General features: G+C 46.1%; 48 protein-coding genes, 6 tRNA genes and 1 pseudogene (2 of these 55 running past the window's edge). 43 read left to right on the plus strand and 12 right to left on the minus strand.

Going from position 1 to position 57,671, the window contains the following annotated elements; all coding sequences use genetic code 11:
• The 11 genes from NOM90_RS07540 to NOM90_RS07590 all read left to right on the plus strand — a co-directional run.
• Nucleotides 1–462, plus strand: partial view of a MogA/MoaB family molybdenum cofactor biosynthesis protein gene (locus NOM90_RS07540; protein WP_255941079.1) — the 3' portion only. It extends 24 nt beyond the left edge of the window; the window shows 462 of its 486 coding nt (coding positions 25–486); the start codon falls outside the window, past its left edge; it ends in the stop codon at nucleotides 460–462.
• Nucleotides 463–671: 209 nt separating this feature from the next.
• A complete protein-coding gene (groES, locus tag NOM90_RS07545) occupies nucleotides 672–953 on the plus strand; it encodes a co-chaperone GroES (RefSeq protein WP_255941081.1) in 282 nt (93 codons plus the stop codon).
• 69 nt (nucleotides 954–1,022) lie between these two features.
• Nucleotides 1,023–2,651 carry a chaperonin GroEL gene (groL, locus tag NOM90_RS07550; RefSeq protein WP_255941083.1) on the plus strand — a complete coding sequence of 543 codons (1,629 nt, stop codon included), beginning with the start codon at nucleotides 1,023–1,025 and terminating at the stop codon, nucleotides 2,649–2,651.
• A gap of 161 nt (nucleotides 2,652–2,812) precedes the next feature.
• A complete protein-coding gene (locus NOM90_RS07555) occupies nucleotides 2,813–3,730 on the plus strand; it encodes an alpha/beta hydrolase (RefSeq protein ID WP_255941085.1) in 918 nt (305 codons plus the stop codon).
• Nucleotides 3,731–5,239 (plus strand): phytoene desaturase family protein, encoded by a 1,509-nt coding sequence (locus NOM90_RS07560; RefSeq protein ID WP_255941087.1) that lies wholly within the window; start codon nucleotides 3,731–3,733, stop codon nucleotides 5,237–5,239.
• Nucleotides 5,226–6,641: an aldehyde dehydrogenase family protein gene (locus NOM90_RS07565; protein ID WP_255941089.1), complete on the plus strand. Its 1,416-nt coding sequence runs from the start codon at nucleotides 5,226–5,228 to the stop codon at nucleotides 6,639–6,641. Before NOM90_RS07560 ends, NOM90_RS07565 begins: the two co-directional genes overlap by 14 nt.
• Nucleotides 6,642–6,690: 49 nt before the next feature.
• Nucleotides 6,691–8,220 (plus strand): phytoene desaturase family protein, encoded by a 1,530-nt coding sequence (locus NOM90_RS07570; RefSeq protein ID WP_255941091.1) that lies wholly within the window; start codon nucleotides 6,691–6,693, stop codon nucleotides 8,218–8,220.
• Between the two features lie 121 nt (nucleotides 8,221–8,341).
• Complete coding sequence (locus NOM90_RS07575) at nucleotides 8,342–9,385, plus strand: glycosyltransferase (protein ID WP_255941093.1); 1,044 nt, start codon at nucleotides 8,342–8,344, stop codon at nucleotides 9,383–9,385.
• Nucleotides 9,386–9,498: 113 nt separating this feature from the next.
• Entirely contained in the window at nucleotides 9,499–9,876 is a 378-nt protein-coding gene (locus tag NOM90_RS07580; RefSeq protein ID WP_255941094.1) for a hypothetical protein, read from the plus strand.
• An 82-nt stretch (nucleotides 9,877–9,958) separates the two neighbouring features.
• On the plus strand, nucleotides 9,959–10,903 hold the full coding sequence (locus NOM90_RS07585) for an AraC family transcriptional regulator (RefSeq protein WP_255941096.1): 945 nt from the start codon (nucleotides 9,959–9,961) through the stop codon (nucleotides 10,901–10,903).
• A gap of 179 nt (nucleotides 10,904–11,082) precedes the next feature.
• The gene (locus NOM90_RS07590; protein ID WP_255941098.1) at nucleotides 11,083–12,048 is read left to right on the plus strand and encodes an SDR family oxidoreductase; all 966 of its coding nucleotides are present in this window, start codon (nucleotides 11,083–11,085) and stop codon (nucleotides 12,046–12,048) included.
• 24 nt (nucleotides 12,049–12,072) lie between these two features.
• Here NOM90_RS07590 and NOM90_RS07595 read toward each other — a convergent pair whose 3' ends face one another.
• Nucleotides 12,073–12,663: a TetR/AcrR family transcriptional regulator gene (locus NOM90_RS07595; RefSeq protein WP_255941100.1), complete on the minus strand. Its 591-nt coding sequence runs from the start codon at nucleotides 12,661–12,663 to the stop codon at nucleotides 12,073–12,075.
• 96 nt (nucleotides 12,664–12,759) lie between these two features.
• Nucleotides 12,760–14,133 carry an MFS transporter gene (locus tag NOM90_RS07600; protein ID WP_255941101.1) on the minus strand — a complete coding sequence of 458 codons (1,374 nt, stop codon included), beginning with the start codon at nucleotides 14,131–14,133 and terminating at the stop codon, nucleotides 12,760–12,762.
• A 181-nt stretch (nucleotides 14,134–14,314) separates the two neighbouring features.
• Between NOM90_RS07600 and NOM90_RS07605 the strand changes: the two genes are divergently transcribed.
• Both NOM90_RS07605 and NOM90_RS07610 read left to right on the plus strand, forming a co-directional pair.
• A complete protein-coding gene (locus tag NOM90_RS07605; protein ID WP_255941102.1) occupies nucleotides 14,315–16,609 on the plus strand; it encodes a sensor domain-containing protein in 2,295 nt (764 codons plus the stop codon).
• 112 nt (nucleotides 16,610–16,721) lie between these two features.
• Nucleotides 16,722–17,342, plus strand: coding sequence for a restriction endonuclease (locus tag NOM90_RS07610; protein WP_255941103.1), 621 nt, complete (start codon nucleotides 16,722–16,724; stop codon nucleotides 17,340–17,342).
• A 75-nt stretch (nucleotides 17,343–17,417) separates the two neighbouring features.
• On the opposite strand, the gene NOM90_RS07615 is transcribed toward NOM90_RS07610, so the two are convergent.
• The 3 genes from NOM90_RS07615 to NOM90_RS07625 form a co-directional block, all read right to left on the minus strand.
• Nucleotides 17,418–19,325: a beta-glucoside-specific PTS transporter subunit IIABC gene (locus NOM90_RS07615; RefSeq protein WP_255941104.1), complete on the minus strand. Its 1,908-nt coding sequence runs from the start codon at nucleotides 19,323–19,325 to the stop codon at nucleotides 17,418–17,420.
• 222 nt (nucleotides 19,326–19,547) lie between these two features.
• Nucleotides 19,548–20,378: a BglG family transcription antiterminator LicT gene (licT, locus tag NOM90_RS07620; RefSeq protein WP_255941105.1), complete on the minus strand. Its 831-nt coding sequence runs from the start codon at nucleotides 20,376–20,378 to the stop codon at nucleotides 19,548–19,550.
• Between the two features lie 262 nt (nucleotides 20,379–20,640).
• The gene (locus tag NOM90_RS07625) at nucleotides 20,641–22,080 is read right to left on the minus strand and encodes a 6-phospho-beta-glucosidase (protein WP_255941106.1); all 1,440 of its coding nucleotides are present in this window, start codon (nucleotides 22,078–22,080) and stop codon (nucleotides 20,641–20,643) included.
• A gap of 328 nt (nucleotides 22,081–22,408) precedes the next feature.
• Between NOM90_RS07625 and NOM90_RS07630 the strand changes: the two genes are divergently transcribed.
• Entirely contained in the window at nucleotides 22,409–23,527 is a 1,119-nt protein-coding gene (locus tag NOM90_RS07630) for an alpha/beta hydrolase (protein WP_255941107.1), read from the plus strand.
• 93 nt (nucleotides 23,528–23,620) lie between these two features.
• Here NOM90_RS07630 and NOM90_RS07635 read toward each other — a convergent pair whose 3' ends face one another.
• Complete coding sequence (locus NOM90_RS07635; RefSeq protein WP_255941108.1) at nucleotides 23,621–26,416, minus strand: S-layer homology domain-containing protein; 2,796 nt, start codon at nucleotides 26,414–26,416, stop codon at nucleotides 23,621–23,623.
• A gap of 191 nt (nucleotides 26,417–26,607) precedes the next feature.
• Here NOM90_RS07635 and NOM90_RS07640 point away from each other — a divergent pair, with 191 nt between their 5' ends.
• From NOM90_RS07640 to NOM90_RS07650, 3 genes are all read left to right on the plus strand, one after another.
• Nucleotides 26,608–28,977, plus strand: a complete 2,370-nt coding sequence (locus NOM90_RS07640) for a glycoside hydrolase family 31 protein (RefSeq protein WP_255941110.1) — start codon at nucleotides 26,608–26,610, stop codon at nucleotides 28,975–28,977.
• A gap of 132 nt (nucleotides 28,978–29,109) precedes the next feature.
• Complete coding sequence (locus tag NOM90_RS07645) at nucleotides 29,110–30,075, plus strand: 3'-5' exoribonuclease YhaM family protein (RefSeq protein ID WP_255941112.1); 966 nt, start codon at nucleotides 29,110–29,112, stop codon at nucleotides 30,073–30,075.
• A gap of 198 nt (nucleotides 30,076–30,273) precedes the next feature.
• Complete coding sequence (locus NOM90_RS07650; RefSeq protein ID WP_255941114.1) at nucleotides 30,274–30,915, plus strand: NAD(P)-dependent oxidoreductase; 642 nt, start codon at nucleotides 30,274–30,276, stop codon at nucleotides 30,913–30,915.
• A 303-nt stretch (nucleotides 30,916–31,218) separates the two neighbouring features.
• On the opposite strand, the pseudogene NOM90_RS19305 reads toward NOM90_RS07650, so the two are convergent.
• Nucleotides 31,219–32,975 (minus strand): annotated as a pseudogene (locus NOM90_RS19305) (glycine betaine ABC transporter substrate-binding protein).
• A 1-nt stretch (nucleotide 32,976) separates the two neighbouring features.
• A complete protein-coding gene (locus tag NOM90_RS07665) occupies nucleotides 32,977–34,197 on the minus strand; it encodes a quaternary amine ABC transporter ATP-binding protein (RefSeq protein ID WP_255941116.1) in 1,221 nt (406 codons plus the stop codon).
• A gap of 477 nt (nucleotides 34,198–34,674) precedes the next feature.
• Here NOM90_RS07665 and NOM90_RS07670 point away from each other — a divergent pair, with 477 nt between their 5' ends.
• The 8 genes from NOM90_RS07670 to NOM90_RS07705 all read left to right on the plus strand — a co-directional run bounded on the left by NOM90_RS07670 (nucleotide 34,675) and on the right by NOM90_RS07705 (nucleotide 42,799).
• Nucleotides 34,675–35,235, plus strand: coding sequence for a GbsR/MarR family transcriptional regulator (locus NOM90_RS07670; protein WP_255941118.1), 561 nt, complete (start codon nucleotides 34,675–34,677; stop codon nucleotides 35,233–35,235).
• A gap of 283 nt (nucleotides 35,236–35,518) precedes the next feature.
• Nucleotides 35,519–36,742, plus strand: coding sequence for an alanine racemase (alr, locus tag NOM90_RS07675; RefSeq protein ID WP_255941120.1), 1,224 nt, complete (start codon nucleotides 35,519–35,521; stop codon nucleotides 36,740–36,742).
• A 147-nt stretch (nucleotides 36,743–36,889) separates the two neighbouring features.
• On the plus strand, nucleotides 36,890–37,171 hold the full coding sequence (locus NOM90_RS07680; protein WP_018975910.1) for a CopG family ribbon-helix-helix protein: 282 nt from the start codon (nucleotides 36,890–36,892) through the stop codon (nucleotides 37,169–37,171).
• Nucleotides 37,172–37,174: 3 nt separating this feature from the next.
• Entirely contained in the window at nucleotides 37,175–37,525 is a 351-nt protein-coding gene (locus tag NOM90_RS07685) for a type II toxin-antitoxin system PemK/MazF family toxin (RefSeq protein WP_255941124.1), read from the plus strand.
• Between the two features lie 344 nt (nucleotides 37,526–37,869).
• Nucleotides 37,870–38,559, plus strand: coding sequence for an L-serine ammonia-lyase, iron-sulfur-dependent subunit beta (gene sdaAB, locus NOM90_RS07690; protein ID WP_255941126.1), 690 nt, complete (start codon nucleotides 37,870–37,872; stop codon nucleotides 38,557–38,559).
• Entirely contained in the window at nucleotides 38,556–39,482 is a 927-nt protein-coding gene (gene sdaAA, locus NOM90_RS07695) for an L-serine ammonia-lyase, iron-sulfur-dependent, subunit alpha (RefSeq protein ID WP_255941128.1), read from the plus strand. Before sdaAB ends, sdaAA begins: the two co-directional genes overlap by 4 nt.
• A gap of 78 nt (nucleotides 39,483–39,560) precedes the next feature.
• Nucleotides 39,561–40,493 carry a TRM11 family SAM-dependent methyltransferase gene (locus tag NOM90_RS07700; RefSeq protein ID WP_255941130.1) on the plus strand — a complete coding sequence of 311 codons (933 nt, stop codon included), beginning with the start codon at nucleotides 39,561–39,563 and terminating at the stop codon, nucleotides 40,491–40,493.
• A gap of 140 nt (nucleotides 40,494–40,633) precedes the next feature.
• Nucleotides 40,634–42,799: a Tex family protein gene (locus NOM90_RS07705; RefSeq protein WP_255941847.1), complete on the plus strand. Its 2,166-nt coding sequence runs from the start codon at nucleotides 40,634–40,636 to the stop codon at nucleotides 42,797–42,799.
• Between the two features lie 91 nt (nucleotides 42,800–42,890).
• On the opposite strand, the gene NOM90_RS07710 is transcribed toward NOM90_RS07705, so the two are convergent.
• Nucleotides 42,891–44,393 (minus strand): serine hydrolase domain-containing protein, encoded by a 1,503-nt coding sequence (locus NOM90_RS07710; RefSeq protein WP_255941132.1) that lies wholly within the window; start codon nucleotides 44,391–44,393, stop codon nucleotides 42,891–42,893.
• A gap of 143 nt (nucleotides 44,394–44,536) precedes the next feature.
• Here NOM90_RS07710 and NOM90_RS07715 point away from each other — a divergent pair, with 143 nt between their 5' ends.
• The 6 genes from NOM90_RS07715 (at nucleotide 44,537) to NOM90_RS07740 (ending at nucleotide 46,013) form a co-directional block, all read left to right on the plus strand.
• Complete coding sequence (locus NOM90_RS07715; protein WP_255941848.1) at nucleotides 44,537–45,004, plus strand: SprT family protein; 468 nt, start codon at nucleotides 44,537–44,539, stop codon at nucleotides 45,002–45,004.
• 378 nt (nucleotides 45,005–45,382) lie between these two features.
• A tRNA-Asn gene (locus tag NOM90_RS07720) sits at nucleotides 45,383–45,458 on the plus strand.
• A gap of 8 nt (nucleotides 45,459–45,466) precedes the next feature.
• A tRNA-Ser gene (locus NOM90_RS07725) sits at nucleotides 45,467–45,558 on the plus strand.
• Nucleotides 45,559–45,734: 176 nt separating this feature from the next.
• Nucleotides 45,735–45,806 (plus strand) — tRNA-Glu (locus NOM90_RS07730).
• Between the two features lie 4 nt (nucleotides 45,807–45,810).
• Nucleotides 45,811–45,886, plus strand: a tRNA-Lys gene (locus tag NOM90_RS07735).
• Nucleotides 45,887–45,930: 44 nt separating this feature from the next.
• A tRNA-Leu gene (locus NOM90_RS07740) sits at nucleotides 45,931–46,013 on the plus strand.
• Between the two features lie 268 nt (nucleotides 46,014–46,281).
• On the opposite strand, the gene NOM90_RS07745 is transcribed toward NOM90_RS07740, so the two are convergent.
• Nucleotides 46,282–46,542, minus strand: coding sequence for a hypothetical protein (locus NOM90_RS07745; protein WP_255941134.1), 261 nt, complete (start codon nucleotides 46,540–46,542; stop codon nucleotides 46,282–46,284).
• A gap of 170 nt (nucleotides 46,543–46,712) precedes the next feature.
• On the opposite strand from NOM90_RS07745, the gene NOM90_RS07750 reads away from it, so the two are divergent.
• Complete coding sequence (locus NOM90_RS07750) at nucleotides 46,713–47,111, plus strand: helix-turn-helix domain-containing protein (protein ID WP_255941136.1); 399 nt, start codon at nucleotides 46,713–46,715, stop codon at nucleotides 47,109–47,111.
• 34 nt (nucleotides 47,112–47,145) lie between these two features.
• On the opposite strand, the gene NOM90_RS07755 is transcribed toward NOM90_RS07750, so the two are convergent.
• A complete protein-coding gene (locus NOM90_RS07755) occupies nucleotides 47,146–47,796 on the minus strand; it encodes an urease accessory UreF family protein (protein ID WP_255941137.1) in 651 nt (216 codons plus the stop codon).
• A gap of 283 nt (nucleotides 47,797–48,079) precedes the next feature.
• Between NOM90_RS07755 and NOM90_RS07760 the strand changes: the two genes are divergently transcribed.
• Nucleotides 48,080–48,162 (plus strand) — tRNA-Leu (locus NOM90_RS07760).
• Between the two features lie 143 nt (nucleotides 48,163–48,305).
• On the opposite strand, the gene NOM90_RS07765 is transcribed toward NOM90_RS07760, so the two are convergent.
• Nucleotides 48,306–48,785: a glutathione peroxidase gene (locus tag NOM90_RS07765; RefSeq protein ID WP_255941138.1), complete on the minus strand. Its 480-nt coding sequence runs from the start codon at nucleotides 48,783–48,785 to the stop codon at nucleotides 48,306–48,308.
• 168 nt (nucleotides 48,786–48,953) lie between these two features.
• On the opposite strand from NOM90_RS07765, the gene NOM90_RS07770 reads away from it, so the two are divergent.
• The 10 genes from NOM90_RS07770 to NOM90_RS07815 all read left to right on the plus strand — a co-directional run.
• Nucleotides 48,954–49,376, plus strand: coding sequence for an organic hydroperoxide resistance protein (locus NOM90_RS07770; protein WP_255941139.1), 423 nt, complete (start codon nucleotides 48,954–48,956; stop codon nucleotides 49,374–49,376).
• Nucleotides 49,377–49,557: 181 nt separating this feature from the next.
• Entirely contained in the window at nucleotides 49,558–49,827 is a 270-nt protein-coding gene (locus NOM90_RS07775) for a hypothetical protein (RefSeq protein WP_255941140.1), read from the plus strand.
• Between the two features lie 159 nt (nucleotides 49,828–49,986).
• The gene (locus tag NOM90_RS07780) at nucleotides 49,987–50,427 is read left to right on the plus strand and encodes a thiol-disulfide oxidoreductase DCC family protein (protein ID WP_255941141.1); all 441 of its coding nucleotides are present in this window, start codon (nucleotides 49,987–49,989) and stop codon (nucleotides 50,425–50,427) included.
• Between the two features lie 169 nt (nucleotides 50,428–50,596).
• Nucleotides 50,597–51,784: a nucleotide-binding protein gene (locus NOM90_RS07785; RefSeq protein WP_255941142.1), complete on the plus strand. Its 1,188-nt coding sequence runs from the start codon at nucleotides 50,597–50,599 to the stop codon at nucleotides 51,782–51,784.
• On the plus strand, nucleotides 51,781–53,055 hold the full coding sequence (locus NOM90_RS07790) for a TadA family conjugal transfer-associated ATPase (RefSeq protein ID WP_255941143.1): 1,275 nt from the start codon (nucleotides 51,781–51,783) through the stop codon (nucleotides 53,053–53,055). Before NOM90_RS07785 ends, NOM90_RS07790 begins: the two co-directional genes overlap by 4 nt.
• 16 nt (nucleotides 53,056–53,071) lie before the next feature.
• On the plus strand, nucleotides 53,072–53,902 hold the full coding sequence (locus tag NOM90_RS07795) for a type II secretion system F family protein (RefSeq protein WP_255941849.1): 831 nt from the start codon (nucleotides 53,072–53,074) through the stop codon (nucleotides 53,900–53,902).
• A 13-nt stretch (nucleotides 53,903–53,915) separates the two neighbouring features.
• On the plus strand, nucleotides 53,916–54,794 hold the full coding sequence (locus NOM90_RS07800) for a type II secretion system F family protein (protein ID WP_255941144.1): 879 nt from the start codon (nucleotides 53,916–53,918) through the stop codon (nucleotides 54,792–54,794).
• Between the two features lie 39 nt (nucleotides 54,795–54,833).
• Nucleotides 54,834–55,049 (plus strand): Flp1 family type IVb pilin, encoded by a 216-nt coding sequence (locus NOM90_RS07805; protein WP_255941145.1) that lies wholly within the window; start codon nucleotides 54,834–54,836, stop codon nucleotides 55,047–55,049.
• A 26-nt stretch (nucleotides 55,050–55,075) separates the two neighbouring features.
• The gene (locus NOM90_RS07810) at nucleotides 55,076–55,789 is read left to right on the plus strand and encodes a TadE/TadG family type IV pilus assembly protein (protein ID WP_255941147.1); all 714 of its coding nucleotides are present in this window, start codon (nucleotides 55,076–55,078) and stop codon (nucleotides 55,787–55,789) included.
• 177 nt (nucleotides 55,790–55,966) lie between these two features.
• Nucleotides 55,967–57,671, plus strand: the 5' portion of a protein-coding gene (locus NOM90_RS07815) for a DUF5702 domain-containing protein (protein WP_255941148.1). It continues 509 nt past the right edge of the window; 1,705 of the gene's 2,214 nt are visible here — the first part of the coding sequence; the start codon lies at nucleotides 55,967–55,969; its stop codon lies beyond the right edge, outside the window.

The raw sequence follows: 57,671 nt of genomic DNA on the forward strand, positions 1-57,671 counted from the left end.
ACAGCCAGCGATAAGGGAGCACGGGGCGAGCGAGAAGATACAAGCGCGCAGGTGATCCGGGAACTGGTCGAAGAAGAAGTGGGCGGAGAAATTATTGAATATCGGATCGTTCCGGATGAGCTAGACGAGATCATGGCGGCATTGATTGAAATGACCGATTATTTCCAAGCGGATCTGGTGCTGACAACCGGCGGAACGGAACTCGCAAATCGCGATGTGACGCCAGAAGCGACCAAGCGCGTAATCGAGCGTGAAGTACCCGGTATGGCAGAAGCGATGCGAATGAATGTGATGTCCAAAAACCGCGCAGCGATGTTGTTCCGGGGAATTTGCGGGATACGCGGACGTTCGTTGATCGTCAATTTGCCAGGAACACCAAAAGGCGTACATGAAAATTTTGCGGCGATTATGGATCAATTGCCAGAAGCTTTGTTGATGGTAACCGGGCAGTATCGCCAGTAAGACGTCGGCAAAAGGTTTGCTTGCAGACCGTACACAAAAAGGACGACCCTGAATCAACGAAAAGGGAGTCTTTTTTTGTGTGAAGGGACTTGAAATTTTGCGCCGAGACGGGTAATATAAAACTTGGCTGTTAGCACTAGACGTTGTCGAGTGCTAACGATAAACTTATGCAGGGCAATCTAATCAACCTTTCAAGGAGGCTATTTTTCATGATTAAACCGTTGGGTGAACGTGTACTCGTAGAACCGATCCAGCAGGAGGAAACGACTTCGTTTGGTATCGTACTTCCGGATGCGTCGAAGGAGAAGCCACAAGAAGGTAAAATTATCGCTGTAGGCAGCGGCACTTTGAAAGACGGCGTGCGTACTCCGCTCGAAGTTCAAGAAGGCGACCGTGTCCTGTTCTCGAAATACGCAGGAACTGAAGTGAAATATGAAGGTAAAGAATACCTGATTATGAAAGAAAGCGACATTCACGCCATTTTGGCTTAAGACTTTTTACAAGCGTTAATCTTTATGATCCAACTCAATTATTGATCATTCCAAGGAGGTTATTCGACAATGGCTAAAGATATTTTGTTCGGCGAAGAAGCACGTCGCTCTATGCTTCGCGGCGTAGACGCATTGGCAAACGCGGTAAAAGTAACACTCGGACCTAAAGGACGCAACGTGGTACTGGAGAAAAAATTCGGTAGCCCGTTGATCACAAACGACGGTGTAACGATTGCGAAAGAAATCGAACTCGAAGACGCTTTTGAAAACATGGGCGCTCAACTGGTTAAAGAAGTCGCAACCAAAACAAACGACGTTGCAGGTGACGGTACAACAACCGCTACCGTTCTGGCTCAAGCGATGATTCGCGAAGGTCTGAAAAACGTAACGGCTGGCGCTAACCCTATGATCATCCGTAAAGGGATCGATAAAGCGGTTAAAGCGGCTGTTCTTGAATTGCAACAAATCGCAAAACCAATCGAAGGCAAACAATCGATCGCTCAAGTTGCCGCGATTTCTGCTGCTGACGAAGAAGTTGGCGAACTGATTGCAGAAGCAATGGAAAAAGTGGGCAAAGACGGCGTAATCACCGTTGAAGAATCCCGCGGATTCGCAACTGAGCTTGAAGTCGTAGAAGGTATGCAATTCGACCGCGGCTACATCTCGCCTTACATGATTACAGACACAGACAAGATGGAAGCGGTTCTGGAGAACCCATACATCTTGATCACCGATAAAAAAATCAGCACGACGCAAGATATCTTGCCGTTGCTGGAAAAAATCGTACAACAAGGCCGCGCACTGGTGATCATCGCTGAAGATATCGAAGGCGAAGCTCTTCCTATGCTCGTACTGAACAAACTGCGCGGTACATTCAACGCAGTTGCAGTCAAAGCTCCTGGCTTTGGCGATCGCCGCGAAGCGATGTTGCAAGATATCGCAGCTCTTACAGGCGGTCAAGTGATTACAGAGAAATTGGGTCTGGAACTCAAATCCGCAACATTGGATCAACTGGGTACAGCTCGCCAAGTTCGTGTAACGAAAGAAAACACAACATTGGTAGACGGTGCTGGCGACAAGTCGGATATCGATGCACGCGTTAACCAAATCCGTTCGCAACTGGAAGAAACGACTTCCGAGTTCGACAAAGAAAAACTGCAAGAGCGTCTGGCTAAACTTGCTGGCGGCGTAGCCGTTGTCAAAGTTGGCGCAGCGACTGAAACAGAGCTGAAAGAACGCAAACTGCGTATCGAAGACGCTCTGAACGCAACGCGCGCAGCGGTTGAAGAAGGTATCGTATCAGGCGGTGGTACAGCGCTCGTGAACGTATACAAAGCAGTAGCAGCTGTAGAAGTAAGCGGCGACGAAAAAACAGGCGTGAACATCGTGTTGCGCGCTCTGGAAGAGCCAATCCGTACAATCGCGGCAAACGCTGGCGAAGAAGGTTCGGTTATCGTAGACCGTCTGAAAAAAGAAGAAGTCGGCATTGGCTACAACGCAGCAACAGGCGAGTGGGTCAACATGTTCGACGCAGGTATCGTAGACCCTGCTAAAGTTACGCGTTCGGCTCTGCAAAACGCAGCTTCGGTAGCGGCTATGTTCCTGACAACAGAATCCGTAATTGCCGACAAACCAGAACCAGCAGGTCCTGCTGCTCCTGATATGGGCGGAATGGGCGGCATGGGCGGTATGATGTAATCATTCTCCAAACCGCAGCGTCAAACTCTGATCACTCAGAGTTTGGCGCTTTTTTTTTGCTACCTCGGTATCTTCGATGCAATAAAGGGTAATAACAATAGACAGCGAATTTTAGACAATACCCACTTTCATTTAGATGGTAAAAAAGCGAGGTTATCTTATTGTTTACTCTGATGGCTGCAAGATTGCTTCGTCTTATGCCGAATCAGGCATTGAAAAAGCCCATGCTCCCTTTCGAGCCGGTGAAAGAAAAAAAAGACCTACAGGTCGAAACATCGGTGAAAACCGCGGATCTGTCTTTTTATTATCCGTTGGAATCGAATTCTACAAACCTCCCCGTTTATATCAATCTTCACGGCGGGGCTTTTATTATGCACGACAAAGAAATGGATGACCTGTACTGCCGTTACCTTGCGAACCGTGCGAATTGCGTAGTAGTAAACGTAGAATACGCCAAAGCACCGGAATATCCTTTTCCCCAGCCGATCGAACAATTATATGAAGTCTTCCAATGGATCAAAAACAATGCCGGACATTTGAATATCGATGTGGAAAAGATTATGATCGGTGGACAAAGCTCTGGCGCGAATCTTGCTGCTGCTCTTTGTTTGTATTTGGAACAAAAAGGCGAGGCTCAGCCGCTTCTTCAAGTGCTGAACGGTCCGATGCTGGATTTCGTGACGCCTTTTTCCAATAAGCCAGAGCCGGATATGCTGCGTGCCCGGTATCCTCAAGTCGCTCATTTTTTGAACCTCTGTTACGTACCGAAAAAAGGGCAAGCCGAAAATCCTCTCGCTTCTCCCGTATACGCGGAAATCAATGATCGATTGGCACCTGCGCTGATTCTGATTGCGGAATACGATGCGTTTAGACCGGAAGCCGAACGTTACGCGGCGAAGTTGAAAGCAGCTGGAGTCGAGGTCGAGTCGACGTTGTTTAAAGACTGCAAGCATTCTTTTGCCCATCTAGGCCCGAAACACAAAGCAGAAGAAGCTTGGGAAAAGATTGCATCGACTTTGAAAAGATACATAAAAGAAGCCAACCACATTTTGAAAGAACGGGAAGGGGAAATTGTTTAGATGAATAAAATGCAGAAAAGCGTAGTGGTTATCGGAGGCGGGCTTGGAGGTTTGTCAGCAGCAATTTCGCTTAGACAAGCCGGATACGAAGTCTCATTGTACGAGAAAAACAATCATATCGGCGGTAAACTCAATCGTTTGGATCAAGATGGCTTCGGTTTTGATTTGGGTCCGTCGATTTTGACGATGCCTCGCGTATTCGAAGATTTGTTCAAAGGCAGCGGCAAATCGATGAGCGATTATGTACATATCGAAAGACTTGATCATCAATGGCGTTCCTTTTTCCCGGACGGCAATGTCATCGACTTATACGAAAGCCTGAAGAACATGGGCGAAAACAACCCTCATTTGAGTGAAAAAGATATGCGTGAATATCGCAATCTGTTGGAGTATTCCAAAAAGATTTACGATATGACGGATAAGACGTACTTCAAGCATGGCGTCGATACGACCGGAGAAATCATGAAGCATACCAGTCTGCTTGGCGCATTGAAAAATTTCGATTTATTCTCGACGGTTCACGGCGCAATCGATAAACGGATCAGCAATCCTCAGCTGCGCGATATGTTATCTTACTTTATCAAATACGTAGGTTCGTCTCCGTATGATGCGCCAGCCGTATTGAATATGATGATTTATATGCAGCACGATCAAGGGCTCTGGTATGTACCGGGCGGTCTGAACAAGCTTGCCGACGGTCTAGTGAAACTTGCCGAAGAAATCGGCGTTCAATTTCACTTTGGAACAGCGGTAACGAAGTTGGAAAAAAAGAACGACGTGATTACATCCGGTTGGCTCGATGACGGAACGCGTCTGACTGCTGATTATTATGTCTCGAATATGGAAGTTATTCCGGTATACGAGCGATTGCTGGAAGAAGACAGCCGCTTCGTAGACAAGTTGAAAAAGAAATTCGAACCGGCAAGTTCCGGCCTTGTTTTGCATTTGGGCGTGAAAAAAACGTATCCGCAGCTGCGCCATCACAACTTCTTTTTCGCGAAAGATATGAAGCAGCAGATGCAGTCTATTTTCCATGACCACAAGTTGCCGAATGATCCGGTGATCTATTTGGTTAACGTCAACAAAACGGACCCGTCGCAAGCACCGGAAGGGCATGAGAATATCAAAGTCTTGCCGCATATCCCTTATATTCAAGATCAGAAACCGATCAGCCGCCAAGAATACGAGCAATTTGCCGAGCGTGTCTTGATGAAGCTTGAGCGAATGGGCTTGGAAGATTTGCGCGCCAATATCGTAACGAGAGATATGTGGACGCCGGAAGATATCCGCAAAACTTACGGATCGGATCGAGGCGCTATTTACGGAACCGTATCGGATCGCAAAAAAAATAAAGGCTTCAAACACGCCAAACAAAGCGAACGCTACAACAATCTGTTTTTCGTAGGCGGAACCGTCAACCCAGGCGGCGGCATGCCGATGGTAACGTTGAGCGGTCAGCTGGTTAGTAAGAAAATTGCGCAGCGAGACGGTGCCCATGCTGGGGACTGAAAGCCTAACCGCCGATGAAATTGTTTTTTTGAAAAGCTTACCTGAAAAGCAGCGTGAAAAAGGGTTGTCTGTAGGCAGCCCTTCTAACGAAATGCGCAAAAAGCAGCTTGCTCAGCTGAAAACGCTGCTGTTGGAGCACGAAAAAGCTTTAACCGACGCGCTTTATGCCGATTTAGGCAAACCCGCTTTCGAATCGTTTTCTTCCGAACTTGCAGTGCTTTTGAACGAAATTGATTATGTAAGCAAGCACTTGAACCGATGGAATCGACCCACAAGTTCGAGACATCTAAAATTAGGTCATTTGGACGTGTTACGCAAAAAAAGGCAGCCGTACGGAAGTGTATTGATTATTGGTTCGTGGAATTACCCGGTTCAGCTCACATTGATGCCAGTGATCGGGGCGATTGCAGCCGGGAATTCCTGCGTGATCAAGCCGTCTGAGTACGCTCCGGCAACAGCGAAGTTGCTCAAGCAGCTTATTAATGAAGTCTTTTCTGCCGAGCAGATCGTTGTCGTGACCGGAGATGGGCAGGTTGCCAGCGTACTGACTTCGGCAGCTTTCGATTTGATCTTTTTTACAGGTAGCGAGAAAACAGGGAAACTGGTCGCTGATCAAGCAGCCAAACATTTGACGCCCGTGATTTTGGAACTGGGTGGTAAAAATCCGTGCATCGTTGACGAAACGGGGTTTTCCAAAGCATCGATCAAAGATATCGTGTGGGGGAAATTTCTGAATGCCGGGCAGACGTGTATCGCACCCGATACTCTTTTTGTTCATCAATCGGTTTACGAACAGGCACTTGATGAAATTTCGTCGGTCTTATCCGGTTTTTATGGCGATCAGCCTCAAGCCAGTGAAGATTACGGTCGGATCTGTACCGATGCGCATTTTCAAAAAGTGACCGAATTTATCGGGCAAGGCACAGTTCGGTACGGGGGGATGTATGATCACGCAGATCGATTTATCGCACCCACGGTGTTAACGGATATGTTACCGGGCAGCCCGGTGTTGGAAGATGAAATTTTTGGTCCGGTTCTGCCGGTCATTCCTTATACGGATTTGGATACGTTGCTCGCTAGCGGCACTCTTCAGCGCGATGCGTTGACCGGATACTTATTCAGCACGAATCAACATCATATCGATCGTTTTAGCGCCTATATGCGATCTTCGACAGTCAGTATCAATCAGGTGATCCATCATGCGGCAAGCCCGCATATCGCGTTCGGAGGAGTCGGAAAAAGCGGCTACGGCGCATACCACGGCAAAGCGGGCTTTCTAGCTTTCAGCTACGAAAAAACGAATGTCCGAACGTATCATTATCTACGCTTTCCGGGTAAATTCCCGCCTTATTCAAAGACCAACATGAAAGCTTTGAAAAAGTTGAGAAAGCAAATTTTATAATGACGGGTATCGTAATCAAGCAAATCGGATTTGGAAATGAGGATTTTGCATGAGTAAAAAGGTAATTGTCATCGGAAGCGGAGTAGCGGGGCTTGCTTCGGCTATAAGGCTTCAAAACGCGGGTTATCAGGTCGAGATTTACGAAAAAGGATCAACGCCCGGCGGCAAAATGAATCGGATTGAACTGGACGGAGGGTATAAATTCGATCTGGGACCGAGCATTGTTATGATGCCAGAGATTTATCGCGAAGTGTTCGAAGTGTGTGGACGCGACCCGGACGACTATATTCCGATGAAAAAGCTTGACCCGATCTACCGGGCTTATTTTAGCGATATACCGCACCAGCCTTTCGATATTTCTTCCGATATGACGCAGCTCACTCGAACGATCGAGTCGATCAGCGAAGACGACGCAGCCGGATTTTTTCAATATATGCACGATATTTATCAGAAATTTATGATCGCCAAGCATCATATTCTATCGAGACCTTTTCGCAAAAGAAGCGACTTTTACAATCTGCCGATGCTCAAAAAAGCGTTGAAGTTAAAGCCGTATGATACCGCGGATAAATTTGTCGGTCGATATATCAAAGATAAAAGGCTCAGACAAATGATCAGTTTCCAAACGCTGTATATCGGGATTTCGCCGTTGACCAGCCCGTCTTTTTACACGATGATTCCGATGCTGCAATTTCTGTACGGCGTATGGTTTATCAAAGGCGGCATGTATACGATGGCTTTGTCGATGGAACGGTTGTTCAAAGAGCTTGGAGGCGTCATCCATTACGGCAAAGATGTGCAGCAGATCGCGATCCAGAATCAAAAAGCAGAAGGCATTGTCGTAGACGGACAAACCATCTATTCCGATTATGTGCTGTGTAATGCCGATTTTCCGTACGCGATCAAGCAGTTGGTACAAGATAAACCGTCCAAAGGGAAATTTACCGACGAGAAAGTCGATAGCATGGAATACTCTTGTTCTTGCTTCTTGCTATATCTCGGGATGGATCGCAAATACGAAGAAACGGACCATGTACATAACTTTATTTTCAACGAAGACCTGGATCAGAACTTGAAAGATATTTTTGACGGGAAAAAGCTGACGAATGCTTCTTTTTATGTCTATATCGCTTCGAAAGCGGATTCTTCTATGGCTCCCGAAGGCAAAGACGGATTGTATATTCTGATGCCCGTAACCAATGCAACGGAGTCCAAGTACGAATGGAACGAAGAAACGGTTGCGTATTACCGCAGCTATATCTTAAATGAATTGAAAAAAATTCGCGGCTTCGAAAACGTTGAAAACGAGATCGTGACCGAAACGCATATCACGCCGATGGATTTCAAAAATAAGTTCAATGCGCATAACGGCGCTGCGTTCGGCTTACAGCCTATTTTGAAGCAAAGCAATCATTACCGTCCGCAAAGCAAAGCGAGCGATTGCGAAAACTTGTACTTTACCGGAAGCAGCACGCATCCTGGCGCCGGCGTTCCGATTGTATTGCTGTCGGCAAAAATTGCGTCTCAAGAATTGATCCAAGATGATACAGGAGAAATCTTTGATTATTCGGTAAAATGAAAATAGGAAAAAGCCTCATATTTGCTAGGTATATCTGTGTAGAAAGAAGGGTGATCGTATTACGACCCTAGAAATCGTCAGACTGGCTATTAGCGCTATCGGAGTGGTGATTGGTATCCTTATGTTCTGGTCGCTGCCTGTACCCCGTGCTTCATCGAAGGCAAAAGCGGATTTACCGTTTGTATCGATCATTATTCCGGCAAGAAACGAAGAAAACCGAATCGTGCCTTTGCTAAAATCGTTGAAAAAGCAGCGGTTCGATGGATTTGAAATTTTGGTCGTGGACGACGATTCGTCGGATGGGACGGTTGCTGTTGCGCAAAGCTATGGTGCCAAAGTTCTACCGAATAACGGAGCAGGCAAATCGGCAGCGTGCTGGTACGGCGCGGAGCAGGCGCAAGGAAGTTGGTTGTTATTTCTGGATGCGGATACGCAGTTCGATAGCGAAGACGGGCTAAGCCATCTATTAGAGTTTTATCAGGAAAAAGGAGCAAGAGGCATTACGGCGCTGCAACCTTTTCACACCGTAAAACGCTTGTATGAACATATCTCTGTCATCTTCAATATCATTGTCGTAGTCGGAATGAATCTATTTACGGTCAGAGGCACCAAATTCAAAACCGCCGGTTCGTTCGGTCCATGTATTTTGTGTAATCGTGACGATTATTTTGTGTCGGGTGGGCATAAAAAGATCGAAGGAGCGATCATGGATGATCTGGCATTAGGCGAAGCATTTCTCGAAAAGAATCTTCCTGTTCGCTGCCTAGGAGGTAAAGGGATTATTTCTTTGCGGATGTACCCAGAAGGCATCGGCAGTCTGATCGAAGGCTGGTGCAAAAGTTTTGCTGTGGGCTCCAAGTCCACGCATCCTCTAGTGATGCTGATGGTTATTTTATGGATTACCGGAAGTTTTACGACACTGGGAGCTTTGGTTTCTTCGATTATCCAGCAGAATCCGATAGCGATCTGGCTTAGCGGAATCCTCTATGTTCTCTATATCGTGCAGACTGCATGGTTTGCGGGCAGAGTCGGGAACTTTAAAAAAGCGATTTTCCTGATCTATCCGGTATGGTTCGCGTTTTTTATCGGAATTTATGTCTACTCTTTTATCCGCGTGAACGTTTTCCATTCCGTAAGCTGGAAAGGGCGTAAAATTAAGGTTTGACGTAATTTTGTTTGCTTATTATTGAATTTTGAACAAAGTTTTTATACAATAGATCCGTGTACTTGCAGTGGCGATGGGGCGCTTCGATCTTAAAGTACAAGGGAGACCTTGAAATGAGCGACAAAGAAATACTGAGAAACAAGCTTCAAGCGATTTTAGTTTTAATTAAAACGTTCATGAGCGGTTCTTCAATGAGTTATATTGAAGGTTCGTCCGATATTGTCGAGAGTGGCGCTTATGAATGGTTGCCTTTGACACCCGGGCAAAAGATTGATCAGTCCGAAATTTGCGATCAATATCGCCTGATTTTGAATGAGGTGACTCATTTAAAGTTAGAGGGAAAATTATTGGACCGATTTAATGAAAGCGGTAAACGCGTACTTAGTTTTTTGCAGCAAGATTCGATTGTATGGCAAAGTAATAGTAGCGATGTATACGATGAGATTGTGCGAGAACTGGGAGAACAACTGGAGCTTAGCGAACAGATTTGACAGAAGCAGCCTGCCGACGATCGGTGGGCTGTTTGATTATACAGTAAGCATTCAAATTTTCTTGGGAGAGCTGGGGAACTAGATGATGGAGCCTATCCGATCAATAGTAGAGGAAGAACGTCAAAGCCGTGCTGAACTTGAAACGAAACTTTTAGCGAATAAGATCGCTGCTCATATGCCTCAAGACGGGACAAGCGAGACTTCGATTCCGGGTCTTTATCTGAACCGGTATTCACGTGAAGAACCTTCCGATTATTTATATACGATGTATTGGCCAACCGTCGGAATCGTGGCACAAGGGAAAAAGATCATCAAAATCGGCGAGGAAGAAGTGGAATATGGCGGAGCAAGAGTCATCGTGGTTCCGGTCGCGCTGCCTGTTCGGATGCAGACGATTCAAGCGAGTACTGATGAACCTTTTTTAAGTGTAGGCGTTTATTTGGAACCCCAAAAAATCGCGACACTGATCCCGCGTATTTTCCCGGATGGTCTTCCCAAAATGACGCAGCACCGAAACAAATATATGTTGGAATCGGAACCGGATCTGATTGCCGCTGTTTCTCGATTGGTAGGGACGTTGAGTGATACTCAAGATCATGGATTATTGTCTTCGCTTGCGGCGGAAGAAGTGTTTATTCGCGTGCTGAGAAGCCCGATCGGTCCTTACGTAGCCGAAGCGGTACTGGCAGAATCCAGCGTACAGCGCGTATCGAAAGCCATCATGTGGATGCAAAGCCATTTCGCAGAACCGTTAAAAATTTCGGAGTTGGCAACGCAGGTTCATCTCAGCGAATCGTCGTTTCGGACGTATTTCAAAGCCGTGACTTCGATGAGCCCGTTACAGTATCAAAAAGAGTTGCGACTGCAAGAAGCGCGCCGATTGATGTTGGTTGGCGAACATGATGCGACGACAGCGTCCCAATTGGTTGGGTACATCAGTGATTCCCAATTTAGCCGCGATTACCGTCGCTTTTTTGGAAATCCGCCTAGTCGAGATATCGCCAAATGGAAGCAGATCGAAGCTTAAATCTTTAAATAAAAAGTCAAAATAATAAGCCATATCCTTTACCCGCAGCTTCGAGCTGACGGGTTTTTTCTGTATTCTTAATCGGATTAGGCAAGAAACGACGTGAAAAAGTCAAAGATGAGGATTCGAAAAATTTTATACTTGGAATCAGCTACTTTACAGGATGAGGAGAATGAACAATGAAAGTATTGGTAACGGGGGCAAATGGTTTTGTCGGTTCGGCAGTCGTACAAGAATTGCTTCAAAACGGGCATGAAGTTATCGGATGGGTTCGCTCCAAAGAAGCCGCGGAGCGGCTGCAAGCTTCTGGAGCTACCGCGATTCGAGGTTCGATAACCGATACGTCGCGTCTGCAAGAAGTGTCTCAGCAAGTGGATACGGTCATTCATACGGCATTTTTCCATAAGTTTTCGCAAGCCGGATTGCCTGGACAATTGCGTATTATGTTAGGCGGCAGCCCATCGAATATCGGGGCTCGGTTTATGCAGACCGCTGTAGGTGCAGAGCAGCGCGCCATTGAAGCTTTTGGAAAAGGGTTGTCTGCGCAAAACGGAGCTTTGATTATTGCACTCCCTACTATGACGCTCAAACCATCGGTTGTAGGTCAAGAAGCACATGCCGGTGATCCCTATTCAGTAGGCGGAGGACGCGTAGCCTCGGAACAAACCTTAAAAAAGCTTGCCGATCATGGTGTTCGTCCTTCTCTCGTTCGCTTGCCGCCGATTGTGTATGGCGCCAATGATTACACCGGGCTACTTCCTTCGCTTATCAAAATCACGAATGCCAAAAGTAAAGCCGCTTACGTCGCAGACGGCAATAACCATTGGGCGAATGTGCATCGCTTAGACGCTGCTAAATTGTTTGTCAAAGTTGCAGAGCAGACCGGGAAAGGTTCGACGTATCATGCTGTAGGGCATTCCGGGGTTCCTTTTCGGGAAATCGCAGAGCAAATCGCTCAATATAGTCGTCAACCGCTCACGTCTTTGCAAACTACAGAATCGGATAAACATTTTAGCTGGTTATCTTCTTTTGTCCAAGCCGACAATCCCGTTTCTTCCGAATGGACGCGCAAAACGTTGGACTGGCAACCGCAAGAGCGAAGTTTGGCAGAAGAGATGGAGTATGGTCATTATTTTGAAAAGTAACTGCCAAACCCTATATCGATAGTTCTATGGAGTCAGCGCGCGAACGAATATCCGAACGCTTTCTTCGATCACGGCATCCAGCGGCACATCCGGGAAATAAGTGTCTTCGACTAAGTTGCTTAGAAATACTCCGTAATTCATCGAAATAAATGAGAAAGCTTGAATTTCCGCGTTTGCCTTAATCATCTTTTTTTCGGCGTCCATCTTTTTGAAATAATCGGTTAGAAAAGCGACAAGTTGGCGAGGATGCTCAGATGTTTTTTTCGAAAAGCCGGGAAGATTTTCGGCTTCTTTGATACCGATCATAATCATTTTGCGATTGCGGTTCATGATCTCATGGTAATTGCGGCTGATCAGCATAAGGTCGGCATGCAGCTCTCCAACCAATTGTTCGTTGAAGATCCGGCTCATCTCCTGCTTGTAATGAAACCGTTCGAATGCCGCTTCGAGTAAATTTTGTTTGCTCCCGAAGTTGCGGAACAAGGTTTTCTCGCTCAGACCCGAAGCCGCCGCAATTTCAAGCGTGGTGACGCTTTTATAACCTCTACTTGCAATCAGGTCAATCGCGGCGCGCATCATTTTGTCGCGATTGCTATCTTTTTGTACCTCGTCCATTTCCTCACCTCATCACAGATCGGCTCCGACGTCTAGGTGTGCCGGAGCATCATCTGGATGATGATATATGATCCCGTATAGCTTGTCAACGAGGAGTCAAACCTTGCGCCGCTTGGAATTACTCAAAAAAATCCGGTACAACAGCGTCATCCCTATCGTTAAAAATGCGAGTGTCATTAAGATATTACTGTGCAGGAATCCTGCATCGATAGAGATAAACGGATTGAATCGAACCTTCGTCGTCCCCAGATCCAGTACTTTGCCAATTACGGCGGTAACGGTAGCCATCGCGATAAAGTTGGACATCGATAACAAACCCATTCCCGTACCGACTTGCGCTGGAGTCAGCGCTTGAGATACGGCGTTTGACCAAGTGATTTGCATAAAAGATTGACCCAATACGCCTAAAATCAGAAAGACGGCGATCCAGATCGGGGATAATCCGACGACAGAAGACAAACATAGAAAGCCTACAATCAGCAAAGTCGAGGCGATATAGAGCAAAGTTCCATTTCCTTTTTCATCCGCAAGCTTGCCGCCTTTTTTTCCAAGAAACGCCGTAATTAGCGCCGATGGCAACATCACAATTCCGATCATTACAGGCGAAAAACCGTATACGCCGGCAAGAAGTTGAGGGGCAATAAACGGTATGCTGGAGCTGATTGCAATCATAAAGAAAGCAAAAACCAAGCTGGATGAATACGCACGGTTTCTAAAAATCGCAGGTGCTATAAAAGGTTCGGGAGTGGAACGGATACGCCAAATGAACAAAATCAATAGCACAATGCCGAATCCGATATATCGAATTTGTAGATTGCTTAAAGCCAGCAGTAGAGCAGCTACCGTTCCTGCAAGCAGCGCGCCGCCGAGCAGATCGATCTTTTTATCTGAGCCTTTGGCGTTATCTAGATATTTGCGGTAAAAAGGGAGGGTGAGCAGCGATAACATTGGAATAGCAAATAATAGATGCCAACTCCATACGCTGGTAACGAATCCAGCCGTGATCGGTCCAATCGCCGAGCCAAGGGAGACGCCGATCGCCGTCGTGCCTAAAGCTCGACCCCGTTTGTCGGGAGCGAAGTACCGAACCGGAATAATCATGGCGACCGCAGGGATAACAGAAGCGCCGATCGCTTGCAGGATACGTGCCACAATAATAATTCCGTAGGAGTCCGCGATCAGTCCAATCAACGAACCGATAGTCAGAAAACAAAGCCCGAATGTCAGTAAGTTTTTAAGACTATATTTTTCAGAAAGTTTGCCGAACGTGACGGTCCCGATCGCATAGACGATCAGATAACCGGTGACAATCCAACTCACTTGCGACGGAGAAAGCGAGAATTCTTGACTGATCGCAGGGAGCGCGACATTAAACATGGTTCCGTTCATCACGGATAAAATTAGAGTGAATACGAGAATACGCATAAGCGCATTGACGTTTCTTTGACTATTAGCTGGAGCAGTAGACATAGAAGTTCCTCAATTCCTTATCAATAGTATGACTGTCAGTACTTACTGTCATTTATTCTTACTATAATAAACAAAGCTGTAAGTTGTCAAAATAAAATTATCAATTTTGGTCTATCTTTTGTTACAGTAACCGTAAATTAAGGTATTTTGATTGTATAGGTTAAGCGAAAGGTAGATGACTATGGATGAATCAAGAAACAAAGATCGGAAATATCCTTCGCAACTAGACCCTAACTCCAAGATAAATAGGATAGACAAAACAAATATCTCGATTAAAGCGTTGATCGAAAGCGATCTGACTGCGCTTACTCAAGAGCAGATTTTTTATCGGTCGCTATATGCGTATAGTACCGATGCCGTTTTTTTGCTAGATGCTGAAGGTATTGTTATCGATATCAACCCAAGCGGACAACAGATGAGCGGCTACACCCTGCAAGAATTGAAAGATTCCGACTTTAACCTGTTTTTGTTCTCGGAAGACGTAGCTAAATCCATAGAAACTTTTAGAAGTGCACTGACGAAAAAACGCACAGAAAAACTAAAGTTTTCTTTCCGTGCCAAAACCGGCGAAGCGATGACGGTTAGCGCGACAATCGTGCCGATTATCCAAAATGACGAAGTCGTTGCGCTGCTGGGAATTTCACGCGATATTACAGAACAAGAACAATCGGTGCGTATTTTGGATGCGCAAAACAAAGTGCTGGAGATGATCGCCAAGTCTACTCCAATAGAAGAAACGTTAGATCGTCTGCTACATATGGCGGAATACGAGACCGGAGCCAAATGTTCAATTCATTGCTATGACAAAAAAAATCATGCGATTACGAATTTGGCAGCGCCAAGTCTACCGGAAGATTATATGAAAGCCGTCGAAGGGATCAAAGTCGGCGAAAAAGGCGGTTCTTGCGGCGCTTCGATCTCCCGAAAAGAAATTGTGATCGTCGAAGATATCGAACATAGCCCGTTATGGGAAGAACACCGAGAAGTGGCTTTGCGAAACGGGCTTCGCGCAAGCTGGTCGCTTCCGCTTATTCACGGAGACGGCGAAGTGCTCGGTACTTTTGCGATGTACTACGAAGTACCACGTTTGCCTACCAAAAAAGAAATGGAGTTTATTCGCAAAACCGGATATTTGGCAAGGTTGGCTATAGAGCAAGAACGTTCCGCATCGTTGATCTATCGAATGGCGTATCACGATAGTTTGACAAGATTGCCGAACCGTCGTTTTTTTCAAGAAAAACTCGGAAATTCGATTGCTGAAGCTGAAGAAAATGGCTCGAATCTTGCGATTTTGTATCTGGATCTGGATCGGTTCAAAACAGTCAATGATTCACTGGGTCATGGAGCGGGCGATGATCTGTTGTCCAAAATTGCAGAGCGATTGAAACAAGCTTTGGGAGAAACGTCTTTTATTGCGCGTCATGGCGGCGATGAGTTTGCGATTTTGACCGAAGACCAACAGATGTCTCAAGCGGAGCAAACCGCGCAGCAGATTCTTCATGCTTTTGTGAAGCCTTTTGAAGTTGAAGGATATGAATTGTTCATAACGCCCAGTGTAGGAATCAGCATGTATCCTCAGCACGGGACAGATCCGGCTGCATTATTGCAACACGCCGATTCGGCAATGTACCAAGCCAAAGAAGCCGGCAAAGATACGTACATGCTTTACGATGCTCAGAGCGAAAAGAATACCAGTGCGCGTATTATGTTGGAAAATGATTTACGCAAATCACTTGAAAAAAATGAATTGCATTTGTTTTATCAGCCGCAAATTTCATTATCTCCGGATCGCCGTATTGGAGCAGAAGCTTTGCTACGTTGGCACCGGGGAAACAGAGAATGGATAGCGCCGATCGATTTTATTCCACTTGCCGAAGAAACGGGCTTGATTTTGCCGATTGGTGAATGGGTGTTACGAACAGCTTGCGAGCAAGGGAAACAATGGATCGATGAAGGCTACGAACCGTTTATTATGGCAATCAATTTGTCACCTAGACAATTTCGGCAACCTAACTTAGTCCAATCGGTTCGTACGGTATTGGAAGAAACGGGTTATCCGGCAAAGTTTTTGGAGTTGGAGATCACGGAGGGAATGACACTTAATGTTGAAGAAGCTTCGGAAAAAATGAAGCAGCTTCGCGAAATGGGCGTGCATATCTCGATCGATGATTTTGGCACGGGTTACAGCTCGCTGAACTATCTAAAAAGACTGCCGATCAGTCGTCTGAAAGTGGATCGGTCGTTTGTACAAGATGTCGAGACTGATCTCGGCGACCGAGACATTGTCAAAGCAATTATCGCGATGGCGCACAACCTTAAAATCACCGTGATTGCTGAGGGCGTCGAAAATGAAGAACAGCTTTCTTTCCTCAAAGAAAACGGCTGCGATGAAGTGCAAGGTTATCTATTCGGGCGTCCAGTACCGGCAGATGATTTTCGGCGTGGGATGGATGCACAGAATGCGCCGAAGCAGTGAAGAATTTTTATCCAAAAATTTCTTTTTATACATTTAAATGAAGGTGAAATCCCTACGCTGTCGAATGTTAAAAGAGTAACAAGTTAGCATTTAAAGTCGCGGAGGGATTTTGGTGGCAAGAAGGCAAAGCAAGGCGAAACAACAAGAGGAATTTGTAAAAGGAATCGTCGGTATTGCTGCAATTGTACCGGGTGGAGCAGGCTGGTATTTGAGCGGCTCTATGCAAGTTGCGCTTATTGCTGCAGGGGTAGGTATAGGGATTGCTATCTTTTTACTTATTCGAGTAACTCTAGCGCGAAGCGCACGATTAAAACGTTCAGGGATCGGAGAAATCGATCAAATGGACGGCATTCAGTTTGAGCAATATTTAGGGCATCTTTTTCGTTCGCAAGGATACAAAGCAGAAGTTACACAAGCAAAAGGGGACTATGGCGCCGATCTGATCTTAACTAAAAACGATAGACGGATTGTTGTACAAGCCAAACGTTATAAAAAAAATGTAGGTCTAAAAGCTGTTCAAGAAGTACAAAGTGCAAAAGCACATTATCGAGCGAATGAAGCGTGGGTGGTCACGAACAGTTATTATACCGAGCAAGCCAAAAAGCTGGCGAGTTCGAATAAAGTTACCCTTGTTACTCGCGATGAGTTGATTCAAATGTTACTGGATATGAAGGCACGCTCGGAAGGTACAGCTACACGTGGAAAAGACAATAAAGCCAAAAGCAGTGCTTGATTAGATTTTGATCAAAAATAGGAACGGAAAAACGTCACCTCGTTGAAGGTGACGTTTTTCTATTTACGATTCGTTTTACTTGGGATCGTTATCAGTTACCGCAACCGTCTCCAACAATTCGTCGCCTGCTTGAACTGCACCTTGTTGCAGCGGCAAAACATCCGCGTAATCGAATGTATTCGTGACGATCACTGGCGTTACCGTCGGATAACCGGCTGCTCGGATCTGTTCGACATCGAATTCAAGTAATAGTTGACCTGCGGTGACGCGGTCGCCTTCTTGAATATGCGACGTGAAATATTGACCGTCTAGCTTCACCGTATCGACGCCGACATGGACAAGCACTTCTGCGCCCGTATCGGATACGACGGCAAGAGCATGTTTCTTTTTGAAAGCAACCGTAACCGTACCATCGAAAGGAGCCACGACGCGTCCTTCGCTTGGTTCGATCGCAACGCCTTTGCCCATCGCTTCCGCTGCAAATGCAGGGTCAGGGACGTCCGCTAATGGAAGCACGGTTCCGCTAAGCGGGCTAAGCGCGATTTCGCTAACGCTTTTGCTTTCCGATTGCTTTGTAGTTGAAGTCGAAGGCGTCTCCGAAACAACAGCATCTTCTTGTTCAACCGGATCTTTGAAGCCAAGAATATACGTCAGTACAGCCGAGATGATAAAGGAAGCCGAGATACCGATCAACAGAGCAGGGAAGCCTTCGCCGCCTGGACCGTAGAAAATCGGGATTGTCAGCAAGCCTGGTGCGCCGGAAGCGAAAGCTTGCGTACCGCCTTGACCGATAATCGCACCGCCGACTGCACCGCCGATAATACCTGCGATAAATGGACGTTTGAGCGGTAAGGTTACGCCGTATACCGCAGGTTCAGTGATGCCGAACAGAGCGGACAATGTAGCGGAAGCAGACAAGGTTTTGAGCTTTTTATTTTTTGTTTTGAGCATAACGCCTAAAGCGGCACCGGTCTGCGCGAATACCGAAGCTGCCGCCGCCGGCTTAATGCCATCGCGACCGTATACCGCAATATTATTGATAAATACCGGAACGAGTCCCCAGTGAACACCGAAGATAACAAGCAACTGCCAACCTGCGCCCAGAATCGCGCCTGCGATCAGCGGGCTGAACGAGAATGCCGCAAGCAGCGCATCCGCGATGCCGTTACCGACATACACGCCGAACGGTCCGAACGCAAGCAAAGTCACAGGAACCATAATCGCAAGAGACAACATGGGCGTAATAAAGTTTTTGACGCTCTCATGGATTACGCGGTTGAAGAATTTCTCAAGCTTACTCATCACGATAACCGCAAGAATGATCGGAATAACGGTCGACGAATAACTCATCATCACGACAGGGATTCCGAAGAACGTGACAGGAGTCTCGGAACCGTTGAGCGCGGTGACGGACGGAATCAATAAGGCTCCGGCGATCGTCATCGCGGTGAAGATATTACCGCCGAATTTCCGAGCCGTTGTGACGGCAAGCAGTACCGGCAAGAAGTAGAATAAGCTATCGGCAGCGCCGAACAAAATGATATATGTAGACGACGTTTTCGGAAGCCAGCCGACATTATCTGCGATCAGCAGCAATCCTTTCAAAATACCTGCACCTGCCATAACGCCGAGCAGCGGAGCGAAGATACTGGAAATAATATCGATCAGTGCGCCGAATCCTTTTTTGCCGCTTGAAGCTTGGTCTTTCGAATTCGCTCCATTTTTGGATTCATTCAAAATGCCGGACACATCGCCGATTGCGGCGTACACTTCGGGCACTTTGTTACCGACTACGACTTGGAACTGACCTCCGCTTTCTTTGACCGTAATGATGCCATCCATTTTTTCCAAAGCTGTTTTGTTTGCTTTGCTAGTATCTTTCAGTGTAAAACGGAGCCGGGTCGCGCAGTGTACGAGAGAAACGACGTTTTCTTCACCGCCGACACCTTGTACTATATCGCGTGCTAATTTTTCATGACTCATCTACAAACCCTCCAATTTTTTTGATTAAAACAAGTAATTCAAACTATTTTGGCAAACAAAAAAACCTAAGCCTTGAAAAAGAGCAGAAAGAAAAAATCCGCTGTTTTTCGCGACTTAGGTTTTGCCTGCTTGACCAGTAACAATCCCGAACTTCAATATTCGTTTGAATGAGTTTAGAATATAACGCTTTCAAACAATTGTCAACGCATACATTGCAATTTTTTAGCGGTTCACGACTCGTTCCAAATGTACGGTAAGATACAACATTTCTTCATTGGTCAGTTCGTGATTGTATTCTTTCGCGACAAAGTTACGGATTTTCTCGCTGCAACGTGCGGCATCGGGGTGTTTTTCTTTAATGGCATCGAAAAGATGATCGTAATTATTTTCGTAATGCGTACCTTTGAATACACGCTGGGCAAAAAACTTCAAATGCGTAATAAAGCGGAAGTAGCTGAGCGATTCTTCATCGAACTCGGTTTTAAAATGATATTTTACGATATTAATAATTTGCTGCATAAATTTCGTGATATTCATGGTGGTCGAGACTTCTTCATTCATCTCGGCATTGACGATATGGATCGCGATAAAAGCCGCTTCGTCTTCCGGTAACTCCATCCCCATCTTCATTTTAATCTGTTCCAGCATCCGAAGACCGATTTGGAATTCGTCTTTATACAATTGTTTGACTTCCCATAGCAGTACGTTTTTGATTTCGATCCCGTCGTTATAACGTTCGATGGCAAAATTGACGTGGTCGGTCAGCGATACATAGATATTTTCATTGAGTTTTTGACCTAAGGTGTTTTTGGCATGATTGATGATTTCTTCCACAATGACAATAAGTTCGATGGGGACTTCGCGCAGTAGCATTTTGAAATTGTCGGAGGTTTGTTGGTTTTTGAGCGCAAACACTTTTTGCACATTTCGTTCATCGACCGAGTCGCCTATTTTTTTCTTAAAAGCAATGCCGCGTCCCATGACAACCAGTTCCGTGCCATCTTCTTGATAGACGCTAATCACATTGTTATTAATGATTTTAGCAATTTTCATCTGACTTCTCCTTTCATCAAAAAAAACCTAAGACACCACGAATAGGCGAGACGGCGTAGTTACGTCTGATGTCTCGATCTGGTGCGCTTAGGTTTTGCCTGCGGATGCAGTAACAATCCCGGTTGAACTTATCCAGTTACAATCTAGTTTATCGGCAGCTTCAAAACCTGTCAACGCTTTCAGTCAAGTTCATGTCATGAAAAAAGAGACCCGATAGATTGGATATCGGGTCTTTTTGAAGGGATGAGCCGACGTTAAGAAGTTAGCCTTCCAAATTTGCGCCGTCGCTTGCAATCACGTTTTTGTACCAATCAAAACTTTTCTTTTTGGAGCGTTGGAGTGTGCCTTGCCCTGCATTATCGCGATCAACGTAGATATACCCGTAACGTTTGCGCATTTCGCCGGAAGAAGCGCTGACGATATCGATCGGGCCCCAGCAGGTATAGCCGAGAATGTTCACGCCGTCTTGAATCGCTTCGCCCATTTCCGCGATATGGCGTTTCAAATAATCGATCCGGTAATCGTCGTTGATCGATCCGTCTGCTTGCGGTTCGTCATGCGCGCCAAATCCATTTTCTACAACGAACAAAGGTTTTTGGTAACGATCATGCAATTGGTTGGCTGTGATGCGCATACCGAGCGGATCAACCGTCCAGCCCCATTCGGATTTATCCAAATAAGGATTCGCTACCGAACCGAAGACGTTGCCGCTGGTCATGTTTTTGGTTACTTCAGGATCGGTACTTGTCGTGCGGCTGGAATAGTAACTAAAGCCGATATAATCGACCGTGTTGTTTTTGAGAATTTCAGCGTCGCCGTCTTCCATAACGATGTCTAAGTTGTTGTCGCGGAAGAAACGTTTGGCATAACCCGGATATTCGCCGCGCGATTGCACATCGATAAAGAAGTACGATTCGCGGTCTTTTTCCATTCCTTGATAGACATCTTTAGGGTTGCAAGTGAATGGATAGAAGCTACCTGCAGCAAGCATACAGCCAATGATCGCGTCTGGAGCAATCTCATGACAAGCTTTGACTGCAAGTGCACTCGCTACGAGTTGATGATGCGCCGCTTGATACTTGATTTGCTCGATATTGTCGCCTTCTTGGAATACCAGACCCGCACCGAGGAAAGGCAAATGCAGCAGCATATTGATTTCATTGAACGTCATCCAGTATTTCACTTTGGTTTTGTAGCGTTCCAATACCGTTGTGGCATAGGTTTCGAATAAACTTACGAGTTTGCGATGGCGCCAGCTGCCGTATTTTTCGACCAGATGAACCGGGACGTCAAAGTGGGCAAGGGTTACGATCGGCTCGATTCCATTGCGATGCAATTCGTCGAACAGATCATCGTAAAATTGCAGACCTTCTTCATTCGGCGTACTTTCTTCACCTGTTGGGAAAATCCGCGACCAAGCGATAGACACACGTAGCGATTTGAAGCCCATTTCTGCAAACAAAGCGATATCTTCTTTATAGCGATGGTAAAAGTCGATCGCTTCGTGCGATGGATAATATTCGCCTTCGATCGGAGTCAGCGACGGGACATGACCTTTCATAATATCGCGACGTTTGTCGCCAGTTGGCAGCAGATCAACGACAGTCAGCCCTTTGCCGCCTTCTAAATAAGCGCCTTCAGCTTGGTTCGCTGCAATCGCACCGCCCCACAGAAAATCTTTTGGGAATGAATAGTTTGTCATGATAATTCTCCTTTTCATTTAGGGAATGTAAGGGACGCCGCTGAATATCAGGCAAATAAAAAACCTGAATCAGACCGTTCGCGTCTAGACGCAAAGCAGCTCGATTCAGGTTATGCCCAAATGGTAACATCCCATAGATCATCATTCAGTTGTTGGAAAATCGACATTTCTGTAATCAACTTTAAAGATTGTCGAAACAAATGTCAAATCTTAAGGAGGGTAGAAGTTAAAAAATGCTAGCGCTTTCTTTATCCGGCTTATATAGTTAAGAAGTATCGGCTGTGGTTACAATCAAATGACGGATGAACCGTCTTAGGAGGACACCAAGTTGCGAAAATATTCGTCTCAAGATCTGGAGATTTTAAAAAATCAAACGTCTGTACAATCAGTGGATGGTGTTGATGTCGTAATTAAGCCAAGCCCCGGCGAGGAACGCCCTGGTTACATAGATCCGGCAGAACTTGAAATTATGAAGCAACATTGGGTAGGAGATTTAGGAAGTCGTAACGAAAAAAATGCCGAAAAGCCGCCGATTGAAGCGATGCTTCCGATTATTCGCGAAAGTATGGGATTTCCCAATTACAATCTGAATACGGTCGAAATTCACACGCGCTATGAAGAATTGACGGATAGCGGCAATACCGTTGGATTATGGCGACATTATCCGCGCAAGTCACCTAAAGAAAACCGTCCGGCGCTTGTCTTTTTCCACGGTGGAGGTTGGATCGGCGGCAGTGTATACACGGTCGAAAATATTTGTAGGTTGATTGCGGAACTTGCCGATGCAGTCGTATTCAATGTCGACTATTCGTTGGCTCCTGAAAAGCCGTATCCGCATGGATTTAACGACAATTATAATGCGGTTAAACATATTTACGATCATGCAGAAGCTTACGGAATTGACCGGGATCGAATTGCTATCGGCGGAGATAGCGCAGGAGGGAATTACGCAGCAGCCGTATGTCTGAAAGCAAAAGAAGAAGGAACGCCCAAGATTGCGCTACAAGTGCTGATCTATCCTTGCGTAGCGATGGCAGATGCGTCAGTAGAAGGTTATGAATGGAAGCAAGAATCTTTTGACATAGCACCCGAACATGCGGACATCTTGCTCGGAGGGCTGTTATCGCTCGGTAAGCCTTCCAAAAGAAATGAAGACCCTATGATGAATTTGTATTTGCCGGAAGATGCGGATGTAACCGATCCTTATATTAGCCCTATGCTTGCGAAGTCGCATAAAGATTTACCGCCAGCTCTGCTGATCGGTGCAGAATTCGACGGAGTGCGTATACAAACCGAGTTTTATGCCAAACAATTGGCAGAAGCAGGCGTACAGGTGAGATGTTTGCGGTATAAAGGCATGACCCATGCGTTTATGGATAAATTAGGGCACGTCGCGCAAGCGGAAGATTTATGTATTGAAGTCGCGGATGCGATTAAAGCGTTATAGGCGTAGAGAGTAGTGGAGTCAGCAGGTAAGAAAAAAGAGTCGCAGCCCGGCAGGAAGCTGCGACTCTTTTTGATGATTCTTCAAAGCAATGAGTTAAGCCGGTGGTTGTAGAGCTGGGATAACCAAATTAAAAGAGTTAAATCCCAGAAGACCTGCAGGGCTAATCAAATCATAAAAAAGTCTAGGTATTTCGATTCCTGTTGAAGGAATGTTTGCTCCTTCACCCAAAGTAAGAGTGAATGTGCGTCCATATGATTCATCCATTGCAAACAATTCGTCAGTGGTTAGAATCGTTCCTTCTCCAAACGTATAACCTTCTTGTCCAGGAACACTTTTCAAAGCCTTTTCTAAGCCGGTTCTCGAGAAAGATCCCCATGAAGAAGGTGGACGGACTAACTCATCTTTAGAATCTTGTTTCCAAACAAAGTTGTTCGTTTTGAAGATCAGCTTATCGCCTTTATCGTACTTATAAGGGCTTGTAGAAGGATCTTTGCTTTGTTCTTGAGTAATGGATACGATAGCGGGATACGTGGTTTCAATAGAGAAATACGTAATAGTTTGTTGCCCTTTCGCATCTGTAACTGTTAATCGGTAAGAACCTTCGGTATTGATTTCAGTACCCAGTGTATAGTTTTTTACAGGATAAATATAATCGGTTTTTGCATAGTCGAGTCCAGTTGTAGTTGAACGCATCAGTTCAACGTTCACAATATCTGTATCTCCAGAAACAGGAGTTAAAGGACGATCTGATAAGACTTGTTCAGGTAAAGGAACAATTCGAATGCCTCCTAAAATTGGAGCATGATCGACTTCAGGTCCGCTACCTACAAAAATTTCTTTATCAAAAAACATAGCAGAGTCTTCGCCCTTAATCGTTAACTTCACATTTTTGCCTACGACTTTAGAAACAACTTTCAAAAGATCGGTTCTTGTTAAGTCCAGGCCTACGCGAGCTTTGCCCGTAGACAGTTGATAATAAACATCAGAAGCAAGTTCTTCTGCATTGCTGTAGTTATGATGTAATACTACTGTCGTAGTAAATATCCCATCGTTAATTACGATAGATCGATTGTGTTTTTGGAAGTCCTTACCGCTGTAAGTTCCAGGAACGAAAATACGATCATCGCTGTTTTCGGTCACGATGAATTTTTGGCTTGAGCCTTTTTCCACCGTGGAGACTTTTAAAATATCTTCTTCATTAGAGATCGAAACATCCATATGACTTGAGTATAAGGCACCGCTTAAATACAGAGCCAAATCGTCTAGAGAATCATACTTTCGATTTAAAAGAACATTAGCTTTTTCAGCACCTAATTGGATTTCTAGTTCGGCACTTCGATCCCATATAACATTACGTTTATAGACATTATTGTCGAAAAAGTCGTTCGGTTGTGTTCCACCAAAAGTCAATTGACCGTCGTTAGCCATAGAAGTTCTAGTAATCGTGAATGTATCTCCCACTTTTGTTGCCGAAGCGTCTACATTAGCGAGCGTGAGTTGTTGATTGATTACATTTACGATATCACTCAAATTACTGTAGTTTTTGTTGAGTAAGATTGTGGCTGTTTTTTCTCCGTCGTTTATCGTGAATGTTTTGCTATGATCGATGTCGATTTGCGAGATTGAGAAGGTTGACTTGAACCGACTTGAATCAGGACCGGAAACCTTTAGATATGACCCTTGAGCAGGCTCGTTTTCCGTAATCGATAACTTCTTTTTGGAAGGATCTAAGTTCACGGTAACATCAAAGTTTATTGCTTTAAGATAAACAGTTATGTAGCTAAAAAGAGCATCAGTATTCATGAAATTAATATGTCCGATATTAAATCTCACTTCGTTCTCTTTATGATTCTCAATCGTAAATTGTTTTAAATCAGATTCTAAAGTAGTCAACGTTTCGACTTCCAATGTAGCGGGTGTGCCTACAACGCTAAAGTCGAAATCAGTAATTGGTTTAGATGTTGCGGATGCTGGTAGTTGATTGATACTGAAATCTAGGTTGCGGATCGGTTTGCTGATCAGTACTGCTGAAGAAGTCTCAGTATTTTCGAAATTCAAATCACTAATCGGTCGACTGATCGCAACCGCCGGCAGCGACTGTTCAATAGGATTAGGTACAGAAATCGGTGGAGCTGAGTTTCCTGAACCCGAGGAAGGAATCGAAGGCGCAGGTGTTGGTGTCGGAACTGGTGTTACAGCAGGTGCCGGATTATTTGCGGGTACGTCTGTAGGGTTTGGCTGAGACGTCATTTGTTGTTTTTGCGTATGTACACGCACGGCAATGATCGCGGTTTCTTGACGATTCGCTTTGGAAGTCGCACCGAACGTTGAACCTGTTCCCGTCATCAGACCAGCACGGAGAGCCGCTGCAACATATTGCGAAGACCAACTGTGGATAGAAGACGCATCGCTAAAACGGTTCAAAGCAGTCACATCATTATTGATCGGAAGCCCTAATGCTTTGACAAACACAATTGCCAGTTGTTCACGTGTCATTTCAGCTTGAGGATCGAATTTACCGTTGCCGTAACCTTGCATCATGCCAGCTTTACGCGCAGCTTCGATATAAGCGGTACTCCATGAATCGGTCGGAACATCTTTAAAAGAAGAAGCGGTCGTTTCTAGCGGTAAGTTGAGCAGTTGAACCAAAATTTTCGCCATTTCTTGACGGGTAATCCGATCGTTTGGACGGAAATTTCCTTGCTGGTCGCCTTCCAGAAGCCCGAGCAGCTTAGCTTGTACAATCGAATCGCGAGACCAAGTCGAAGCCGTATTAAGGTCTTTGAATGAGTTTTCTGAGTCCGTAGCCGCGCTTATTTGTGAAGATAATGAACTCATGATACTAGTCGCAACCAGTAGTGAAGCGACAATCTTATTTGGAATGTTCAATCTTGTTCCCCCTGAATATTAAATACAGGTATACCCCTTATCACCTGTTTATGACACTTCGTATTATATATTGAATGGATTAAGCAAGCTAGCAATAAAAATCATTTTTTGTTAATTTGACATCGCTTTCTTTATCATTCAAGGTTAATAAAGAAAAGTCAGACCAACTACCGAAGGAGGGCGTTAAGCAGATGTGGAAAAAACGGATCGGGTACGAGAAAGAAGGTCGCCGAATTAACTTGCAATTTGAAGGTGGCGAAGGCTGGATCGAGATCGTCAATCCGTGGGTGATCCATGTTTTTGCGCCTTTGCATACGCAAGAACCGGAGTCGCGTGCGGTCGAGCCGAATGCTTTAGCTTTTGAAGAATGTGAGTACCGGGTCAGCGAGCGCGAAGGGCATTTGGAGATTGCGACGGAGCAGTTAACGGTTCGCGCGTACGATCATTTTTACGTAGATGTATATGACGCTTCCGGTACGCCTTTGTGTCTCGATCATCGCGGCGAACGTAATCCGTTCCAACGCCGAGGCAATACCAGTATCGCCGAAGACGAAGGGCATACCGCGATGAAAACAAGCAACAAGCATACCATTGAAGTGTTGAAGTCGATGGAAGGCGAAGAAAAGTTTTATGGATTAGGTGACAAAACAGGACCGCTGAATAAAAAAGGCTACGAATATGAAATGTGGAATACCGATGATCCATCGCCGCATGTCGAAAGCCACAAAGCTTTATACAAAAGCATTCCGTTTTTTATTACGTTAAAAGAAAGAGCGGCATACGGGCTGTTTTTCGATAATCCTTTCAAAACCTTTTTCGATCTCGGCAAAGAAAACTCCGATTATTACTATTTTGGCGCAGACGGCGGCAACTTGGATTATTACTTTATTCACGGCCCCAGCGTCAAAGACGTCGTGATTCGCTATACCGCGTTGACCGGACGGACTCCGCTTCCGCAACTGTGGACGCTTGGCGCGCATCAATCCAGATGGTCGTATGCACCGGAATCCAGAGTGCTGGAAATCGCCGAAAAGTTCCGCGAACACGATCTTCCGCTAGACGCGATCCATTTGGATATTGATTATATGGACGGATACCGTGTGTTTACGTGGGACAACGAACGTTTCCCTGATCCCGTGGCATTATCGGCAAGATTGCAAGACATGGGCATCAGACTCATTACGATCATCGACCCAGGTGTGAAAAAAGATCAAGGCTACGCGGTTTACGACGAAGGGTTGGAAAAAGGATACTTTGCTACAGACACAGACGGCATTACTTACGTGAATAAAGTCTGGCCGGGCGACTCGGTCTATCCGGATTTTTCAGATGAGCCGGTTCGCAAATGGTGGGCAAGTCTTCAGAAGACTATGCTGGACACAGGCGTTGCGGGAATATGGAACGATATGAACGAACCTGCGAGTTTTAACGGGCCGTTACCGGACGATGTACAATTCAAAAACGACGGGCGACCTACCGATCATCGCGAAATTCATAATGTATACGGGCATCTGATGTCCAAAGCGACATTTGACGGATTGCTCCAAACGACAGGTAAAAGACCGTTCGTGATTACCCGAGCCGTTTATGCCGGAACGCAAAAATATTCGACGGTGTGGACAGGGGATAATCAAAGTTTCTGGGAGCATTTGCGCATGTCGATCCCGCAGCTTACCAATCTGGGTTTGAGCGGATTTGCTTTTAGCGGATGCGACGTCGGCGGTTTCTCGCATGACGCAACGCCGGAACTTTTGGTACGTTGGGTGCAAGTGGGGGCATTCAGCCCTTTATTCCGTAACCATACGGCAATCGGGACACGCGATCAGGAACCGTGGGCATACGACGAAGACACTTTAAATGCGTATCGCCAAGCGATGAAGCTGCGTTACCGAATTTTGCCGTATTTATACGATCTCATGCGCGAAGCGGAACAAACCGGGCTTGCGCCGATGCGTCCGCTTGTACTCGAATATCCAGAAGATTCTGCCGTACACGAATTAGACGATCAATTTTTATTCGGCAGCCAGCTGCTTGTCGCTCCTATTGTGGAGCAAGGTAAGCGTAATCGCGCGGTTTATTTGCCGGAAGGTACATGGATCGACGACCGTACGGGAGAAAAGATCGAAGGCGGCAAAACGATTGTAGCGGAAGCGCCTCTTGATGTCTGCCCGATTTATGTGCGTGCAGGGACACTGCTTCCGGCTTATCCAGATCGTCGTTATGTCGGTGAGCGTAAGATCGAAGAGTTGTTATTGTACGTTTATCCGGGTGACGGCGAATACACGCATTTCGAAGACGATGGAGAAAGCTACGATTACCGAGACGGTGGCTATAACGAATACAAATTCTCGCAACAACATCAGAATGGACAATTGAAGGTTAAGCTTGAACATGTCCATGCTGGATATAACGAAGGGTATACGCATATTCGAACTGTGGTACATGGATTTACCGCTAAATCAGCTACATTAGACGGACAACCGATCGAATTCGAATCCGAAGAAGGCAATACGGCGATTGTTGTGCCGGCAAGCGGTGGAGAATTGATTTTGACGCTGTAAAGCTTCTTTATAAGGGTTCACGTTTTGTTCCTTCGGCGTTAACCTATATAATAGAAGAAAGACCTGATCGAAAGCCGAAGTTTTCGGTAATGATCCACGACTACGATTAAATGAACCTGATGGAGGAACACAATGAAAACGATCAAAGAATTTATTGAAGGCGACGATATTACCGGGTTTTACCTGTTGAAGTCTGCGGATTTAAAACAAACCAATTCGACGCCGCCAAAAGACTACTTCGACTTGGTATTGGCAGACGCGAGCGGTGAGATTCCAGCGAAAATGTGGGATGTCAGCACGACTGATAAAGAAACCTTTTTCGCACCGATGCTCGTTAAAGTACGCGGAATCGTGCAAAAATATAGAGATAAGCCGCAATTTAAAGTGACTAAGTTACGTGCGGCCGAACCGGATGACGGGTATACGTTAACCGATTTTATCCGCTCTGCGCCTGTGCCGCCGAATGATCTAGTCTACACGATCAAAACGACCGCAGCCGGTATTTCGGATACCGATCTACGCCGGATCGTCGATTATTGCGTTGAAAAAGTCGGCGACAAATTGATGCATTATCCAGCGGCAAAAGGAATGCACCATGCTTTTTACGCAGGGCTTGCTTATCATACGGTACGCATGTTGGAGTTGGCAGAGTTTATTTGCAAACAACGTCCATTCCTGAACCGCGATATGCTGCTTGCCGGAATCATTTTGCATGATATCGCCAAAACCGAAGAGATGACTGCCGAACTAGGCGTTGTTTCTGAATACAGCTTTACAGGTAAATTGATTGGGCACTTGGCGCTATCTTCGACTTGGATCACCGAAGCCGCGATCAAACTCGGACTTGACCCAGCTTCTGAAAAAGTCGTGTTGATGCAGCATATGGTCTTGTCGCACCACAACAAAGGCGAATGGGGCAGCCCGGTACAACCGCAAACTGCCGAAGCGATCGCTTTGCATTACATCGACCAATTGGACGCTAAGCTCCAAGCTGCCGAAGATGCACTCGATATGATGCCTGATAACGAAGAATGGACCGTACCGCTTCGCGTGCTGGAAAGCAAAGCGCTATACCGTGGACCAAAAGAAAAAGAGTAATCTATTCAACGTTTAAAAGCAGCCTTTTCATCAATGATTAAATTCATTGTGAAAGACTGCTTTTTTTATTTAACGAACGAGAATTGACAAAAGAAATTAAATGTAACTATAATGGTTACGAATGATGGATATAACGTGTTGATCAAATGGTTATATTTTTAATGAATTAAAAATAAAAAGTCCATGGAGGTTATGATGATGAAAATTGCAGTAATCGGCGCGACTGGAAAAGCAGGCAATCTGATTGTCAAAGAAGCGAAAGAAAGGGGACATGAAGTTACCGCTTTTGTACGTGACGCATCCAAATTTAATGAAGTCGACGTTCAAGCGGTTCAAAAAGACGTACTCGATCTTTCGGCAGACGATGTCAAAGCTTTCGATGCAGTGGTGAACGCAATCAGTATGCCTCCAGGTCAAGAAGAAGGTCATGTCACAGCAGGTCGCAAACTGATCGAAATCTTCAAAAATGCTCCAGAAACTCGTTTGATCGTAGTCGGCGGCGCAGGCAGTCTATTCGTAGACGAAGCGCAAACGACTGCATTGATCGATACACCGGATTTCCCTGATCTATACAAGCCTACCGCTTCGAATCAAGGTCAGAACTTGAAAGACCTCAAAGCTTCCGAAGGGCTTAAGTGGACTTTCGTTAGCCCAGCCGCTTTCTTCGATGCCGAAGGCAAAAGAACCGGCAGCTACCAAGCCGCAGGCGAAGTGATGACCGTCAACGCCGCAGGCGATAGCTATATCAGCTACCCCGATTACGCGATTGCTATCGTCGACGAAATCGAACAAGCCAAACACATCAACCAACGCTTCAGCGTAGTCGGAGAAAAAGCGTAATTCAATCGTATCTACTCAATTAAGCACTCTAAACCAGCCGCTTCCCAACAAGGAAGCGGCTTTTCTCTTCCCACCACCAACCTTACGAGTAAGCCGAGCAAAAGGGAGCGGAGAGGGGGTTCAGTGGAGGAGCGTTAGCGTTCGCCTTTGAACTTGGGAAAATCCAAACAAAAATTCCAATCATATTTTCCCGAGTTCAACAAGCGACCGAAACGAATCCCCTCGTAGCGCCTCCCAGCGCAAACCACAACGCAAAAAGAGCGACCCATAAAGAGTCGCCCTCATACTCAAATCCTCAAAACCTTACTTCGTCAAATCCTCAATCGAAGTCGCATCCACATAAGACGGTACAACTAGCCCAGTTTTCACGCCAGTCATGTTCGCACCAAGATCTTCGATCTTATCTTGATATTTGCTGTAATAATCAGCGTGAGTCAGTGGCAACCATGCAGCAAGACTTGCATCATTGTCGTTTTGAGCAACGCCGAGCCACATCGAACCTGCTTCAACCTGCAATCCGTTTACTTTGAATCCAAGCTTATCTTCCATGATTTGTTTCACTACATTGAAGCTTGCAATTTCCGAATCCCAAGCGACATAAGTGAAGCTAATCGGATTTCCGTCAACTGGCGTAATACCATCTGTCCATTCTTTGACGCGATCTGGATGAGCTTCGATAAAGTCGGCAGCCGCTTGTTCTTCGGATTTGCCGTCTTGAATCGCGATCATCACTTCGCCCATTTCTTCTTCCGTCCATTTGAAGTTTTTCAAGAACTGATACGCTTCAGGTTGATCGTCTTTCAGACCAAGGCGGGCAATCGTATGAATTTCTTCCGCGTCACCATACGATTTTTTTGGATCTTCCAAATATTTCAGATCGTATTTACTGAACATCCAGTGAGGTGTCCAACCTGTTACGATGATCGGATCTTTTTTCTTGATCGCTTTGTCCAGGGTTGCCGTCATAGCAGCAGACGAACTTTCAATCACATTCCAGTCGCTCAGACCGTAATCGTCAATTGCTTTTTGCGTTGCTTGCATGATACCTGCGCCTGGGTCGATCCCGATAATTTCATGGCCGACTTGGTCACCAATCGGAGCGTCGGAGCCAGCAGCGTTAGAAGATGAACCTCCACCCGAAGAGCAAGCACCTAGAACTAATACGGCAGCGAGACTGGTCATTCCGAACCATTTTTTCGTGCTAAGTTTAAGTTTTTTCATTAAGCTTTTCCTCTTTTCTGTGTAGGTTTGAAAATATTTTGAGACAGGCGATCCAATACGATAGCAAGTACAACGACAGCAAGACCGGCTTCAAAACCTTGACCGATTTGCAACTGAGTAACCGCGCGATAAACTTCTACGCCAATACCTTGCGCGCCGATCATCGAAGCGATAACGACCATCGACAGCGACAGCATGACTGTCTGGTTGATCCCCGCAAGAATCGTTGGCATTGCCAATGGAAGCTGAACTTTGAACAGTTTTTGCGCACCCGTCGAACCGAAAGCATCTGCGGCTTCTACCAGTTCGCCGGAGACTTGTTTGATCCCCAAGTTGGTCAAACGAATCGTTGGCGGAATCGCGAAAATAATCGAAGCGATAACGCCTGGGACAACGCCGAGACTAAAGAACGTAACGGCAGGAAGCAAGTATACGAAAGCGGGCATCGTCTGCATAAAGTCAAGCAAAGGCGTAATAATGCTGGAAGCCGTTTTGCTTTTTGCGCACCAGATCCCGATCGGAATACCGATTACTATCGAAATCAATCCAGAGGTCAAGACGAGCGCAAGTGTACTCATCGTTGCGTCCCAATAACCAAGATTCCAGATCAATAAGAAGCCAAGTAAAGTAAACAGCGACAATTTCCATTTGCCTGCAAAATAAGCGATAACCGCAAGCAAAATCATAAATACAATCGGATGAGGGAACATAAAGACCGTCGTGAATAAATCGACAACACTTTTGATCACTGTTGCGATTCCATCGAATAATCCTTCTAGGTTGATACTCATCCAATCGACAGCTGTATCGATCCAATCCGCGATTGGAAGTTTAGGCATTTCAGCCGATATCAAGTTGTTGCTCATTGACATGACCTCCCTCATTTTCCACTTCGCCAGCCATTGCGCCTAACAAGCTGCCGCGCACGACAACTCCCAATAGACGATGATTTTCGTCGACTACCGAGATTGGAATAGGCGATGTGCTACTTTGTTCAAACATTTCGCCGATCAAGCGATCAGGCGGAGATACCGGGCAATCCGGAATCAAGATTTCTTCGATCGAAAGTTTTTCTTTTGCTGCGCGGGACGCATCTTCTGCCGTAATTGCACCAAGCAACTTTTTACTACGATCAATCACGAATAAGTTCGATACGCCGCGTTCACGCATTAATTCCAGTGCAACGCGAGGGCCGCGATCCGGTGTGATCGTTTCAGGGCGACGCATGACATGCGAAGCGGTTAAGACTTTAGACAAATCGACGTCTTCAACGAAACGTTCGACATAACCGTTAGCCGGTTGAATTAGAATTTCTTCCGGTGTGCCGATTTGTACGACTTCGCCGTCTCGCATCAGTGCAATGCGATCACCAATTCGAAGTGCTTCGTCCAAGTCGTGCGTAATAAAGATGATGGTTTTCTTCATCTTTTCTTGCAGATCAAGCAGCTCGTCTTGCATATCGCGGCGAATCAGAGGGTCAAGCGCACTGAACGCTTCGTCCATAAGCAAGACTTCTGGATCATTGGCAAGTGCACGGGCGAGACCGACACGCTGCTGCATACCGCCACTAAGTTCATCCGGCATTTTGTTTTCCCAGCCTTTAAGCCCGACCAATTCCAGCGATTGCTGTGCTTTTTCTTGACGCTTCGATTTATCGACTTTTTGAACTTCAAGCCCAAATTCGACATTTTCCGCTACCGTACGGTGTGGGAACAAGGCGAATTTTTGGAAAACCATACTGATCGTTTTGCGACGAACCTCGCGTAATTGTTCCGCGTTCATCTTCATGATGTCTTTATCATTAATTAGGATTTGCCCTGCGGTCGGCTCGATCAACCGGTTGAACATGCGGACGAGTGTAGATTTACCACTACCCGACAACCCCATGATGACGAAAATTTCGCCTTCTTCAATGTCCATGTTCACCTGGTTGACCCCGACGGTGATTTGTTTTTCTTTGGCAAGTTTTTGCTTGTTGTAGCCTTGATCTAAAAGCTTGACTCCTTGCGCAGCATTAGGTCCGAACAATTTGCTTACGTTTCGAATACTGAGTATTGGCATTTCGTTCACCCTTCCTTTGTTTGTAAAAAGATAATATTGAAAACGAACGGTATCTCACTAAAACAAATGGTGGATAAGCGTTCGAGAGCAGAGTTAACCAACCGAGCGGCGTATGCTCAACGTCATAAAGCTTAACAAAACATAAAATTCTTTTCAACCTTCATATCCGTTCATTAAGTTTGTACAGAAAAAACTGTACAAAGTTATAGTCGTAAATTCTCGAAATTCCTCCTTTATCCTCACTTTTTCAATCCTTTACAATTAACAAGCGTTCTCCTAGAATAACATTGAACCAATTTGCATCTTTGGCTGAAACTTGATTGATGCCTTCAAAAAAAGGTGAAGAAAACCTTAAGTTCGATCGTGTTTCTTCTATATATTAAAGTTGAAATTAAATGAGAAATTTTATACAAACCGATCCATGAACAACTCATAGATCCGAACTCGAATGGCAATGACATGAAGGAGGTTTCAGGCATGGGCTTGGACCAGACACAGTGGACACAAGAAGAACAAGATATCGTACAACGTATTCGCAAACGCGTCATTGAAGTCGTAGGACGCAATATGGAGCTATACGGCGTCACTTTATCCACGGGGCATCTATACGGCTTGCTGTTTTTTGCAGACAAACCGATGACGTTGGATGAAATGGGTAGCGAAATGAAAATGAGTAAAACGAGCATGAGTACCGGGGTTCGTACTTTACTGGATTTGAATATGGTGAACAAAGTTTGGGAAAAAGGTTCCCGAAAAGATTTATATGAAGTGGAATACGATTGGTATCAGACGTTCACCGATTATTTTGCGAATGAATGGAGACGGGCGGTTGAGAATAATCTCCAAGCTTTGCGTAGAGCGATAAAAGAAATCGACCGTCTGCTTGAGACATCAGAGCCAAGTGAAAGCGTAGCCGCTGTTCTAAAAAATGATTTGCAAAAAATTCGACAAGCCGAACAGTATTATCGTTGGCTTGATCGGTTGATCGATACGATGGAAGACGGCACCATTTACGACTTGGTTCCAAAAGAAACGTAAAACGAAAAATAGTCATGCTTCAATCAGCCGCCTAGTGCGGCTTTTTTTGTGGAGAACTTTATCCTACTCATGTTGTCCTTTTATTTTTGAAACAAGCAGTTAAATGAGCGCTTCTAAAAAACAGCGTTCGGGTAATACCTGATAGTGTAGGCTGATTTTGTCTCTGGCTTTATTTTTGCGTTACTTTCTTCGTCGTTGTGGACTGCTTCGCTGCATTGACAGCCCTGCTCTACGAGTTTACGCTAAAGTTAATAAATTTATGTTAGAGGTGGCTGTTTTCCTTATGCAGTATCGTCCTACCCAAGCCGTTATCGATCTAGATGCGCTTCGCATCAACTATGAGGCTTTTCGTTTGCATCTGCATCCTTCGACCCTTCTTTTGGCTTGCGTAAAAGCGAATGCTTATGGGCATGGAGCCGTAGAAGTGAGTCGTGAATTGGAACGTATGGGTGCTGATTATTTAAGTGTGGCTTTTCTTGATGAAGCTTTGGAACTACGCTTTGCCGGGATTACGCTTCCTATTTTGGTGCTCGGTTATACGCCGCCGGAAGGCTTAGCGGTCGCTCTTGAGCACAATATTACCGTGGCTTTGTTCAGCGACGAGGTGTTGGAAGCAGCAGCTTCTTTGAACCTTTCGTCTTCGGCAAATCCGCTTAAAGTTCATATCAAAGTGGATAGCGGAATGGGGCGTTTGGGTCAGATTGCCGGAAGCGACGCCGTATCTTTTGTGCAAAAAGCGCTTCAAGTCGAAACTATCGAAGTAGAAGGTCTTTTTACCCATTTTGCCAGAGCAGATGAAGTCGACAAAACCTACACATTGAGCCAATACGAAGCTTTTCAACAAGTCGTGAACACGTTGGAGCAAGACCTTATTCATATTTCGTTGATACATACCGGCAATAGTGCCGCTGCAATCGACATGCCGGGGTTGTCCCCCAAAATGGTTCGAATCGGAATTGCGTTATATGGGCTTTATCCTTCTTGTGAAGTCAATCATAAGGTTGTTCAATTACAGCCTGTACTTACGCTCAAAACTTCTGTTGTTTTTGCCAAAACGCTGCAAGAGCCGATGAGCATCAGTTACGGTTCGCTATATACCGCTGACGCAGGCGAACGTATTGTGACGCTGCCAGTTGGTTATGCGGACGGTTATTCGAGAATGCTCGGAGGTAAAGCAGAAGTGTTGATTCGCGGTCAGCGTGCTCCGGTGACGGGAACGATTTGTATGGATCAATGTATGGCGTCACTCAAAGATTTCGAAGATGCAGAAAATATTCTAGTGAACGAAGAAGTTGTTTTGCTCGGCACTCAATTCGGCGAACGCATCACAGCTGAAGAAATTGCCACCAAACTGGGAACCATCAACTACGAAGTCGTTTGTATGCTTGCCCACCGTATTCCGCGAATTTATACCCGAAAAGGAATAAATATTACGGAATCTAACCCTCTTTTAAATAGCGCTACAGCAGGGTTCACCGACTTTTCTGAAGAAATTATGAAGAAATAGGTTGTACGGTTGAACGATTGTAGTCTATAATGAGTGCAGCATAGGTGATATACGCATCGTATATACGCTTTTTCAACAGTTCCCGATAAACGACGGGTTGAACTAGGAACCGTTGACGGGGTATAAGCTCATGGGGGTGGACGAACGGTGGCGAACTTACAAAGCACGAAAAGAGTGATGATTAGCTTGCCCGATCATCTTCTTCAAGAAGTGGATGGTATCGCAGCTTTGGAAAATTCCAATCGCAGTGAACTGATTAGGCTGGCAATGAGACAGTACTTGGTCGACCGTAAAAAGCGGTATATCCGCGAGTCGATGCAACAAGGGTACATGGAGATGGCACATATCAACTTGTCGATGGCCTGTGAAGCGTTTCATGCGGAGGAAGATGCAGACATCACTCTGGTTCGCTTAGTAAGCGGGGTGTAACTATTGCTTGTAAAACGCGGTGACGTATTTTTTGCGGATCTGTCTCCTGTAGTCGGGTCCGAGCAGGGCGGGGTTCGTCCGGTTTTGATTATTCAAAACGATATCGGCAACCGCTTTAGCCCTACGGTCATCGTCGCGGCGATTACCGCCCAGATTCAAAAAGCAAAACTGCCGACTCATGTCGAGATCGATGCGAAAACGCATGGCTTCGACCGAGATTCAGTCGTTTTGCTTGAACAGATCCGAACGATCGATAAGCAGCGCTTAACCGACCGGATTACGCGTCTCGGCGAAGAGACGATGAAAAGAGTCGACGAGTCGCTTCAGATCAGTTTGAGTTTGGTCGATTTTTGACCCGTGATGTAGCGTTACGAACGTAGCGTCCCACACACGAAGTCCAAGACCTATTAGATCAAGGTCAATTGTAGAAGGAGCCTGCGCGAGACATCTTGCGTATGCGGCTCCTTTTTTGTGTGGATAAAAAGAAAAAGCCTTTAATCGCTAACTAAATTTACACTAACCTAACATTTCTTTGCTGCGGTATCGAAGTACTGTAGATTAGTCGACGAAATCAGGCCTAACGTGTAAAATAACGGCATAAAGCTTGATGATCAGCACGAAAATAAAGTCTCAAAAAGAAACAATGTGGAGTATCGACGACCGATGATTCCAATTTTATAAGCGAGGAGAGCTTGTCGATGCGTTTTAAAAATGTCTTTTCTATTATAGGACCTTCCATGGTAGGTCCTTCTAGCTCACATACAGCAGGTGCCGTACGAATCGGATTGATTGCTCGTCAATTGCTCGGCGAAGAACCGGCGAGTGTCAAAATTGCGCTGTACGGTTCGTTTGCCGATACGTATTGGGGACACGGGACCGATCTGGCTTTGGCAGGCGGTCTGCTTGGATACGACACCGACGACGCTCGCGTTGCCGAAGCTTTGGAAGAAGCGGAGCGTCGCGGAATTCAAATCACATTCGTACGCGGTGTAGGGCTGGCGCCTCATCCGAATACAGCGAAGCTGGATTTGACTGCAAAAGATGGACGCAGCGCTCAACTCATCGGAGCGTCAATTGGCGGCGGAACCGTTATGATTCATGAAATGAACGGATTTACGGTTCGCTGCAGCGGAGAGTATCCGACCATTGTCGTTCTGCACGACGACCGTCCGGGCGTCATTGCTTCACTGACAAAGATATTGGGCGAAAGCGAGACGAATATCGGGTATATGGGCGTGGACCGCAAAGGCCGAAGCGCGGAGGCGATTACTGTAATGGAACTGGATTCCGTACCCAATTCCGATTTGCTACACAAACTGCGTCAGATCGAAGAAGTCAAAGACGTGACGGTCATCGATTTGAACCGCAAGGAGGTCAAAGAACAATGAGATTTCGGACGCTCAAAGAATTGGCGACGATTAGTATAGAAGAAAATAAAACTTTAGCGAAAGTGATGATCGAAGAACAAGCGGCAGAAACAGGCGTATCGCCGGAAGACATCTTTGCGCAAATGGCGGATTACTACGAGAAAATGAAAGAAGCTGTGCGCAAAGGATTAAGTGAACAAAATGTATCGCGCAGCGGGCTAAGCGGCGGCGATGCGGTGAAAGTGCTGGATTTGGTGGAAAACGGTACGCCGTCTTCGGGCGATCCGTCTTCGCGCGCGATGGCATATGCGCTGGCAGTATCCGAAGTGAATGCGTCGATGGGACGAATTATCGCGACGCCGACAGCCGGTTCGTGCGGAATTATTCCAGGGGTATTCGTGAGTTCACAAGAACGTTTCGGCTGGAGCGACGAGCATATGGTGAACGGATTGTTTGCGGCTGGAGCGATCGGGTACGTCATTGCGAACAATTCGTTTATCTCGGGCGCTGAAGGCGGTTGCCAAGCCGAAGTCGGTTCGGCAATCGGCATGGCAGCAGGCGCTCTGGTCGAACTTCGCGGAGGCGATGCGGAAAAAGCGATGCACGCCGTAGGATTGGCGCTCAAAAACACATTGGGGCTCATTTGCGATCCGGTAGCGGGTCTGGTCGAGATTCCTTGTATCGTGCGTAACGGTCTTGGAGCAGTTAACGCGTTAGCGGCAGCGGATATGGGACTCGCCGGAGTCCGTAGCGCGATTCCTTCCGATGAAGTGGTGAGCGTTATGCTTGAAGTCGGTGCGGCAATGCCGAGCGGTCACCGCGAGACAGGGCAAGGCGGATTGGCGCAGACGCCAACCGGACGCAAATTGACCGAGAACCTGATGCGCGGTCGCAAGCCGCTTGAACCGGAATCCGAAGAACCAGTGGGTCAAAACGTCGAGTAACAAAAGCAGGGCGCATCACGGCTGCGAAAGAGCCGGTCGTTGCGCCTTTTTTGATGCCGAATAAGCAGGAGGTCGAAGATGGAGTCGCCTGATTATATATACGATTTTGCTTGTCACGAAGACGAACGCGAACTATTCGAGATGGAGCTGCGTGCTTTGCTGGATGCGGCGCCGACAGCGAGAACTATTTCGTCGCAGCGAAAAATCGATCCGTCGCGCAGCCCTTTTTTGCATGGACGTCTGACGATCGAAATAAGCAGCGATCATTTGGAAGGGTTGGCGCAGCAAGCGTCTCAGTTAGAGCTAGACGGCGAAACATTCAAATTACAATATATCCAAAGTGATCAACCGGTATCGTATGACGAATGTCGGCGTATCGAACGATTAATCGGCGCGCAAGTTCGCGGCACTGCGAAGATGAAAAATCCACAACGAATTTACGGAGTCACGTTTGCCCAAGATCAATGGATACTTGGAGACTATGTGGCGGCGAAGTCGCTTTGGCTGGCTCATCAAGATAAACCGAGACAATATTCGACGGCTCTTGGAACGCGTACAGCACGGGCGATCGCCAATATTGCGGTTCCTGATCCGACCGGAGTTCGAGCAGTCGATCCGTGTTGCGGAATCGGAACGGTGCTGATCGAAGCCAAATCGATGGGGATTTCGATCGACGGTTTCGATCTGAATCCGTTAGCGGCGATAGGCGCGAGAGAAAATTTGGCTCATTTTAACTTGTCGGGGACTGTGGTTGTAGCGGATATGCGAAAGCTTGAAGGAAATTACGATGCGCTGATCCTCGATTTGCCGTATAATCTATGTTCGGTTCTGGTATCGGATGAACGATTGGAGATGTTGCAGTCGGCGTACCGATTAGCTAGCCGCTGCGTCATTGTCGCAACCGAAGATATTGGCGCTCAGTTGGAACAAGTCGGTTTTTCAGTCATTGATCATTGTGTTGTCCGTAAAGGGAAATTTGCTCGGCATATTTGGCTCAGTCAATCCTTTTGATGATTGGGTTTGCGGAAATGAAGCTTATTCTGTCATAATAAAAATATCGTTTTCAGCAGGAATGGGAGAACAGGCAACAGCAGAAAGAGGGAGATTTTGTGTCGGATTTGGAATTGGAATTGAGTACTACATCCTCGGAAATGACGAAAACGGAACTTGAAAGTTTATTCCGTCATACCGCGGAAGCGCTGAATATTGCGTCTAAGCAAGTGAAAGCAGCGGTGTCGCTGTTAGACGAAGGGAACACGGTTCCTTTTATCGCGCGTTATCGAAAAGAAATGACCGGCGAATTGGATGAAAACCAACTCAGAGATATCGAAGACAGTGTGCAATATGCCCGCAATCTTCATGTACGTAAAAACGAAGTGCTGCGGATCATCGACGAGCAAGGTAAGTTGACCGCTGAATTGAAGTCTTCGATTTTGGAAGCTGCAAAACTTCAACAAGTCGAAGATTTGTATCGTCCGTTCCGCCAAAAGCGTAAGACACGCGCAAGCGTCGCAAAAGAAAAAGGTTTGGAGCCTTTGGCGATATGGTTGCTCAGCCAACCGGGACGGGCTGATCTGGACGCGGAATCTGCGAAATATGTCTCGGAAGACAAAGGCGTATCGACAGCCGAAGAAGCATTGCAAGGCGCTTTGGATATTGTCGCGGAGCAGCTTGCGGATGACGCGAAGATTCGGGCATGGGTACGGACTTATACGTTGGATCATGGGATTTTGGTGACGGAAGCGAAAGATAACTCTGCGGAATCGGTCTACGAAATGTATTACAACTACAGCGAACTTGCGAAAAAGATGCCTCCGCACCGTATTTTGGCAATCAATCGCGGCGAGCGGGAAAATATTCTCAAAGTAAGCTTGGAGACCGATTCGGCTCCGATCTTGCGTTATATTTCCAGACAAGTGATCAAAGGAGCTTCGCCGGTTCATCCTGTGTTGGAACGTGCGATTGAAGATGCGTACAAGCGTCTGATTGCGCCTTCGATTGAACGCGAAGTCCGCAGCGAATTGACGGAAAAAGGCGACGCGCAAGCGATCTCTATTTTTGCGGCAAATCTGCGCAGCTTGTTGCTGCAACCTCCTGTACGCGGCAAGCGCGTACTGGGCGTAGACCCGGCTTTCCGTACCGGCTGCAAATTAGCAGCGCTCGACGAACGCGGCAAGCTGCTTGAAGTGGCGGTCACGTATCCGACGCCGCCGCGCAGCCAGAAGCGCGAAGCTGCGGAGAAATTCCGCGAGCTTGTTGAGAAGTACGATCTGGAATTGATCGTCATCGGTAACGGTACGGCTTCACGTGAAACGGAGCAATTCGTTGCAGATTGGATCGGCGATTATACCGCTCGTAAATTGTCGTACCTGATCGTCAACGAAGCAGGTGCCAGTGTCTATTCGGCTTCGAAGATCGCGCAAGAAGAATTCCCGGATATGGATGCGGCTGAGCGTAGCGCGGCTTCGATTGCTCGCCGTGTGCAAGATCCGCTCGCGGAGCTAGTGAAGATCGATCCGAAAGCGATTGGCGTCGGTCAATATCAACACGACGTCTCGCAAAAACAACTGGAAGGTCAGTTGAAAGCGGTCGTGGAATCAGCAGTTAACCATGTCGGCGTCGACGTGAATACAGCTTCGCCTTCGCTTCTTTCGTATGTAGCAGGCATCAATCAGACGACCGCTCGCAATATCGTTAAATACCGCGATGAGAACGGTTCGTTCGCAAGCCGCGTTGAATTGAAAAAAGTTCCGCGTCTCGGCGCCAAAACGTTAGAACAATGTGCAGGCTTTTTGCGGATCGAAGGTTCGAATCCACTGGATCGCACACCGATTCACCCGGAATCGTACAAAGTCGTGGATCGACTGTTCAAAGAGCTTGGCGTCAAAGCCAGCGATCTCGGCAGTGCAGCCATGACTTCTACGCTGGAACAGATCGATGTAGAAGCACTAGCAGAGAAGTTGGAAGTCGGCGTTCCGACGCTGCGCGATATTATCGAAAGTCTGCAACGTCCGGGTCGTGACCCGCGTGAAGAATTGCCTGCGCCGATCTTCCGCACGGACGTATTGAAGATCGAAGATTTGAAGCCGGGGATGGAGCTTCAAGGAACCGTGCGTAACGTAATCGACTTCGGTGCGTTTGTCGATATCGGCATCAAAAGCGATGGGCTTGTGCATATTTCGCAGCTTAGCACGAAATTTGTTAAACACCCGATGGACGTGGTTGCTGTCGGCGATACCGTCACGGTATGGGTCTTGAATGCCGATCTCAAAAAAGGTCGCGTCGGTCTGACGATGCGTGGTCCTGTAGAAGGTTAACTATAAAGAAAAGCGTTACGGCATGATGTATGCCGTAACGCTTTTTTATGCTCATTTTAAAAGCACGCTAATAGTCTGGAGTCGGTAAGAGTTACGCTTTCGAATTCTCAAGCGTTCCAGTAAGCTTTGTCGCTTTTTGATGCAATTCAGGATTCGCTAAATCTTCGAAATGCAAAGTATCGTCTTCGAAAGCGAAATGCCAGTTGAAGCTAATCGGATCTTCGGCAAAACGAATCGCAATATGGATAGATCCATCCGCGCGTCGACTATTGGATGCGTAGATCGGACCTACATCCGAAGGGAAACCAGGTGTCGTTGGCGAAAGGACATTTTCATTTTTGTGCCATACTCCTGCGCCGCTAATCAAAGAGAACGGGAAAGGTTCCGATTGGTTTTGAGGTTCGGCTAGCGAAAGGTCAACCTTAATCGAACCGTCTTCATGTGCCGTCAATGATATAGATTTAAACACAAGACCTTCATCAAGATCCCCATCGTCGAGTGTGCCTTTCAACTGATACGTTTCGCCTGACCAAGCTTCGCCAGTTACAACTTCACCCGCCGGTTCCGGTGCGTACTCCAATTGAGTGAGCATTTTCGTGGCCTGTTCGCCTGTTTCGCTCAATGGTAACGGAGCAGACTGCATCGCAGGGAGCAAGTGATCCCATACCTCATTCAGCAGTTCTTTGGTACGTGAGATCGCGGACGTCAAGACAACGACAGCTTCTTGATTCGGGAGTACCAGACAGAATTGCCCGTAAGCGCCGTCAGCGCGGTATGCGTCATGTCGGCACATCCAAAATTGGTATCCGTAACCTTGTCCCCAGTCACCTTCGGGATCATCTCCGTTATCGATACGTTTCGATGACGCAAGTTCCACCCATTTTTCAGGGACCAGTTGCTGTCCGTTCCAATTTCCTTTTTGCAGATACAGCTGTCCGAATTTGGCAAGGTCTTCACTGCAAAGTTTCAATCCCCAGCCGCCTGCGGTGTATCCTTGAGGGCTTTCTTGCCAGGTTTTACGTTCAATGCCGAGCGGAGCGAAAAGTCGAGGTTCCAAGTAATCCATAACTTTTTGGCCTGTTAACGTTTGCAAAATCACGGATGCCATATAAGTCGCGCCGCTGCTGTACGAGAACACGCTGCCCGGAACATTTTCGACTTCAGCAGACAAAAACGCTTTCGCCCAATCGGCGTCTTTTTGCGAACGAGCTTTTTCGAGCGGATCTTGTTTTTGCCCCGTGCCCATCACGAGCAGATCGTGTACGGTCATTTGAAGCAAATTCGGATGTGGATTTTCGGGAAGCAGATGCGGCAGTAGATCGACGACTTTGTCTTCGACGTTCAGCAGCCCTTCTTCGATTGCAATCCCTACAGCAGTCGATGTGAAGCTTTTGCTGACCGAATACATCGCATGTCGATCTTCGGATGTGTGCGGTGCCCACCAACCTTCGGCAAGGACTTCTCCTCGGCGCAGTAGCATAAAGCTTCGCAGATCGAATTTTTCACGGTCTACCGCGCTTAGAAAATCGATGATTCCTTGCGGATTCACACCGGCTTCTTCCGGTCGGCGTCTGTTCAATTGAGTTCCAGCCATAAGTACCTCCAAAGTTGTCATTAAGATCATCTAGACGATTACGTATAGAATTAAAGCCTTTCCTTGACAGTGTAGTCCAATTCCAAGTTACAATTCAATAGACGACGAAAGAAAGAGGGATATTCGTGACCGATACAAAAACAATGAGCGATGAACAATTGCAACAATGGATAGAAAAAGTTTCGCTAGAACATTTCGGCGTACCTTTTACCCATCGAGCTTTTTTTAATCGTAGATTACGTTCGACGGGCGGACGCTACGCGCTGCGATCCCATCATATCGAGATTAATCCGCATCAGCTTGCAGCCCACGGCGAAGAAGCGGTAGAAGGCATTATCAAGCATGAGCTTTGTCATTACCATCTGCATCTTGCTGGGCGAGGGTATCAACACCGGGACGCTGATTTCAAAAGATTGCTTGCCAAAGTCGGCGGGAGTCGATACTGCCAGTCTTTACCGGATGCAGCGAAGCGCACGCTGCCGTTCAAATATCAATTGGTGTGTTTGGATTGCAACATGACGTATAAAAGAAAACGGCGAATCGACCCCAAACGTTATCGCTGCGGAAAATGTGCCGGTAAACTTCGTTTGGAAGAGCTGCAAAGGGAGTAGCTGTAGCGATGAACGGTAAATACGTTTATACTAATAAAAGATTCCGATTGCGCAATTGCAGTCTACTATAGAATCCAAAAAGGAGTTATAAACATGGCAAAATCAGCATCACGGAAATTACGAGAAAAACAAGTTAGAGAAGGTAAGATGGATGCGGCAGAGCTCAGAAGCCCATTTGCGAAAGTCGATATGCGAAGCCGAAAAACGAAAACGAAACAAGAAGTGTTGAATCAAATCGCTCGAAAAGAACGTCATCGGAACCCGAATTTCACCGGAGGTGAACAGGGTTCTTTTTATTTATACTCTTTTTTTGAAAATAGGGTTGACGAAAAAATATACGCATGATAAATTATATCTTGTTGAAACATTAAGTAATGTTCCCTGATAGCTCAGTTGGTAGAGCACTCGACTGTTAATCGAGTTGTCACAGGTTCGAGTCCTGTTCGGGGAGCCATTTTTTTTGGAGAGATACCCAAGTGGCTATAAGGGGACCCTCTGCTAAGGGGTTAGACTGCGTGAGCGGTGCGAGGGTTCGAATCCCTCTCTCTCCGCCATTTATGTTTCAATTAAAGAAGACCTACATAGAATAAGAAAAAGGACCTGAAAAGGTTCTTTTTTTTGTTTTAAAAATAAATAAAAATAAAAATAAAAAAATGCTTGCATTCTATATCAAATATTTGATATACTCTTACTTGTGCTTAAGCGACAGAAGTTGTAGCACAGTCATTAAGGCCCGTTGGTCAAGGGGTTAAGACACCTCCCTTTCACGGAGGTAACAGGGGTTCGAATCCCCTACGGGTCATTTTGAGCCATTAGCTCAGTTGGTAGAGCACCTGACTTTTAATCAGGGTGTCGAAGGTTCGAGTCCTTCATGGCTCACCATTTCTTTTTCTCCTCATTAGAAATGGTGAATGATTTATGATTATGCGGTAGTGGTGGAATGGCAGACACGCTATCTTGAGGGGGTAGTGGGTGTATACCCGTGGAGGTTCGAGTCCTCTCTACCGCATACGATAAAAAGCAGACTCTTTACAGAGTCTGCTTTTTTGTTTTAGTTAATAAGTTTGATTTTTAATATTTTGCTGCATAAGCCGATCTGCGACCTGTGCATAGTTAGGGTACAGTAGACGAATACAATCCGGACAAATATCATGTGTAATCTCAACGTTACTCAATTCTCCTCGCATTGCTTTACGCCAGCTTTGAGATCCATAGATTCGCCCACACCCCGCGCAAACTGAAATCCAATTCAATTCTATTGGAGAAGTTGCCATGTTTCACCGTCCTGTTCCAGTGGATTTAACTTGAGGTGGAGACTCGTCTGAAAAAGACGCGGAAGGGTAGGAATCGGGAATTCCTAATACAAGAGCAACTTGTTTGCGATATTTCGTAGCTTTGCGACTTCCGTTTATTAGATTGGACAAACGAGAAGGCGGGATCTCGTATTTTTCGCAAAATGTTTTTTGATCCATTTCTAGTTCGGCTAAGCGCCGTTTGATTTCCCAGCCAAAAGGGGTAATCGGTTTTTTTCTTTGCAATGTAGCGCTCCTCCTGTTCATGTACAAAAAGATGAATTATAATCGATTAGAGAAGAATGAGGGATCATTTACCATAAAACCAATTATATACGCAAATACGTAAACTTTCAATCATATGTTGCGTAATTACGTAGTATTGGTGTAGAAACCGGTTTGAAGGGGATGACGATTTGCAGTCGATTTACGATCGGATCGAACAGCTGATCAAAAGCAGCGGAATGACGAAAAAAGCGTTCGGTGAACGCTTAAGTATCAGTGCAGGAAATCTTGGCGATTGGCGCAGAGGAAAGTCGACACCAAGCACACACAAATTGATCGAAATTGCAGGTTTCTTTTCGGTGAGTTTGGATTGGTTGATGACAGGAAAAGAATGGCGTCCGGAAGAAGTGAAAGAAACGGGCGACCGTTATTTTTTTGAAGATTCAGGGCAACCCAATTGCCAGAATCATGAGTTATCTTCTCGCGAAAAAGAATTTGTGCGCGAATATATTGAATTTACTGCTTATCGGCGCAATCAAAAAGCCAAACCTAAACAAGCAGAAGACCGGGCTTATAAACAAGATGAATAAGAACCAAATAAAAACGCTCTGAAGCGAGTTCGCTTCAGAGCGTTTTTTGAATCGGAGATTCAAAGGGCATAGTCGGCATAAAAGAAGGTGTAAGGTGTGGCTGAACACGTAACCAACGTTCCGCAACATCATCGATCATTCGGGTCAGCATTTTACGGCGAGTCACATCGTCTAAGCTCAATAATTGCGCGCAGTGATCGACATAGGCAGTCGTTTGGTGATACAGATAGACAGGCACCGCTTCGCTGCATGGGATTTCAAGATGAAAATTGATCCACGCGTAGAAAATTGCCGGGCAACCGAATGTTTTCTCCGCTTGCAAAGCTTCTGCAACCGGCGTGAAGTTGATCCACGGATATAACGATTTCGAAAGTTTGAGCAACTTTTTGCCGCTACGCCGCATTTCGCGATCAATTTCATTAGGGCTTGTACGTGTACGCAGATTCCGGTCGATTTGAAAAATACGTTCGTAATCATTTTTTTGAAGGGCAGCGTAAATTTCTTCGATCGCTCGTCCTTCGATATGAGTAAGTCTAGGATGGATATACGTCTTCATCACATCTTCAAATGCTTCTGTGCAATCTAAATGGTTACCTTTTAGATCTCTTTTGATACAACCTATAGGAGATGGGGACGACGATTCAAGCAAAGTCATGTAATTGAGAAGTTTTTGTCCGCTATACATTAGGTTGTACCTCCTTTTCATAGATATAAAATATTTATATGTTAGGTATATGTTATTTGATAAGAAATTTTGATCAGTAGAAGAAAGATATACTCTCATTTTTACATCTTTTTAAGCAGGGGGTCAAGAAAAAAAGATCATTTTTCGAATAATTCTTCGAATTCCATGCTTTTAATCACTTTATATGTTATTTAATATTACATAATAATATCATAAAGAAAAATAGATTGACTGCCTGCTTAAAAGTCAGTATATTATAGAAGTTGCCTCAATTTATTGATATGCGGTAGTGGTGGAATGGCAGACACGCTATCTTGAGGGGGTAGTGGGTGTATACCCGTGGAGGTTCGAGTCCTCTCTACCGCATACGATAAAGCCGATAAGTCCTTTAGAGGATTTATCGGCTTTTGTTTTTCTATTGATTTGTTTTTTTGTGAAAAAGTATGCTGAAGTTTACTTTATAAAAAAAGCCCGCTGTATACACAGGGGCTTTTTCGTATGTTGTCTATTTAGCCGAGTAATTTCTCGATGTCTTTTTCAAGTTGATCCGGAGACGTTTGCGGAGCAAAACGTTTAACGGGTTTGCCTTCTTTGTCGATCAGGAATTTAGTGAAATTCCATTTAACCGATTTGGAACCCATAAGCCCAGGTGCTTCGTCGCTCAAATAGCGGAATAATGGATGTGCATTTTCGCCTTTAACATCGACTTTTTCGAACATGGGGAATTGAACGCCGTAGTTCAGTTGGCAAAACTCCAAAATTTCTTCGTTGCTGCCTGGATCTTGTTCTTTGAATTGATTGCTTGGGAAGCCCAAAATTTCAAGACCACGGTCATGATACTTGTCGTACAGTTCTTGCAGACCTTGGAACTGAGGGGTAAATCCGCATTTACTCGCTGTGTTGACGATCAGAACGACTTTACCTTGATAATCGGACAGCTTAACTTCGGTACCTTTAGACGTACGGGCTTCGTATTCATAAACAGACATGATCGAAATTCCTCCTCGAAAAAATGATTACTCTCTTTTTGATTGTAAACAACTTAATTGGTTTTTGCAATTCGCTTCTCGTTTCACTCTAGGTGATTTGGCGTTATAGATTAGGTAGTTTCGCAAAAAGGGCTATCGCTCAAATTCCAATTGAGGAGTGAATGATACATGGATGCTTTGTATACAGCAAAAGCTACAGCACGTCGAGGTGGAAGAAGCGGGGTCGTTGAATCCGCGGATGGCGCATTGAATCTGCAACTCTCCGTACCCAAAGGGCTTGGCGGCGGAGGCGGCACGGGTACTAACCCCGAAGAACTTTTTGCAGCCGGTTATAGCGCTTGTTTCGAGAGTGCTTTGGCAAATATCGCACGCAAAGAAAAAATTGATATTCCAGATACCGAAGTAACCTGTGAGATTCATATCGGCAAAGACGAATCTGACGGCGGATTTAAACTGCAAGCCAAACTTGAAGTCCGCATTCCAGGTCTGGATCGTGAAAAAGCTCAAGAGTTGGTTGAAAAAGCTCACGATTTCTGCCCATATTCCAAAGCGACTCGCGGCAATATGGATGTCGAACTTAGCGTGATCTAAATTGTTGATATTTACCAAGTCGGAAGCTCTTCTTCAAAGGAAGAGTTTCCGGCTTTTTTCATAAGAAGATCCTTTGTTATTCGGTTGACACAAAGGGTGAAATTCATTAAGCTATATAAGCACGCGGCGTAGAAGGAGTCTTCTTATCTATGCCGAGACTATGAAAACGGGTGATATAAACATGGCTTACAGACCGAAAGTGGTAGGTGTAGACAAGGCCGGAAGTAACGATAAAGACGGACTTTACGAATTCGTCGTTCATTTGGAAGATGGCACATTGTGCCGCGTCTTTTATAATCGGTTCCCGGAGTGGAAGTTAACGAACGTTAGCCGTCTGCTCAAGACACCTTGCCCAATCTGCCGTAAAGACTATATTTGCAATTGCTTCGAGAAGTTCAAAGTCGAACTGGACAGCCAATTGCAAGACGGAAAAATCGCACAATTACTGTAGGTGGACGGGCTGCCCGATTAGCATAAGCTTGAGGGAAGTTTTAACTCGCAACGTAACGAAAACAGACGACTGGAATCCTTCCGGGCGTCTGTTTTTTTATCATTCAGGTCGGGTAAACAACACACATACCCAAGATTTGGATGAAGGAGGAAATCAGACATGAAATCACAACCAGATACTCTCACGCCCAATCACCCTATTGTTTTGATCGACGGCGTTTGCCATTTTTGCCAAGGTGCTGTTCGATTTATCGTCAAGCGCGATCCCGAAGGCGTATTTAACTTTGCTTCTTTGCAGTCTGAGCCGGGAGCTAGATTGTCTGGCGGACAAGGATTCGAAGAATCAGGAGAACCGAATACGCTCGTGCTTGTGGAGTCTGGTCGGAGAACGGTGAGATCCAGTGCAGCTTTGCGAATTGCGCGCCGACTTCGTTTTCCGTGGCCGCTGCTGTATGCGTTCATCATCATTCCGCGTCCTTTGCGAGATGCCGTGTATCGTTATATCGCTCGCAATCGGTACAGATGGTTCGGTAAAGACGACGTATGTCCATTGCCGCCGCCGGGTGTGAGAGAGCGATTTTTAGATGGCGGGCAAGGTTGAAGGATTCCAAAATTTTATAAAAAATGGGTCTTGCCTGCTTGCAAGCTCTATGCTATTGTGAAATTAAATTTACAACACACAGCGGAAGCACCGCTCATGACTCGCCTAAAATAGGTGGGTTTGTGAGCGGTGCTTTTTTGTGTTTGCACAAGAGAGCGAGGGGTGAAAGATGCGGAATTTGCAAATTGCGTTGGCGGTAGAAGACGAGCAGTATATTGAGCCTTTTCTGCTGTATGCGCGTACCGGAGAATTTGCTAAGCAAGTCAGCGTGAAAGCTTTTTCGAAAGTGGATACGTTTTTGACCGCGATCGAAGAAGAACGGCCGGATTTTATCCTCGGCGAACCGAATTTTTTGTCGCCGTGGCTAGCCTTAGAAAGCAGTAAATCGATTCCGTGGGCGGTACTTGGCGACGACGAAGAAAGTATTGCGCTGGGCGGCCCGGTATTGCTTCCTTTTCAACCTCTGAATTTATTGCTGACAGCCGTGATGGATTTAGCGGGAACGTTGCAAGGGAACGCGGGAAGCGGTGCAAGATCAGGGGAGAATGCGGAAGTACTTGCCGTCTATTCGGCAGCGGCAGGAGCGGGGAAAACGACGACAGCTTTAAATTTGGCAAAACAATTAGGCGGGCAAGGGGTTCGCGTATTTTATCTGAATGTAGAAACGGTAGACAGCTCGGCTTCTTTTCGGAGCGGCAATGTTGCAAATCGCGAGCAGCAAGGCGGCTTACCTCAGCTGCTTTACGATATTCGCACGGCGAAAGAGCAAGGCAAAACTTGTCAGGCGCCGTTATCTCGCTACGCTTCTTTTCAAGAAAGTATCAAATGTACGACCTTTCCGCCGCTTAAGCGACCGGATGAACTGCTCCAGATGGATGAAGCCGATACGACGGCATTGCTCGATTATTTGGCGGCAAGCGGAATGTACGATCTGATCATAGCGGATACGGATGCCGAAAATCATGATCGCTGCAAAGCTTTGTTGGATCGAGCCGATCGGATCTTATGGATCCTTGCCGATGATTTGCTACATATGACGAAAACCACGGGCTGGATGGAGTATTGGGAAACTCGTCAAAACCATCAATTTCACGTTTGGATAGCGAAAAGCCATTTTATCGTCAATCGGTACGGAGGTCGCTTAGAAAATAAGTTGCCAAGACCGGAAATTCGTCCCTCGGCATTTTTATCATACATTCCGTCATGGAAATATGTATCGAGAGAAGATGTATTGCTCGGATCACCGATTTTTCAGCGAGATATTTTGGCACTATGCGCACAGCTTCATATCGGGACAGACCGCAAGCAACCGCATAACGGAGCGCAGCTTGCTCAAGTTGCAGGTGGATGGCAATGAGCCCATTACAGACAGAATCTTGGGAAGAAGAAATGTTTCGTACAATACGCGCTGAAATTCGTTCGTCGCTCGATGTCACGCAGTCAGCCGATGATCTTCAGTTGATGGAACTGATCGAACGCAAAGTGCTGTCGGACATGCGAATAAACTCAATGACATCCGGGGAAAAACGGAAATTGGTTCGGCGCGTCTATGATTCTTTTCGCGGGCTAGATATTTTGCAACCGCTCGTCGACGACAAAACCGTGACAGAAATTATGATCAACGGGCATACTGAGATTTTTATCGAACGAGAAGGTGAAGTCAGCCGTCTGCCGCAATCGTTCGAATCGCAAGAAAAGCTGGAAGATTTGGTGCAAACGATTGTATCGGGTGTGAACCGCGTCGTAAACGAATCTTCGCCGATTGTCGATGCGCGTCTCAAAGACGGTTCGCGGGTGAACGTCGTGCTGCCGCCGATTGCGCTCAAAGGTCCAACGCTGACGATTCGTAAATTCCCAGAAAAGCCGATGACGATGAATGATCTGGTGAAGCGCGGTGCGCTCGATCAAGAAGCGTCTGATTTTTTGAAAATCTTAGTGCGCAGTCGGTACAACATTTTTATAAGCGGCGGTACAGGATCGGGTAAAACGACTTTTCTCAATGCATTGTCGCAATATATTCCGCCGGATGAGCGGGTCATCACGATCGAAGATTCTGCGGAGCTTCAGATTGTCACGGTACCGAATTTGGTTTCATTAGAGACACGTAACGCGAATATCGAAGGCAAAGGCGAGATTTCGATCCGTGATCTGATTCGTTCTTCCTTGCGGATGCGTCCCAATCGGATCGTAGTCGGCGAAGTGCGCGGATCGGAAGCGCTGGATATGTTGCAAGCGATGAACACAGGGCACGACGGTTCACTCTCTACAGGTCACGCAAACAGTGCCAAAGATATGCTGAGCCGTCTGGAAACGATGGTACTTGGCGGAGCGGACCTTCCGGTAGAAGTTGTGCGTCAGCAGATTTCGTCGGCAATCGATTTGTTTGTCCATTTGTCGCGGCTTCGAGATCGTTCTCGGCGCGTGGTAGAGATCAGCGAAGTGATAGGAATGAAAAATGGACAAGTGGAGCTGAGGCAACTTTTTCGTTTCCAAGAAGAAGGGGAAAAAGACGGCAAAGTGATCGGACAGTTGAAACGAAGTGCAGAACCCATGCAGCATAGCGACAAATTAAGAGAAGCGGGCGCAGCCAACTGGCGACAAATCGCCGGATTGCCTGAAGGGGGGTGAATCTTTATTGCTGCGCATGAATGTAAACGAAGCAGGTGCAGTGAGTACCGAAGCGACGAAATCAAAGCAACCTCAAAGCTCTAACCAAGCGCCGAAAGACAAGTTGCAAGACTATGCGGCGTATCAGCTATCTGTCCACGAAAAGATTTGGAGTATTGTCGTCGTCGCAGCCTTGTTATTCGCTGTAGGAATGGTCTTCTACAAAATTTGGTTGCTTGCTTTGCTTTTAACGATTCCCGCCTACAAAGCGCCAAAGCTTTGGCAGAGTAGACAAATCAATCGACAGCGTACTTTGCTCAAGCTTCATTTCAAGCAAGCGTTGTACTCGCTATCTTCTTCGATGTCGGCAGGACGCTCGGTCGAAAATGCGTTCCGGGAAGCCGCAAAAGATTTGGAGCTGCTCTATCCCGGCGGAAGCAGTGACATGATTCGGGAATTGGAAGTGATCACGACGCGGCTAGAGTATGGAGAACCGATCGAATCCGCATTGTTGAATTTTGGCAGTCGAGCGAAAGTCGAAGACATCGACAACTTTATCAACGTATTCGTCACCTGCAAGCGAACCGGCGGAGATCTAATCGAAGTCATTCGGCGTACCTCGACGATCATCGGCGAGAAGATGGATATTCAGCAAGATATATCGGTTATGATTGCGCAAAAAAAATTCGAGTCGAATATTTTGCTGGCAACGCCGTTTGTTTTTATCTTGTTTATGAATTTTTCCGCACCGGACTTTATGGCTCCGCTCTACGGCACGCCGCTAGGCATTATTTTGGCGAGTGTAGGTCTGGGTTTACTTGGGCTAAGTGCTTGGCTGATTCAACGTTTTATGAAGATTCAAATCTAAATGGGGTGGCAAGATGATCGTGGTAGGGGTGTGTAGTCTTTTACTTGTCGTGGCTGTAGTCTTGTTCGGATTCGCAGCGACGAAGCGGACGAAAAATCATCAGCAAATCGCCGCACTTAAGATGGATGGCATACGTCTAAGAAATTTATTGCCGTTCATGCTGGTGCTGATCGAGAAAATGCGGATCGCGGCAAGATTCCCGATCTTTTTTCACAAGCTTCAGTCGTCGGTACAACGCGGTGAAGGATTACGTGACAGCGCAGAACGCACGATGCTTTTTATGGCGCAAATGTTGCTGTATGCGATGCTGCTTCTTGTATTTGGATGTGTGATGGCGATCGTCAACGGAGGTTCACTGATATGGTTGGTGATCGGGCTAGGGCTCGCGATACTGCTTCCTTTTGCACTGATCAAAGATCTGGCATCTAAAGTGAAAGAACGCGAAGAAAAGATCTTGATGGAACTGCCGGAGATGCTGAATCAGATCGTGCTGCTCGTAGGTGCGGGGGAAACCGTGCAGCAGGCGATTGTGCATTATGCGCAGCAAAAAGAAAGCAGTACCCATCCGCTGCACCGCGAACTGAACAAAATGTCGCAGCAGTGGCGAAGCGGAGATCCTTTTCACCAAGCTTTCGAGCAGTTTGGTAAACGCTGCGGTGTGCAGGAAGCCACAGTCTTCGTCACGACAGTGCTACTCAATCACAAACGAGGCGGCGGCGAATTTGCGATGGCATTGCGAGAACTGTCTCGTTCGCTCTGGGAAAAGCGCAAAGCGTTAGGACGGATTCAAGGGGAGAAGGCTTCGTCGAAAATGGTATTTCCGATGGTGCTGATTTTGTTGGTGGTTATGCTCATGGTCGGTGGGCCGGCGATGATGATGATTCAGATGTAAATGAAATCTATTTTATTCACAATACGAGGAGGAACACATATGTTACAAGCAATTGGGCAAAAGATCAAAGGCGTTTGGAAAGAAGAAGATGGGTTGGGGACTTTGGAAATCATTTTGATTATCGCGGTGACGGTTATTATTGCCTTGATTTTCAAAAATCAAATTTCAACATTGATTAGTCGTTTGTTCGGAAAACTCGATGACCAAACAGATGGATTTTTCAAAGAAGTTGATCCTTCTAAAGCAGGCAAGTAAAATTGAGCATCTTTTAGGAGAACCAGATGAAAAACAACCATTCATCTCTCAAACCAACTTCTTTTTTACGTAGCTCACGCGGTAGCTTCACCATCGAATCTACATTCGTTTTCCCGATCATTATGCTGTGCGTCGTGATGATCTTGCTGCTTTGTTTGTACCTCTACCAAAGTGCGATGCTGGTCCAAGCTTCGGCGATCACTTCGGAACGCGCAGCTTATAGCTGGAATAACTCGCATAAAGATCCGAGTACGGGAAGCTTTGCCGAAGAAGGAGAAACCGAAGATCTGTACTGGCGTCTGACCGAAGATCAGTTGGTTTCGGCTTTGTTTGGTGGGTTCAGCGAAGGCGGAGCCTCCCAGACAATTAATGTGCCGGACGGTGGTGGCGAATCGCTAGGTGCAATTAAGATGGCGAACGCGGCAAAGCCGCTTCCGGCTGGAGTGAGCGGTACGATGACGAGCAAGCGCGGCATTTTGCATCCGATTACGACCGTGTTGTACACGCCGCTCAATCTCGTTCCGATCCAGCGATTTGCTGGAGATCAGATGGGCGGTTCGCAGTATTCGACCGTCGTAGAGCCTGTCGAATTTATTCGCAACGTTGAACTTGTTCGGTATTACGTAGGCAAGTTCAAAGCGGACAAAGCTAAGCCTAGTGAAGAAAAAGGTGGAGAAGCCGTCGCGATGACGCCCCAAAATGCAGGAGTTCAACTAAGCAAAGTCGCGAAAAAGAAATAACGGCAAAAGAAACATTGGAATAAGAAACAGAAGTCGGAATGTACGATTGAGGAATCATTCCGACTTGGGGGTGGAACGTTGAAGATCAAGAAGATAAAGATTGGCGCACGAACTGATCATTTTTTTATACGCAAGTTTCCTTTTTGGAAAAATGAACGCGGTGCGATTACGATTTTTTTGAGTTTAATCTTAGCGGTTACGTTGGCTTTTGTCGCAATCTTTATTGATTATTCACGTATTTCAGCTTTAAAAGCCAAAACAGAACGCTTGGTACATGCAGCAACCCGTTCGGTGATGTCGGCTTATGTGCCGGAACTTCAGCGAAGTTATGGATTATTCGCGTATGGAGAAACCGATCCCTCTTTGATCTTTACCGGGGTATTGGAGCGAAGTCTGATCTACAAAGAACGGTCTGATGTGCTGCCGATTACCGATGCTAAGTTAGTTTCTTCGTCTGTCGAGCTAAGCCGCGAATTAGGCAGTTACGAAGTATTCAAAACGCAAATAAATGAAGAAATGAAATATAAAGCACCCGTTAATTTTGCGCTCGAAGTCGTAGGACGTTTTAAACCGATGTCGCAAACGATGAAAGAAGCTTCGGGCGCCGTAGAAATACTTGAGAAATTACAAAAATTATACGACAAGCGGGAAGCTGAACTCGATAAAATGGTCGATCTAATCAAAAAAGCAGGACAACGAACCGATGATTTGAAGCGAAATATCGGATCAAGTTCCAGCGGGCAGATTAGCGATATTCAAGATGTACCGCTTAGCGGTCATGTTGCGAATGCAACAGATATGGCAGCGCAGTATGACGATTACAAATTTCAAAAAGAACGATTCTCTGCTGACGATACGCCGCCGGACAGTACTGCCGTTACCGACACCGAAGAATCCAATCCCGGATTTTTCGAGTCGATCCGTATGTCGATGAGAATTGCCGATTACGAATCCGGATCACAATCGGTAACTAGCCGGATGAATACCATTGTGAGTCGAGCTTTCCCGCCGCATAGTCGCGATTTGACGCAAGCCAAAGAACATTTGAAAAAAGCGCAAGAGCTGAATACGCAGATCGAACAAGTGATTGCAGCGATCGGCGACCGAAGTGCGGATGCGGCATACGATCAGGTCAGCGGTTCAGATATTCCAGGGGCAGACGGAGGACCTTCCGGTAGCCCTAAAAGCGTGCAAGAAAACTTGGAGCAATTAGTACTCAAGCCTACGTTTTTTGGAAGTATGAATACGCATATGCAGCATCAAGAAACAGACTTTATCTCCATGAAATCTAAAGTAGACGCACTTGAAGGGATACTGCCGCAAGCTTTTAGTGAACTGGGACTCAGTACATATACGCTCAAAAGTTATGTCGCTTCAGCGGGTCAAGTCACTTCTTTTTATCATGAACGCTACGGAAGCGGTGGACGTACGATTCAAGTCATCGAAAATCAATTAGCCGAACACCGAAAACATGATGAAGAGCGTAAACAACTTGAAAAAGACGCGAAAAATCAGCTTCAACAAGCAAATGAATTGATCGAATTTTTATCTAAATCCAAAGGTCATATCGAAGATTTCCAAAAAGTCGAAAGTTATTTCCAAGAAAATGTAAGTCTTAACGCATCACGCGTAGAAGCATCCAAAGCGGACAAACTTGAACAAGATGCGGCTGCGGTAAGCAAAGATTCGATGCAAAAAATGGATGGTTTTTTCGGGGGTATGTCGAGCATGCTTGATGCGACTGGCGATCGGCTGCTGCAAAACGAATATGCTTCCGATCATTTTTCGAATTTTGATTTGTCTAAGATTGAAGCGCTGGCTAAACCTGGAGCAAAAATCGACGGAGCCGTCGCAGCCGAGCTTCTGTCGATCAAAGAGCAAG

Origin of the sequence: Saccharibacillus sp. JS10 (genome assembly GCF_024436065.1) — a bacterium.
In the GTDB taxonomy this organism is placed as follows: domain Bacteria; phylum Bacillota; class Bacilli; order Paenibacillales; family Paenibacillaceae; genus Saccharibacillus.

Bases quoted from the DNA above. Each gene is read 5' to 3' on its own strand.
- NOM90_RS07705 (WP_255941847.1), top strand. From the start codon at position 40,634: ATGACGAAAACGGAACTTGAAAGTTTATTCCGTCATACCGCGGAAGCG.
- alr (WP_255941120.1), top strand. From the start codon at position 35,519: ATGCAGTATCGTCCTACCCAAGCCGTTATCGATCTAGATGCGCTTCGC.
- NOM90_RS07650 (WP_255941114.1), top strand. From the start codon at position 30,274: ATGAAAATTGCAGTAATCGGCGCGACTGGAAAAGCAGGCAATCTGATT.
- sdaAA (WP_255941128.1), top strand. From the start codon at position 38,556: ATGAGATTTCGGACGCTCAAAGAATTGGCGACGATTAGTATAGAAGAA.
- NOM90_RS07765 (WP_255941138.1), bottom strand. From the start codon at position 48,785: ATGTCTGTTTATGAATACGAAGCCCGTACGTCTAAAGGTACCGAAGTT.
- NOM90_RS07640 (WP_255941110.1), top strand. From the start codon at position 26,608: ATGTGGAAAAAACGGATCGGGTACGAGAAAGAAGGTCGCCGAATTAAC.
- sdaAB (WP_255941126.1), top strand. From the start codon at position 37,870: ATGCGTTTTAAAAATGTCTTTTCTATTATAGGACCTTCCATGGTAGGT.
- NOM90_RS07580 (WP_255941094.1), top strand. From the start codon at position 9,499: ATGAGCGACAAAGAAATACTGAGAAACAAGCTTCAAGCGATTTTAGTT.
- NOM90_RS07775 (WP_255941140.1), top strand. From the start codon at position 49,558: ATGGCTTACAGACCGAAAGTGGTAGGTGTAGACAAGGCCGGAAGTAAC.
- NOM90_RS07605 (WP_255941102.1), top strand. From the start codon at position 14,315: ATGGATGAATCAAGAAACAAAGATCGGAAATATCCTTCGCAACTAGAC.
- NOM90_RS07665 (WP_255941116.1), bottom strand. From the start codon at position 34,197: ATGCCAATACTCAGTATTCGAAACGTAAGCAAATTGTTCGGACCTAAT.
- NOM90_RS07570 (WP_255941091.1), top strand. From the start codon at position 6,691: ATGAGTAAAAAGGTAATTGTCATCGGAAGCGGAGTAGCGGGGCTTGCT.
- licT (WP_255941105.1), bottom strand. From the start codon at position 20,378: ATGAAAATTGCTAAAATCATTAATAACAATGTGATTAGCGTCTATCAA.
- NOM90_RS07625 (WP_255941106.1), bottom strand. From the start codon at position 22,080: ATGACAAACTATTCATTCCCAAAAGATTTTCTGTGGGGCGGTGCGATT.
- NOM90_RS07600 (WP_255941101.1), bottom strand. From the start codon at position 14,133: ATGTCTACTGCTCCAGCTAATAGTCAAAGAAACGTCAATGCGCTTATG.
- NOM90_RS07770 (WP_255941139.1), top strand. From the start codon at position 48,954: ATGGATGCTTTGTATACAGCAAAAGCTACAGCACGTCGAGGTGGAAGA.
- NOM90_RS07790 (WP_255941143.1), top strand. From the start codon at position 51,781: ATGAGCCCATTACAGACAGAATCTTGGGAAGAAGAAATGTTTCGTACA.
- NOM90_RS07615 (WP_255941104.1), bottom strand. From the start codon at position 19,325: ATGAGTCATGAAAAATTAGCACGCGATATAGTACAAGGTGTCGGCGGT.
- NOM90_RS07595 (WP_255941100.1), bottom strand. From the start codon at position 12,663: ATGGACGAGGTACAAAAAGATAGCAATCGCGACAAAATGATGCGCGCC.
- NOM90_RS07645 (WP_255941112.1), top strand. From the start codon at position 29,110: ATGAAAACGATCAAAGAATTTATTGAAGGCGACGATATTACCGGGTTT.
- NOM90_RS07795 (WP_255941849.1), top strand. From the start codon at position 53,072: ATGAATGTAAACGAAGCAGGTGCAGTGAGTACCGAAGCGACGAAATCA.
- NOM90_RS07590 (WP_255941098.1), top strand. From the start codon at position 11,083: ATGAAAGTATTGGTAACGGGGGCAAATGGTTTTGTCGGTTCGGCAGTC.
- NOM90_RS07585 (WP_255941096.1), top strand. From the start codon at position 9,959: ATGATGGAGCCTATCCGATCAATAGTAGAGGAAGAACGTCAAAGCCGT.
- groL (WP_255941083.1), top strand. From the start codon at position 1,023: ATGGCTAAAGATATTTTGTTCGGCGAAGAAGCACGTCGCTCTATGCTT.
- NOM90_RS07560 (WP_255941087.1), top strand. From the start codon at position 3,731: ATGAATAAAATGCAGAAAAGCGTAGTGGTTATCGGAGGCGGGCTTGGA.
- NOM90_RS07810 (WP_255941147.1), top strand. From the start codon at position 55,076: ATGAAAAACAACCATTCATCTCTCAAACCAACTTCTTTTTTACGTAGC.
- NOM90_RS07780 (WP_255941141.1), top strand. From the start codon at position 49,987: ATGAAATCACAACCAGATACTCTCACGCCCAATCACCCTATTGTTTTG.
- NOM90_RS07710 (WP_255941132.1), bottom strand. From the start codon at position 44,393: ATGGCTGGAACTCAATTGAACAGACGCCGACCGGAAGAAGCCGGTGTG.
- NOM90_RS07800 (WP_255941144.1), top strand. From the start codon at position 53,916: ATGATCGTGGTAGGGGTGTGTAGTCTTTTACTTGTCGTGGCTGTAGTC.
- NOM90_RS07785 (WP_255941142.1), top strand. From the start codon at position 50,597: ATGCGGAATTTGCAAATTGCGTTGGCGGTAGAAGACGAGCAGTATATT.
- groES (WP_255941081.1), top strand. From the start codon at position 672: ATGATTAAACCGTTGGGTGAACGTGTACTCGTAGAACCGATCCAGCAG.
- NOM90_RS07715 (WP_255941848.1), top strand. From the start codon at position 44,537: ATGAGCGATGAACAATTGCAACAATGGATAGAAAAAGTTTCGCTAGAA.
- NOM90_RS07575 (WP_255941093.1), top strand. From the start codon at position 8,342: ATGTTCTGGTCGCTGCCTGTACCCCGTGCTTCATCGAAGGCAAAAGCG.
- NOM90_RS07670 (WP_255941118.1), top strand. From the start codon at position 34,675: ATGGGCTTGGACCAGACACAGTGGACACAAGAAGAACAAGATATCGTA.
- NOM90_RS07700 (WP_255941130.1), top strand. From the start codon at position 39,561: ATGGAGTCGCCTGATTATATATACGATTTTGCTTGTCACGAAGACGAA.
- NOM90_RS07755 (WP_255941137.1), bottom strand. From the start codon at position 47,796: ATGTATAGCGGACAAAAACTTCTCAATTACATGACTTTGCTTGAATCG.
- NOM90_RS07805 (WP_255941145.1), top strand. From the start codon at position 54,834: ATGTTACAAGCAATTGGGCAAAAGATCAAAGGCGTTTGGAAAGAAGAA.
- NOM90_RS07565 (WP_255941089.1), top strand. From the start codon at position 5,226: ATGCTGGGGACTGAAAGCCTAACCGCCGATGAAATTGTTTTTTTGAAA.